Origin of the sequence: [Mycobacterium] stephanolepidis, assembly GCF_002356335.1 — a bacterium.
Classification (GTDB): Bacteria; Actinomycetota; Actinomycetes; order Mycobacteriales; family Mycobacteriaceae; genus Mycobacterium; species Mycobacterium stephanolepidis.
This window is the reverse complement of the sequence record NZ_AP018165.1, coordinates 2,515,453-2,572,285: the sequence shown is the minus strand read 5'-3', so window position 1 is coordinate 2,572,285 and position 56,833 is coordinate 2,515,453. Positions and strand designations below refer to the sequence as shown.

The window sequence follows — 56,833 nt, the reverse complement described above, 5'->3', positions numbered from 1 at the left end:
CCCTCGGTACACACGCAAGTTTCGATCTGACGATCACGGCCAAGGGTGATACCGAGATCGAGGCGCACCACACCGTGGAGGACACGGCCATCACTCTCGGCCAGGCGCTCGCCGAGGCACTGGGCGACAAGAAGGGAATTCGCCGCTTCGGGGATGCCTTCATCCCCATGGACGAGACCCTGGCCCACGCCGCGGTAGACGTGTCCGGCCGACCGTACTGTGTACACACCGGCGAGCCGGATCACCTGCTGCACACTACGATCGCGGGCTCTTCGGTTCCGTACCACACCGTCATCAATGCGCACGTGTTCGAGTCGTTGGCGCTCAACGCACGGATCGCGCTGCATGTGCGCACGCTGTACGGCCGCGACCCGCACCACATCACCGAGGCACAGTACAAGGCTGTCGCCCGAGCGCTGCGCCACGCGGTGGAGCCCGATCCCCGGGTTACCGGTGTGCCGTCGACTAAGGGCAGCCTGTGACCGGTGCTGGACCCAAAGTCGTTGTCCTCGACTACGGTTCGGGCAATCTGAGATCCGCTCAGCGCGCGCTGGAACGGGTCGGGGCCGATGTCACGGTGACCGCCGATGCCAACGCGGCGCTCAACGCCGACGGTCTTGTCGTGCCCGGAGTAGGTGCTTTCGCGGCCTGTATGGAAGGACTGCGCGGTATCGACGGTGAGCGGATCATCGACGTGCGGCTGTCCGGGGGTCGCCCGGTGCTGGGTATCTGCGTGGGTATGCAGATCCTGTTCAGCCACGGCATCGAATTCGGTGTCGACGCCGAGGGCTGTGGTCAGTGGCCCGGAGTGGTCAGTCGCCTGGATGCGCCGGTGATCCCGCACATGGGCTGGAACACCGTCGACGCGCCAGCCGAATCGGATCTGTTCGCGGGCCTGGACGCCGATACGCGTTTCTATTTCGTGCACTCATACGCCGTGCAGAAATGGGAGCTGGAAACGCCCGTCGACTCACCGATCGTGAAGCCGTTGGTGACCTGGGCGACCCATCACGTGCCATTTGTCGCGGCGGTGGAGAATGGGGCACTTGCTGCGACTCAGTTCCATCCGGAGAAGAGTGGCGATGCGGGGGCCGTGTTGTTGAGCAATTGGGTGAAGGGAATCTCTTGAGTCTCGTTCTATTACCGGCGGTTGATGTCGCCGACGGTCAGGCAGTGCGCCTCGTGCAGGGCAAGGCGGGCAGCGAAACCACCTACGGTTCACCCCGCGATGCGGCTTTGGCGTGGCAGAACGACGGTGCCGAGTGGGTGCATCTGGTGGACCTGGATGCGGCCTTCGGTCGTGGTTCCAATCGTGAGCTGCTGGCACAGGTGGTAGGCGAGCTCGATGTGAAAGTAGAGCTTTCCGGTGGCATCCGCGATGACGAGTCTTTGACGGCGGCCCTGGCGACCGGCTGCGCCCGAGTGAATCTCGGTACCGCCGCGCTGGAGGATCCGCAGTGGTGTGCCTCCGCGATCGCGCGCCACGGTGAGCGTGTGGCCGTGGGGCTTGACGTCCAGATCGTGGACGGTGAGCACCGGCTACGGGGCCGCGGCTGGGTCAGCGACGGCGGAGATCTCTGGGAGGTACTGGAACGTCTGCGCGGTCAGGGGTGTTCGCGCTACGTCGTCACCGACGTGACGAAGGATGGCACTTTGACCGGTCCGAACCTTGAGCTGCTGGCGCAGGTCGCGGGTGTGGCGAACGCACCCGTGATCGCCTCGGGCGGGGTGTCGAGCCTGGATGACCTGCGTGCCATCGCGGAACTGACCGGGGCCGGCATCGAGGGCGCGATCGTCGGAAAGGCCCTTTACGCGGGCCGTTTCACCCTGCCGGATGCACTGGCTGCCGTCTCCTGACATGCCTGATCTGAATGCGTTGGTAGCCGAGGCGTCCGTGATTCTGGACGTGGCGGCGCGGCGCTTCGTGTCCGGGCACGGTGCCGATGGCGTCGTATTCAAGGGCGGCAAGGACTTCGCCACCGAAGAGGATCTGGCCATCGAGCGGATGGTCGTGGAAGCGCTTACCGACCGCACCGGAATCGGTGTGCACGGCGAGGAATTCGGTGGGCCGGCAGTGGATTCTGGACTGGTTTGGGTGGTGGATCCCATTGACGGCACCGTCAACTATGCGGCGGGTTCGCCGATGGCGGCGATTCTGCTGGGGTTGCTCTCCGATGGGGTGCCGGTGGCGGGATTGACCTGGCTGCCGTTCATGGGAGACCGGTACACCGCTGTCGCGGGTGGCCCGCTGGTGCGCAACGGAGTTGCGATGCCGCCGTTGCCACGCACCGATCTGGCAGATGTGGCAGTGGGACTGGGCACGTTCAACGTTGATTGGAAGGGGCGGGTACCGGGTCGCTACCGCCTGGCAGTGGTGGAGAAGCTGAGCCGCATCACCTCTCGCCTGCGGATGCACGGCAGCACCGGGATCGATTTGGCGTTTACGGCGGGCGGGATACTGGGCGGCGCGGTGAGTTTCGGCGCGCATGTGTGGGATCACGCCGCGGGTATCGCACTGGTCGAGGCCGCGGGCGGTCACGCGACGGATCTGCGCGGCAATCCATGGACCCCCGAATCACCATCGGTACTGGTGGCCGCGCCCGGTGTGCACGAACAGATCCTGGAAGTGCTGGCCGAGGTCGGGGATCCGGAGGACTACCGATGAGTGTTGCTACCCGTGTCATTGCCTGCCTTGACGTCGACGATGGTCGCGTGGTCAAGGGCGTCAACTTCGAAAACCTCCGTGACGCAGGCGATCCGGTTGAGCTCGCGGCCGCATATGACGCCGAGGGCGTCGATGAACTGACCTTCCTCGATGTCACGGCTTCATCGGCGGGTCGGGCGACCATGTTGGATGTGGTGCGTCGCACGGCCGAGCAGGTGTTCATTCCGTTGACGGTGGGCGGCGGTGTGCGATCGGTGGAAGACGTCAATGTGCTGCTGCGGGCAGGCGCGGACAAGGTCGGCGTCAACACCGCGGCGATCGCACGTCCGGAGTTGTTGGCCGAGCTGGCACAGCGGTTCGGCTCACAGTGCATCGTGCTGAGCGTGGATGCGCGCCGGGTCCGCGCGGGTGACGTGCCGACGCCGTCCGGGTGGGAGGTCACGACCCATGGCGGCCGCAAGGGCACCGGGATAGATGCGATCGAATGGACAAGGCGGGGAGCTGAATTGGGCGTGGGGGAGATCCTGCTCAATTCCATGGACGCGGACGGCACCAAGGCGGGGTTCGATCTTCCGATGATCGCCGCCGCGCGTGCAGCGGTTGACGTTCCCGTGATCGCCAGCGGCGGAGCCGGTGCCGTTGACCACTTCTCACCCGCGGTCAAGGCCGGCGCCGACGCGGTGCTGGCGGCCAGTGTCTTCCATTTTCGGGAACTGACCATCGCCGAGGTGAAGGCGGCGATGGCCGCGGAAGGGATCACGGTGCGATGAGCGAGCTGGATCCCGGGATTGCCGATCGCCTGAAACGCGACGCGGCCGGCCTGGTCACCGCAGTGGTGCAAGAGCGCGGCACCGGCACGGTGCTGATGGTGGCGTGGATGAACGATGAGGCGTTGGCGCAGACCCTTGCGACGCGGCGCGGGACGTACTTCTCGCGATCCCGGCAGCGTCTATGGGTCAAGGGCGAGACATCCGGCCACACCCAGTACGTGCACGCGGTGCGGCTGGACTGCGACGGGGACACTCTGGTGCTGGAAGTCGACCAGACCGGACCGGCGTGCCACACCGGTGCCCACAGTTGCTTCGATGCCGACGTGTTACTTGCGGGCGCGGAGGAACTCTAGGGCCTTGTCGGCGTGCGCGTTCATGTTGAGCTCGCTCGCGAAGACTTCGAGGATCGTCTTGTCGGTGCCGATGACGAACGTGGTCCGCTTCACCGGGGCCAGCTTGCCCAACAGGCCGCGCTTGACGCCGAAGGCCGACGAGACCTTACCGCCGGTGTCCGAGAGCAACGGGTAGTCGAACTTGCGCTTGTCGGCGAAGTCGGCCTGCTTGTCTACCGAGTCGACGCTGATGCCGACGCGTGAGGCACCGACTTCCTTGAATTCACTTGCCAGATCGCGGAAGTGGCATGCCTCGGCGGTGCAGCCGGGGGTATTGGCTGCGGGATAGAAGAACAGCACGACGGGCCCGTCGACCAGGAGCGCGGAGAGGCTGCGAGTCGTTCCGGTCTGGTCCGGAAGTTCGAAGTCGGCGACACGATCACCAGGTTTCATGAGTCGAACGCTACGCCAGCGCGTTGGACAGCCGGTTTCCCAGGGCAGTGATCGTGAAGGCGTCACCGCGGATGCCCGGTGCCCATGGCAGCCCGAGCCGGTCTTTGGACTTGGCGGCATATCGTGGAATCACGTGCAGATGGAAGTGGAACTCCGTCTGCCATGCGTGGGCGCCGCAGCAATTCAGCAGATTCACCCCATCGGCGCCGAGTTCGGAAACGACCGCTTTGGCTATCCGCTGGGCCGCCACCGCAACAGCGCTCAGGTCCTCGGCCGGGATCTCGAGGAGGTCCTTGCTGTGCCGCTTCGGAACGACCAGCAGATGGCCGTCCGAACCCGGATTGATATCCATGAAGGCGTATGTGTCGGCATCCTCTGCCACCCGCACGCCAGGAACTACACCGGAGACGATTCCGCAGAACAAGCATTCATCGGGCACCGCCTCAGGCTAAAGGCGTTGACGTATCGAATGTATGTTCGATACGGTCGAACGGTCTGGAGTCCTTCGACGTGATGAGGTGCGGCATGCCATCGAAGAATGTGACGGTGTTCCTGCCCGGTGGCGTGGTGTGGGAGATTAGCTGGAACGTGTATCGACGAGCCAGGTCAATGAGTGGCCACAGTCGTTTCCCTGTACTGGGCAGGTGCTGGACGCGAACGGATGATGCGCGGCCACCAGAACAGCGGACCGAGCAGCCGGGCGATCGCGGGAGTGATGAACGATCGCACGATGAGCGTGTCCAGCAGCAGGCCAAGCCCGATAATGGACCCCAGCTGGCCGACCGACAACAGGTCGCTGGAGAGCATGGCCATCATCGTCGTTGCGAACACGATGCCCGCGGTGGTGACCACCTTGCCCGAGTTCGCCACCGCTCTGATCAAACCTGTGTTCAACCCGGCTTTGCTTTCCTCCAGATAGCGGGCGATCAGTAACAGGTTGTAGTCAGATCCCACGGCCACCAGGATGATGAAGGTGATGGGCAGGTTCAACCAGCTCAGCGGTATGCCCAGGAAATGCTGCCAGACCAGCACCGAAAGGCCGAAGGCGCCGGAGTACGAGAACGCCACCGTACCGATGATGACCAATGCCGCGACCACACTGCGGGTGATCAACAGCATCACCAGGAAGATCAGCGCGAACGCCGCGATCGCCGCGATCAGGAGGTCGGTCTTGGTGGCGTCCTGGATATCCCAGTACGTTGCGGCCGCACCCCCCAGATAAACCCGCGAACCGGCCAGCGTCGTTCCCTTCAGCGCTTCCTTGGCTGCCGGCAGGTAGGCCTGTGCGTGGTCGATGCCTTCCTCGCTCAGCGCTTCACCGTCGTGATAGATCATGTAGCGCGCGGACTTCCCGTCCGGTGACACGAAGTACTTCAGGTCGATCTGGAAGTACGGATTGTCGAAGGCTTCGGGCGGCAGGTAGAAGAACTCGTCGTTCTTGGAGCTGTCGAAGGCGTGCCCGAGATCCATCATCTGGCGGCCCAGCTCGTTCAGCTGCGTCAGCATCGGTCGCATGGTGCTCTGCTCGGTGAGCACCACTTTGCGCATGTTGTCCAGTTCGGCGGCGCTCTTGCCGATGACCTGGACCAGCTGTGGCGTGACGGCGTCCTGAATCATCGCGGCCTTGAGGCTGTCATCGACCGCATCGGTCATCGAATCGACCTGGCCGGTCATATCGAACAGCGATCTCATCGCCCAGCACATGGGGATGTCGGCGCAGTGCGGTTCCCAGTAGAAGTAGTTCCGCAGCGGCCTGAACTGATCATCGAAGTTGGCCAGGGTGTCCCGCATGCTGACGGTGACGTCCTTCAACTCCTGTGCGCCCTTGAGCGAGATATGCGCCGAGTCGGCCTGCTGTCCGGTCAGTTCCTGCTGCTGGCGCATCAGCGCGGCCATGCGATCGGTGATATCGGCCATCTGGGTGAACCGATCGGTGAGATCGGTAAGGAACGGGATCAACTCATTGATCTTGGTTCCCATCGTCCCCATCGTGTAGGTGAAGGACGAATGCTCCAGTGGTGTGCCCAACGGCCTGGTGACACTCTGGATCATCGCGACCCCAGGCGTGTGGAACACCTCTCGCGCCACCTTGTCCAAGGCGATCATGTCCGTGGAATTGCGCATGTCGTGGTCGGATTCGATCATGAGCATGTCGCTGTTGAGCTTGCTCACCGGGAAATGCCGGTCGGCGGCCGCATATCCCTGGTTCGCCGCCACGTCGTCGGCTATGTATATGCGGTCGTTGTAGTTGGGCCGATACGACGGAAGCGTGATCGAACCGATCATCACCACGACACTGCTCACGACGAGGATGCGTCCGGGCCACCGCACGGTCACGGTGCCCACCTTGCGCCAAATGCCGGCGCTGGCTTTGACTTTCGGTTCGAATACTCCAAAGCGGCTGCCGAGTGCCAGCACCGCGGGCCCGAAGGTAAGGGATGCCGCGACCGCCACGAGAGTCGCGGCCGCGCAGGGGAGGCCCATCGTGTTGAAGTAGTTGAGGCGGGTGAATTGCAGGCAGAATGTCGCGCCGGCAATGGCCAGGCCCGAGCCCAGGATGACGTGGGAGACGCCTCTGACCGCGGAGTAATAGGCGGTTTCGCGATCTTCGCCGGCGTGACGCGCCTCCTGGTACCTACCGATCAGGAAGATTGCATAGTCGGTTCCGGCGCCCAGGATCAACGACACCAGGATGTTCGACGCGAACACCGAGATGCCGATCAGCTTGTGATAGGCGAGGAAGGCGACAACGCCTCGCCCGCAGGACAGTTCCACCATCACGATCAGTAGTGTCAGCAAAGCCGTTGCGACGGAACGATAGACGATGAGCAGCATCACCGTGATGATGACGATGGTCACGTACATCAGGCGGATCATGCTTTGGTTGCCCACCTGGAGCATGTCGGTTGACAACGGGGCGGACCCGGAGACGTAGACCTTGACCCCGTTGGGGGGCTGGACTTCGGCGACCAATTCGCGCACGGCACGGATCGATTCGTCCGAGACTGTCGAACCTTGGTCACCTGCGACGCGCACGAGCGTGTAGGCGGCCTGACCGTCGGAGCTCTGCACGCCCGCGGCAGTGGTGCCCTGGCCCCACAGATTCATGACGTATTGGACGTGCTTCTTATCGTTTTCCAGCTTGCTTGCCAGTACGTCGTAGAACTTGTGGTCGGCGTCATTCAGCTTGTGATCACCCTCCAGGATGACCATCGCCAGGCTGTTGCTGTTGGATTCCTTGAACGATTCACCGATGTGAATCAAGGCTTTCGAGGACGGCGCATCGAGCGGCACCAAGGGGCCCTGATTCGCGTCGGTGACCGGCTCGAGCTGCGGCACCACGGTATTGATCACGATGGTGAACGCCAACCAGGCGAGCACTACGAGTATCGAGTACTTACGAATTGCCTTGGCGAAGCGCGGTTTCTGGGCAGAGTGTGCGCTCATGCGGAAAGCACCTGGCACCAGACACCGGCGTGCTCACCGGTCGCGGTGTGCTCCGAACGCACCAATCCGTCAACGGTGATGCGGCAGCCCACGTTTCGACCGGCGACCTGCGCGGTGATGTCTCCGGTCGCGGTCGTCAAGACGGTCGTTTCGGTGTGTGTCCAGGGCAATCCGGTGAGTTCGATATCGACGGGTCTGTTGTCGGTATCCCAATAGCTCACCCGTGCCCAGCCCCCGTAGTCGCCGTACACCTCGTAAACGATGTTCTTGGGATTGAACTGGACGACGGCGAAGTTGCCCCCAGGGCTGTGGGTTCGATCCTGCGAGCCGAACACCCCATGCGCGAATTTGATGGCCAACCCGGCGACGAGAAGTATGACGATCGCTATTGCGGGTAACCAGATCTTGCTGACCACACGACGGCTTCTGGAAACGCTCATGGCTGCACCTTTCGAGGATCAAGACCAGCGGGGACCCGCAACATCCGGGGGCATCGGCGTGCCTCATTGCCTGCCGAGCGGTGTGGAACGTGGCCGTCACGCATGACGGCCGATGAGCCTCGCGCTCGATTCGTCCCGGCCGTGTGACGGTTGGCGAGAGTAGGAAAACGCGCTCATGCATGACAGATACTATACAAGTTATGTATTAGGTGTGGATCTCGCTGATGAGATCCATGTCTCAGGAGCCGGCGTGGGTGATCGAGGAATAAAATGACCGCACCGCGGGCGTATGTTGCCGAGCTCGCCGATGGTGACGCTCCGATTTCGATAGCCTGGGCCCCGATCCGCGTTTATCCGGCACACCTGGACCGAGAGGCATGATGGCTGTCCACGAGAGTTCGATCACCACCCGTGACTGGACGCTGAACAGGCCGGAGCTCGACACATCGCCGATGGAGGTCATCGGCTCGCTCAAGCGCGCGTCGGGATTGCTCGCCCGGTTGCTCGAGCCTCTCTATGCGACCGCGGCCATCGCCGAGCCCGAGCACGACGTTCTGGTGGTGCTCCGGCACCGCAAGGGGCCGGTGATCGCGCGCCATGTCGCTGAGGAGCTCGGTGTATCGCAAGCGTGGGTGAGCAGAATGCTGCGCAAGCTGGAAGAGCGTGGATACGTACGCCGGGAAGCCAACGCCAACGACCGCCGTGCCGCGATCATCAGCATGACCGACAGCGGGCGGTCGGTCGTGGACGAATTGTTCCCCGAGCGGCTGCGTATCGAAGCCGAGGCCCTGGCCGGACTCGGGGACGAGCGTGCCTCGGTCGTCGCGGGCCTGGAGCGACTCGTCGCGACCCTCAAGGCATACGAAGGTTAAGTCCGCATACCGCTGACGCTGGCGGCATGGCCGAATCCGTTGGCGGGGGTCTGGGAGAATGGCACGCATGCATAGCACCGTCAGTGGCGCCGCGACCACGACCATGGAAGAGTTCAACGCCCTGGCGGCGGTGCATCGGGTGGTGCCGGTGACCCGAAAAGTGTTGGCAGACAGCGAGACGCCGCTCTCCGCCTACCGCAAGCTGGGTGCCAACCGGCCCGGCACCTTTCTGCTTGAATCGGCGGAGAACGGGCGGTCATGGTCGCGCTGGTCCTTCATCGGCGCGGGATCGCCCTCGGCTCTGACGGTCCGGGACGGTCACGCCGCCTGGCTCGGGGCCAGCCCGGAGGGAGCTCCCGGCGGCGGCGATCCGCTCGATGCGTTGCGGGCCACGATGGACCTGCTGGCAGGTCAAGCGCTGTCGGACCTCCCGCCGCTGTCCGGTGGCATGGTCGGTTTCCTGTCCTATGACATCGTCCGGCGGCTGGAGCGACTTCCGGAGCAGACAACAGATGATCTGGGGCTGCCGGATCTGCTGCTCCTGCTCGCCACCGATATGGCGGCCGTCGATCACCACGAAGGCACCATCACGCTCATCGCCAACGCGGTGAACTGGGATGACACCCCGGAGCGTGTGGCCGAGGCCTATGACGGCGCGGTCGCACGACTCGATGTGATGACGGCGGCACTGGGTCAGCCGTTGCCGTCGACTGTTGCGCATTTCGATCGTCCGGCACCCGTGTATCGCAGCCAGCGCACTGTGGAGGAGTACAGCGCGATCGTCGACAAACTCGTCGGCGAGATCGAAGCCGGCGAGGCATTCCAGGTGGTGCCGAGCATGCGCTTCGAAATGGAGACCGACGTCGACCCGTTGGAGGTGTACCGCATCTTGCGGGTCACCAATCCGAGCCCATACATGTATCTGCTGCATGCGCCGGATGCCGATGGTGGGACGGCTTTTTCGATCGTGGGATCTAGTCCGGAGGCGCTGGTCACCGTCAAGGACGGAGTGGCCACCACCCATCCGATCGCAGGAACGCGTTGGCGCGGCGCAACCGAGGAGGAAGACACCTTGCTCGCCAAGGATCTGCTCGCCGATGAGAAAGAGCTCTCCGAGCACCTCATGCTGGTCGATTTGGGCCGCAACGATCTCGGACGCGTGTGTACGCCGGGCACGGTGCGGGTCAGCGATTACAGCCATATCGAGCGCTACAGCCACGTGATGCACCTGGTCTCAACGGTGTCTGGATCGCTGGCGGACGGCAAGACGGCATTGGACGCCATCACCGCATGTTTCCCCGCGGGAACGCTGTCGGGGGCGCCGAAGGTGCGCGCCATGGAACTCATCGAGGAAGTCGAGCTGACTCGCCGCGGGCTGTACGGGGGAGTGCTGGGATACCTGGACTTCGCCGGAAACGCCGATTTCGCCATCGCGATCCGAACCGCGCTGTTCAAAGACGGGCGTGCCTACGTGCAGGCCGGTGGGGGCGTGGTGGCCGACTCCACGGGTGAGTACGAGTACAACGAGGCCAGGAACAAGGCCACCGCGGTGCTCAATGCGATCGCCGCGGCCGAAACCCTCACGGGCGCCGCGGATGTCTGATCCGGCTCAGCCGCGTTCGGGCCGCAAGCGGCTGGCCACCGGCGCCGGATTGCTCCTGATCGCAGCGGGTGGGCTGTGGGGCGCCTCAAAGTTCACCTGGGTGCGCCTGCGTTCCTTCGACGGTTTGGGGGAGCCGCGAACGATTCTGGTCTCCGGCGCCGACTGGTCGGCGGCCCTGGTCCCGCTGGCGGTCGCCCTGGTCGCTGCGGCGATCGCCACGCTGGCCATCCGCGGATTGGCCCTGCGGATCTTGGCGGTCCTCGTCGCGGTGATCGGCGCCGGCGCGGCGTATCTGGGGATCAGCCTCTGGGCCGTTCGTGATGTCGGGCCGCGTGCCGCAGACGTCAAAAACGTCCCGGTATCCACACTGATCGGGGCCGACCGGCTCTCCGGCGGAGCCACAACCGCCGTGGTGGCCGCGGTGGTGGTCGTGCTGGCCGCCATTACGCTCCTGCGGGCCGCACGGGGCGTCGCGGACACGAAATACCAGACCCCGGCTGCGCGACGCTCTGAGAGTGCGGATCTGGGAGAAAAGAAGCAGAGCGCGCGGGTGATGTGGGACAGCTTGGACGACGGACAGGACCCCACCGTCGGTCCGGCCGAGCGTTCGTCCGGCCCTACCTGACCCGGTTTTCTTGTGTGAGCCTCGAACGGCTACCCTTCTGTGAAGTTCGAGCGTGTAGGCGCGGGGGCGCCGCAAGAAGGGAATCGTCGAGGTCATGAGTTCGGGAACCGTACTCGATTCGATCCTCGATGGCGTGCGCGCTGATGTCGCGGCTCGCGAAGCCGTTGTCGATCTGGCCACCGTGAAGGCGGCCGCCAAAGCAGCGCCCAAGCCACTCGATGTCATGGCCGCGCTGCGCGAGCCGGGAATCGCCGTGATCGCCGAGGTCAAGCGGGCCAGCCCGTCGCGTGGCGCGCTTGCCGATATCAGCGATCCCGCAGAACTCGCCAAGGCCTACGAGGATGGGGGAGCACGGATTATCAGCGTGCTCACCGAGGGCCGGCGGTTCCACGGAAGCCTCGATGATCTGGACTCGGTACGCGCTGCCGTATCAGTTCCTGTGTTGCGCAAAGACTTTGTGATCAGTCCGTATCAGATCCACGAAGCGCGGGCACATGGCGCCGACCTGATCCTGCTGATCGTTGCGGCGCTGGAACAGACCGCACTTGTTTCGCTGCTCGATCGCACCGAGTCGCTCGGGATGACCGCGCTGGTGGAAGTGCACACCGAGGAAGAGGCTGATCGTGCGCTGTCCGCCGGCGCATCGGTTATCGGCGTCAACGCCCGCGACCTGAAAACTCTTGAGATCGACCGGGATTGCTTCTCGCGTATCGCGCCGGGGCTGCCCAGCGGCATCATCCGTATTGCCGAGTCCGGTATTCGTGGGACGGCCGACCTGCTGGCGTATGCCGGTGCGGGTGCCGACGCCGTTCTGGTCGGTGAGGGACTGGTTACCAGTGGCGATCCGCGCGGAGCCGTCGCCGATCTGGTGACCGCGGGCACGCATCCGTCCTGCCCCAAACCGGCTCGCTAGACGATGCCCGCCAGTCTTTCCGCAAGCGGTTCATCCAATATGAAAAACACCGGCCTGCCGCAGATGAGCGCTGCGATCGCCGAGCCCACCGCGCATGATCCCGATGGTCGCGGGCACTTCGGTCCGTACGGCGGCCGGTATGTGGCCGAGGCCCTGATGGCCGTCATCGAAGAAGTGACGGCCGCATACGAGAAGGTCAGGTCCGACCGTTCGTTCCTCGACGAGCTCGACCGGTTGCAGACGCACTATGTGGGCCGACCGTCGCCACTGTACGAGGCCGAACGCCTCAGCGCCCACGCCGGTGGTGCACGTCTGCTGCTCAAGCGAGAAGACCTGAACCACACCGGTTCCCACAAGATCAACAACGTCCTCGGTCAGGTCCTGCTGGCCAAGAGGATGGGCAAGACACGCGTCATCGCGGAGACTGGCGCGGGACAGCACGGAGTGGCCACCGCCACCGCGTGTGCTCTTCTGGGCCTCGAGTGCGTCATCTACATGGGCGCCGTCGATACTGCACGCCAGGCACTCAATGTCGCGCGAATGCGGCTGTTGGGATCGACCGTGGTGGCTGTGGAATCGGGGTCGAAAACCCTCAAGGACGCGATCAACGACGCCATGCGCGACTGGGTGACCAACGCGCACAACACCTACTACTGCTTCGGTACCGCGGCTGGCCCACACCCCTTCCCGGTGATGGTTCGCGATTTTCAGCGCATCATCGGCATGGAGGCGCGGGCGCAGGTACTCGATCAGGTCGGCAGATTGCCCGACGCGGTAGTGGCCTGTGTCGGCGGTGGCTCGAATGCGATCGGCATTTTCCACGCGTTCATCGACGACCCGGCGGTCCGGCTTGTCGGATATGAGGCCGCCGGTGACGGTGTCGAAACCGGAAGGCATGCCGCCACATTCACCGGCGGCACCCCCGGAGCCTTCCAGGGCTCCTACTCGTATCTGTTGCAGGACGAGGATGGTCAAACCATCGAATCCCATTCGATCTCAGCGGGTTTGGATTACCCCGGGGTGGGTCCCGAACATGCCTGGCTGCGTGAGACCGGGCGTGCCGACTATCGCCCGGTGACCGACAGCGAGGCCATGGATGCCTTCTTACTGCTTTCTCGCGCCGAGGGCATCATCCCTGCCATCGAATCGGCACACGCCGTCGCGGGCGCACTCAAGCTCGGAGCCGAGTTGGGCGAAGGCGCGGTGATCGTGGTCAACCTGTCCGGGCGCGGGGACAAGGACGTCGAGACCGCGGCCAAGTGGTTCGAGCTCTTGGACAAGAACGACGCGGACCAGAATGGGGCCGGGGCATGACGCAGTCGGGCCGCCTGACCGAGGTCTTCGACAAGTGCCGTGCCGAGGGGCGTGCCGCACTCATCGGGTATCTGCCCAACGGCTATCCGGACCTGGGCACCTCGATCGAACTCATGACCACCCTGGTGCAGGGCGGATGCGACATCATCGAGGTCGGAATCGCCTACTCGGATCCGATGATGGACGGCCCGATGATCGCCGCCGCCGCGGAAACCGCGCTCACCAACGGTGTTCGGGTAGCCGACGTCTTCACCACGGTCCGCGCCATCACCGATGCCGGCGGCCATGCCGTCGTGATGTCGTACTGGAATCCGGTGCTGCGGTACGGAGTTGAGGCGTTCTCGCGCGACCTCGCCGCAGCGGGAGGCCTCGGAATCATCACACCCGATCTGATCCCCGATGAGTCCGAAGACTGGATCGCGGCCTCCGATGCTCATGACCTGGACCGCATCTTCCTGGTCGCACCCTCGTCGACGCCGGAAAGACTCGAGAAGACGATCGGCGCATGCCGGGGATTCGTCTACGCGGCCTCCACCATGGGTGTCACCGGTGCCCGTGATGCGGTGTCGAATGCCGCTCCCACGCTGGTGGGCAGGGTTCGCGAGGTCTCCGATATCCCGGTGGGGGTCGGTCTTGGCGTGCGTTCCGGTGCCCAGGCGGCCGAGATCGCCGCGTATGCCGACGGCGTCATCGTGGGCTCGGCGTTGGTGGCGGCCGCCCCGCAAGGTGCAACCGCCGTGCGTACCCTGACTGAAGAGTTGGCTACCGGAGTCCGAAGGACCTGAGCCCAGGGATGACAGGAAAAACAGGGACAACACTGTGACAGTCGTGAATCTGGCATACATCCCCAGCCCGCCCCAAGGGGTCTGGCATCTGGGACCCATCCCGATCCGCGCCTACGCACTGTGCATCATCGCGGGCATTATCGTCGCGCTGGTCATCGGAGATCGTCGATGGGAGCAGCGCGGCGGCGAGCGCGGTGTCATCTACGACATCGCTTTGTGGGCGGTGCCGTTCGGACTGGTCGGTGGACGTCTCTATCACGTCATGACCGACTGGCAGACCTACTTCGGCCCGCACGGTAAGGGCCTGGGCAAGGCGATCGCGGTCTGGGAAGGCGGCCTCGGTATCTGGGGCGCCGTCGCCCTCGGCGGTGTCGGCGCTTGGATCGCCTGCCGCCGTCGAGGAATTTCCTTGCCGGCCTTCGGCGACGCGATCGCTCCCGGCATCGTGCTGGCCCAGGCGATCGGCCGGTTGGGCAACTACTTCAATCAGGAACTCACCGGTGGCCCCACCACGCTGCCGTGGGGACTGGAGCTGTTCTATCGCCGCTCGGCCGACGGCACGGTGGACGTCCTCAATCTCAACGGTGTGTCCACCGGAGAGGTCGCCCAGGTTGTCCACCCGACCTTTCTCTACGAATTGTTGTGGAATGTCCTTGTTTTCGCGCTGCTGATCTTCGTCGATCGGCGCTTCAAGATCGGGCACGGACGTCTGTTCGCGATGTATGTCGCGGCGTACTGCGTGGGACGCTTCTGGGTCGAGTTGATGCGCGTGGACCCCGCCACACAGTTCGGTGGAATTCGCGTCAACTCCTTCACCTCGACACTGGTGTTCCTCGGTGCGATCGCCTACATCCTGCTGGCCCCCAAGGGCCGTGAGGATCCGGCGACCCTGGGCGGCACTGCGGCGCAGACCGACGAGGGCGAGGCCGTCGCGCAGGAGTCGGCGGGCACTGAGGACTCAGCTGAGGTGGTACCAGCTGGGGAAGAAGACGTCACGAAAGACCCGTTGGATGACCCCGCCGAGGAATCGGCCGACGAGATCGGTGAGAACTCTGGCATTGTGGAGAAATGACCGAGAGCACGCCGCCTCCTTTCGGAACACCTCCGCCGGTGCCGCCATCGCCTGGCATCCCTTATCCGCCCCCCTATGTGGACCCTGCCGCCCCGTACGGGCGCGATCCGGGCACTGGGGCGCCATACTCAGATAAGTCGAAGCTGATCGCCGGCCTGCTGCAACTTTTGGGCCTGGTCGGATTTCTCGGCTTCGGGCGGATATATCTGGGCCAGACGCTGCTCGGCGTCATTCAGCTGCTGATCGGCCTGGTGACGTTCGGAATCGTCGCTGTCATCTGGGCGGTCGTCGATGCGGTCCTGATCTTCGGCGGCAGGGTTACCGACAAAGCTGGTCGCCAGCTTCGCGATTGACATGTGAGAGAATGGGAATGACCGGGACGGCCCGGTAATTCTTCACCAGGGGACGGCCTCACTGAAATGTGGAGGTATCTCTCATGGTTTGGCTGGTTCTTCTTCTCGCGGGTCTGCTTGAGGTGGGCTGGGCCATCGGTCTGAAATACACCGAGGGATTCACTCGACTGTGGCCGACCGTCGGCACTGTCGGATCGATGATCATCAGCATCGCCATGCTGGGCATTGCGATGAAAAGCCTGCCGGTCGGTACCGCGTACGCGATCTGGGTGGGGGTCGGCGCTGTGGGTACCGCAATCCTGGGCATCGTGCTGTTCGGCGATTCGGCCAACGTCTGGCGACTGCTCAGCCTGGGATTGATCGTTGCCGGCATCGTCGGTCTGAAATTGGCCTCCTGACAACGCAAACCGGTGAAGGTAACCGCTTGGTGAATCGTGTCCGCGCTGACTCGTGAGTAGGTACCAGCACGACTATGCTCAAAAGTCGTGACGAGACGCGGAAAGATTGTTTGTACCCTTGGTCCTGCGACCGGTTCCGCCGAGCTTGTACGCGAGCTTGTCGAATCCGGGATGGACGTCGCGCGACTCAATTTCAGCCACGGCGACCATGCCGACCATGAGCAGAACTATCGCTGGGTGCGTAAGGCATCTGACGAGTCCGGGCGTGCGGTCGGCGTGCTCGCGGACCTGCAGGGGCCCAAGATCCGGCTGGGCCGGTTCGCCACCGGCTCCACCCATTGGGCGACGGGCGAACTGGTCAGGATCACCGTCGAGGACGTCGTGGGAACCCCGGATAGGGTCTCCACCACGTACAAGCAGTTGGCTACCGATGCTGCCGTGGGCGACAGGCTTCTGGTCGACGACGGCAAGGTTGGCTTGACCGTCGAGGCCATCGAAGGCAACGACGTGGTCTGCCGGGTCACCGAGGGTGGTCCGGTCAGCAACAACAAGGGGCTGTCACTTCCGGGGATGAATGTCTCGGTGCCTGCCCTCTCCGAAAAGGACATCGCGGATCTGGAGTTCGCACTGCGCCTCGGGGTGGACCTCATCGCACTGTCGTTCGTGCGGTCACCCGGTGATGTGGAACTGGTGCACGCCATCATGGACCGGGTCGGCCGTCGGGTGCCGGTGATCGCGAAGCTGGAGAAGCCCGAGGCCGTCGCCAACCTGGAGGCGATCGTGCTGGCATTCGACGCGATCATGGTCGCTCGTGGCGATCTGGGCGTCGAACTTCCGCTCGAAGATGTGCCGATTGTGCAGAAGCGCGCTATCCAGATCGCGCGTGAGAACGCGCGTCCAGTCATCGTGGCGACCCAGATGCTCGAGTCGATGATCGAAAACTCGCGCCCGACACGCGCCGAGGCCTCGGATGTCGCCAATGCGGTCCTGGATGGGGCGGACGCCGTGATGCTGTCGGGGGAGACCTCGGTGGGCAAGTACCCCATGGAGGCGGTGCGGACGATGGCCCGCATCGTGTCCGCGGTCGAGAGTCATTCGGTGAGCGCGCCGCCGCTGACCCACGTGCCGCGGACCAAACGCGGCGTCATCTCGTATGCGGCGCGCGACATCGGCGAACGGCTCAACGCCAAGGCCCTGGTGGCGTTCACGCAGTCGGGTGACACGGTGCGACGGCTCGCCCGACTGCACACTCCGCTGCCGGTGCTGGCTTTCACCCCACTGCCCGAGGTACGTAGCCAGCTGGCGCTGACCTGGGGAACTGAAACCTTCATCGTCCCGGTGATGGACACCACCGACGGCATGATCCAACAAGTGGATACGGCGTTGCTGGCGATGGAGCGTTATCAACGGGGAGATCTGGTGGTGATCGTCGCGGGTGCTCCACCCGGGACAGTAGGCTCGACCAATCTGATCCACGTGCACCGGATCGGCGAGGACGACCACTAGAGACGAGGATCGAGCATCAGCAACGCACCTGATTTCGCACAGCTACTCGCGCTGCTGGAGCTGAAGAACCCCGAGTCCGATCTGTTCATCGGTGGTCACCCGACGGTCAATCCGCCCCGTACCTTCGGCGGTCAGCTGATGGCGCAGTCGGTGGTCGCTTCCGGGCGCACCGTGTCCGAGAAGCTTTCGCTGGCGGCCGTGTCCACCCATTTCATCAACGGTGGTGACCCTGAGCAGGACATCGAGTTCCGGGTCCTGCGATTGCGGGACGAGCGTAACTTCGCCAATCGCCGCGTCGACGCCGTCCAGGGTGATCTGTTGCTGTCCTCCGCGTTGGTGTCGTATCTGAAGGACTCACCTGGCCTGGAACACGCGGTGAAACCGCCGACGGTGGCCGATCCTGACACGCTGCCGACCATCGACGAGCACCTGGTCGGCTACGAGGAGACCGTGCCGATGTTCGTGGCCGCCCTCAAACCCATCGAATGGCGTTACGACAACGACCCCGCCTGGGTTCTCAAGGCGAAATCTGAACGGCTGGAACATAATCGGGTGTGGATGAAGACTCACTCCGCACTGCCCGACGATCCGGTTCTGCACAGTGCGGCGCTGGTTTACGCATCGGACACCACGGTGCTGGATTCGATCATCACCACTCACGGGCTGTCCTGGGGTTACGACCGGATTTTCGCCGCCACCATCAACCACAGCGTCTGGTTTCACCGCCCGGTGCGCTTCGATGATTGGGTGCTCTACGCAACCGAGTCGCCGGTTGCCTCGGCGGGCCGGGGGATGGGAGCGGGGCGTTTTTTCGATCGCGAAGGGGCGTTGCTGGCCAGTACTATCCAGGAAGGTATTGTCAAACACTTCCCGGGGCGGTCATGATTCGAATTCTTTCTCTGCTGGTGCTGGTTCTTACTGTCGTCACCATCATTTCCATCATCAAAGACCCGGTCAAGCCTAATGGCGAGAAGCTGCCGTGGGCCATCATCGTGCTGGTCTTCCCGATCTTCGGTCCCATCCTCTGGTTTGCGATCGGAAAGAGCGATCCCTCCGACCGCTGGTAGCTGCGGGAGTATTCTTGAAGGTCGGTATCGGGAGACCGTGGGAGGTGGCTGAATGCTGGAACCATTGGCCGCAACCACTCACGTGCGTATTGCCGAACGCATTGCAGTCCACAGCGATTCGAGGCCCGCGCGGTTGGTGAGCGCCGCCGCGGTGCTGCTGGTCGCGGGATGGCTGGTGTTGTTGGTCGCCCATTCCGGATATCCGAAGCAACCCGATTTCGATGAAATCCTCTGGCCGCTCACCGTTCTGTTGTGCGTCGGATTCATCGCTCGGGGGATCTTCCTGGGGCGGCCGGTCACCTTCGGTCATGCGGCGTGGGCGGGGGTATCCGTGCTGGTCGCATTGGGGGCCGGAGTCTTGCAGTTCGAGCGCGCCGGCGACGCGTTGGTGGTCGCGGCCGGGCTCATCTTGATGTGGCCGACATCCGCTCCGGCGCAGCCAGAGGCGTTGGCGGAGGTGGGCGCCCTGGTGGACAGCACCGGTGACGATCCGCTGGCCGCCTTCGCGATGCATTCGCTCAAGTCCTATTACTTCAACGCCGATCGCTCCGCAGCCATCGCCTACCGGACGCGCGCCGGTTTTGCGGTAGTCGGCGGAGATCCGATCGGTGACGAGTCACGGTTCCCGTCCCTGGTTCGGGAATTTGCGGCCATGTGTCGCTCGCGTGGCTGGCGTATCGCGATATTGGGGTGCAGTGAACGTCGCCTGTCGTTGTGGAGTGACCCGCGTTCCCTGGGCCATCCACTCCGCGCTATCGCGGTGGGTCGCGATGTCGTGGTCGATGTACAAGCCTTCGACATGGTGGGCCGCAAGTATCGGAATCTGCGCCAAGGCATGCAGCGCACTCACAACGCGGGGGTCACCACCGAGATCGTCGACGAGCGCAGTCTCGATGGCGGGCTGCGCGCCGAACTGCAACAGGTGATGGAACTTTCGCATGGAGGTCGTTTCGAGCGCGGATTCTCGATGATTCTTGACGGTGCGCTACTCGGGCGCTATCCCGGTGTTCGGTTGATCGTCGCCCGGGATGATCGCGGTGTGGTGCAAGGGTTTCACCGTTACGCCACCACCGGGGGCGGCACCGATGTCTCTCTCGATGTTCCGTGGCGGCGCCCGGGTGCGCCGAACGGGATCGACGAACGACTGACCATCGACATGATCGCACTCGCCAAGACCGAAGGCGCCCGCCGCTTGTCGCTGGCGTTCGCGGCATTCCCGGAGATCTTCGCCGAGAAGGACCGCACTCGCGTACAGGAGCTGTGCTACTCGGCCATTCACGTGCTCGATCCGCTGATAGCCCTGGAGTCTTTGTACCGGTACCTGCGCAAATTCCACGCGCTGAGGGACCGGCGCTACGTGCTTGTGCAGATGTCCACGGTGCCGCTGGTGGCGTTCGCGTTGCTGAGCCTGGAGTTCACCCCGCGGTTGCGCCCGAAAACACCTGCTGGAGCGCCTGCGTAACAGGACATTAACGTCTGGAAAACGCGCACGACTTGGGCGCTCGACAGGCTGTCCGCGTGACCGACACTCTCGATACGACTGCATCCGCACCCGTTTCGTCTGCTCCGTCCACCCACGATGCCGCCGAGAGCGCGGCACTGCGGGAGACCTTGGAGGACTACACCCTCCGATTCGCGCCCAGGCGATTTCGACGGTGGAGCCCGGCTGTTGTCGGCGTGACGGCCCTGGGTGGCATCGCCTACTTGGCAGACTTCGCGATCGGCGCCAACATCGGAATCTCCTATGGCACCGGAAATGCCCTGTGGGGGATCGGGTTGTTCGCGGTCATCATCATCCTGACCGGAATCCCTGTCTCGTACTACGCGGCCCGTTACAACATCGATCTCGACTTGATCACGCGCGGAAGCGGATTCGGTTACTACGGCAGCATCGTCACGAACATCATCTACGCGACGTTCACATTCATATTCTTCGCACTCGAAGGCTCGATCATGGCCCAGGGCCTGAAGCTCGGGCTTGGCGTGCCGCTGCCCATCGGATACGCGGCCTCCACCATCATCATTATCCCGCTGGTCATCTACGGGATGAAGGCGCTCTCGGTGCTGCAGGTGTGGACCACCCCGCTGTGGCTCGTCATGATGGTCATCCCATTCGTCTATCTCGTGGTGCGTCACCCGGATTCGATCGGAACCTTCTTCGCCTACGGCGGCAAGGAAGCACAAGGCGTCAACCTGGGGTCGATCATGCTCGCCGCGGGCGTGTGCCTGTCCCTGATCGCCCAGATCGCCGAGCAGATCGACTATCTGCGGTTCATGCCGCCCAAGACGCCCGAAAACAGCCGACGCTGGTGGACTGCGATGCTGCTGGCGGGGCCGGGCTGGGTGCTTTTCGGAGCCATCAAACAGGTGATCGGGCTGTTCCTGGCGGTGTATCTCATCGCCAATGTGGCAGGCGGTGCTGCCGTGGCCAATCAGCCGGTGCACCAGTTCCTGGAGATCTACCAGAACATGATGCCGCACTGGCTCGCCATCACGCTGGCCGTGATTCTGGTGGTAATCAGTCAGATCAAGATCAACGTCACCAACGCCTACTCGGGCTCGTTGGCCTGGACGAACTCATTCACCCGCATCACCAAGCACTACCCGGGCCGATTGGTCTTCGTGCTGTTCAACCTGGTGATCGCCCTGGTGCTGATGGAAGCCAATATGTTCGACTTCCTCAACACCATTCTCGGGTTCTACGCCAACTGCGGTATGGCCTGGGTGGTCACGGTGGCTACCGATATCGCGATCAACAAGTACGTCCTGAAGCTCTCGCCCATGAAGCCGGAATTCCGGCGCGGCATGCTCTACGACGTCAACCCGGTCGGATTCGTCTCGATGCTGCTTTCGGCGGGCATCTCGATCCTGGTCTTCTTCGGAGTGTTCGGCGAGGCCATCCGGCCCTACTCACCGATTGTGGCAGTCGTGATCGCCTTCGTGCTGCCGCCCATTCTCGCGGTGGCGACTCGCGGCAAGTACTACCTGCGTCGCACCGATGACGGTATCGATCTGCCGATGTACGACGAGTACGGAAACCCATCGGATGAGTTACTTCGTTGTGCCGTCAGCGGAATCGAGTTTGAGCGTCCCGATATGCTCGCCTCCGCCAAGCCCGGTCCCGACGGCGAGAAGCAGTACATCTCCTCGCTGAGCCTGGCCACCGATCGTGTCGGCGAGCATGTGCTGCCCGCCGATCCGCCCGCTCGGTAGACGTCAGGGCGTCGGAGTACCGGCCTTCTGATTCATCCGCTTCTCGAAGTCGTTCTGGCATTGGGTTGCCTTGACTTGGTCACCCTGGGCATTGGAAATGCACGTGATGAAGTCGGTCAAACCGGCTGACTTCATGAAGACCAGTGTGAACACCAGGATCGCCGCGGACAACAGCACGGCAAGGGTTCCGAGCACGATGCCGGAGATCGCCACACCGCGATTGTCGGCCTCCCCGCGCGTGACCCTTCGCACGCCCACGATCCCGAGGATCACCGCAACAAGACCGCCGATAAACCCGCCAAACACTGTGCAGGAGAACAGAATGGCGATGATTCCCACAACCAGCGCCCCCACTCCGAGGCCATTCTTGGGGGCAGGCGGGGGAACCGGCGCACCGTAGGGATACGGGTATGGGGAAGGTGGGTACCCGCCGGGAGGCTGGTACGGGTAGTACGGCGGGGGTGGTGGCGGCGGCGTTTCCGTCATACCTGCACTGTATCGCCGAGTCGGACACATGGGCAGGACACGGAATCGGGCAGATGATGGGTCGCGACTATGACGGTTCGTCCGGCCAGCACTGGACTGGCGGGGTCCAGTAGTTCTCGTAGGAACCTCTCGGCGGCCTGCCCATCGAGATGTTCAGTGGGTTCGTCCAGCAGCAACACCGGCACGTCGGAGAGCACTGCCCGGGCCAGAAGCAGCCTGCGGCGTTGCCCGCCCGATATCGAGGCCGCACCTGAGGTCAACACCGTGTCCAGCACGTGTGGCAACGCCTCGACCCAGGAACCGAGGCCGACGTCGGACAACACGTCGAACAGCTCTCCGTCGGTCGCATCGCCGCGAGCGACGAGCAGGTTGTCGCGCACTGTGGTGGCGAAGATGTGCGCGTCCTCCCCGAAAAACCTGATGAGCGAGGGCAGTTCGGTGGCGGGGAGGTCCGTGATATCGGTGCCGTCGAGCCGAATGGCACCGGACACCTGCGGCGCGAGGCCCGCGAGCGTTGTGAACAAGGATGTCTTGCCGATGCCGCTGGCCCCGGTGATCGCCATCCGCCCACCTGCGGCCAGCCGAAACGACAACGGACCCGATGTGGAAAGTCCGGTCCGCCATGTCAGTTCGACGGATTCAATCGGCATGCCGGCCCTGCCGTTGGTGGGCATGACATCGACCGGTGCGGACGTGTCGTGCCCTGCCGTCGCGAGGTCTTGTAGGTGCCGCGCCGATGCGCGTGAACGGGCTATGCCGATGGCTGCGGCAGGCAGTGCGGCGGAAGCCTCAAAGGCTGCCAGCGGCAGCAGCACCAAGACGGCAAGCGTCGTGGGTGCGATATGTCCGGCCAGCTCGACCGCTACGGCGAACGCACCGACCACTGCGGCGCCGACGGCGAGGGTCGGAACCGCCGTCGACCAGGCGGCCGGAACGGCGGCGGCGTCCTGAGCCGCAGCCCAGTCTCTGCGGCGTTGACGCGCTACTTCGAGCTGACGGGGGAGAAGTCCTCTGACGCGCAGTTCCGGGGCATGGTCGAGGATCTCGACCGTCGTCTCGGTCTGCAGAGCGCGTGCCCTCGCGCCTCGTGTCTCTCGTGTGCCGGCCGCGCGAGACGCCAACGCCGGTGCCAGCACGTCGGCGACCAACAAGGCACACGCCAAGATGGCGGCGGCAGGCATCGATATCAGCGCAACCGTCGCAGTGGCCGCCACCGCCAGCACCCCGGCGACCGCGATGGGTATGACGCTGCGTACGACCGTCTCGGCGAGTTCGTCGATATCGGTGCCGATCCGGTCGAGCACCGCACCTTTACGGACCTGGCCGGCCGCGCCACCCACCAGCCGTGCGTACACCTGCGCGCGGACAGTGGCGGCGCCTCGCAGTGCGATATCGTGACCGGCCAGCCGTTCGCAGTATCGCCAGATGCCTCGTGAAATACCCAGTGCGCGTACGGCGACCACGGCGACGGACAGATCCAGTACCGGAGGCATCTGCCATGCCCTGGTGATCAACCATGCCGACAAACCCGCCAGCGCCAGCGCGCTCCCCAGCGCCAAGACACCGCATGCCACGGCGGCGGCCAGTCGTACCGGCCGCACCCGCAGGGCGATCAGCCAGTGCCGTAGCGGATCAGAGGTGCGCGACATGTCTTGCCTGCACGGTGAATACGTTGTCGGCGGCGGCCAGAACAGGCGCCCGATGGCCCACCAGCACCACTGTTGCACCCCTGCGGGCGCGGGAAACCAATGCGGCAAGCACACAGGCCTCGGTGTCGGCGTCGAGGTGGGCCGTCGGCTCGTCGAGCAGCAGGATCGACCGGTTGGTGCCGAGCACACGGGCCAGGCACAGCCGCTGGCGTTCGCCCAGCGACAGTCCGGTGCCACCCGCACCGAGGTGGGTGTCCAATCCGTCTCGTAGCGTTTCCAGTGTGCTGTCGAACCTGCTGTCGATTAGTGCGGATTCGAGATCGTCGAGCGGCCCGAACATTTCGAGGTTCTCGCGCACGGTACCGGGCACCAGCACCGGGCGTTGCGGCAGCCATCCGAGCATTGACCACCAGCTGTCGCGCTGGATCTGGTCCAGGGGCACCCCGTCCACGAGAACTTGGCCCTGGGCGGGTGTGGTCAGTCCGGTGATGGTGTGCAGCACCGTCGACTTTCCGGCGCCATTGTGCCCGGTAAGAACCGTGACTGTGCGGGGCCGGATTGTTGCGGTCAATTCCCATGGTGCGTAACCACTTCGGTCGGCCACGCTGATGGTGGCGAGTTCGATGACCGGATTCTCGTTCGGAGCGTGCGTTCCGCCGCTCGAAGCCGGGGGCCCGACGGCGTCGAGGAGTTCGAAGGCCTTGTCCGCGGCAGCCGTGCCATCGGCAGCGCTGTGGAACTGGATCCCGACGCGTCGCAACGGCCAGTACACCTCAGGTGCCAGGATCAGGACTGTCAACGCGGTGGTCAGGTCGAGGTGCCCGAAAACCAAACGCATGCCGATACCCACCGCGATGAGCGCGACGCTGAGAGTAGCGATCATTTCGAGCACCATTGCCGACAGAAACGCCACCCGTAAGGTGGCCATCACCGAACGGCGCTGAGAAGTACCGAGTTCGGCGATTCGGCGCAGGGGAGTCGCGGTGCGCCCGAGTGCGCGCAGGGTCGGGATGCCCGCTATCAGATCGAGAATCTGACCGGTGACCGCGGTCGATGCCTGCAGTGCGGCCTCCGCCCGATCGCGGGTGAGCAGGCCGATGAGAATCATGAATATGGGAATCAGCGGCACAGTGATCGCGACGATCACGGCGGATCGGATGTCGGACAGTGCGATCACCAATGCGGCCGCAGGTGTCACGATTGCGGCGCTGAGCACCGCGGGGAGATATCCGGCGAAGTACGGGCGCAGGTCGTCCAGGCCACGGGTCAACACCGTCGTGGCCGAGTCCCGGAACTGCTCCAGGTCACGTGGCTGCGCCTCGGCGATGGTCGACAACAGCTGGTCGTCGAGGTCCGCGATCACCCCGGTCGCGCCACGTTCGCTGAACCTGGTCTGTATACCCTGAGCCCCCGCTCGAACCATCCAGAGGACAATGAGGATGGCCATCGGCTGCCCCATATGGGCCATATCGCGGCTCGCGGGATCGGTGATCAGTAGCGCGAGGGCGCGGGCGAGGACCACCGCGATCGTAAGGGTGCAGGCCGTCATCACCAGCTCGCAGAGCACCGTCAGGATCAGGTAGCGGCGGGCAGGAGCGCTGCGGCGCCACAGTCGGGGATCGACCGGGGCACTGCGCGAGGTCGTCATCGCCCGGGTAGCCCGACGGGATCGGGAATCTGGTCGGCCGAGATGCGCTGCCGGAAAACCCAATATGTCCAGCCCTGGTAGATCAGCACCACGGGTGCGGTGACCGCGGCAGCCCAGCTCATCACTCTGAGCGTGTAGGGGCTTGACGATGCGTTTGTCACCGTCAGGTTGTAGGCCGGATCAAGGCTGGAGACAATCAGATTCGGATAAAGGGACCCGAAGAGCAAAGCGACGACTGCGACCACGGTCAGGCAGGTGCAGGCAAAAGCCCATCCGTCACGGGAGATTCGCGAAAAGGCTGCCGCTCCGACCAGGGACAGCGCGGCAATCGCGAGCGCGATCCATGTCCAACCCTTGCCGTACGCGAGCTGCGTCCACAATCCGTATCCGCCGGCGGCGACGATCACCGGAATCGCCAGCCTGCGTGCTGTCAAGACGGCGTCCTCTCGTACCGCGCCGGCGGTCTTGAGCGATATGAACAGCGCGCCGTGAAAGGCGAAGAGCCCCACAAAAACTATGCCACCCAGCAGCACATATGGTCTGAGCACGTCGCCAATGGTGAGGGTGAGTTGCTTGGCACTGTCGACCGGAAGCCCGGCGAGCATTGCCGCGAACGCCACGCCCCACAGCAGCGCGGGAATCCAGGATCCGATCGCTATCCCGAGATCGCAGCGGGCACGCCAGCGGGGGTCATCGATCTTTCCCCGCCATTCGATGGCAACGATCCGGACGATCATGGCCACCAGGATGAGCAGCAGCGGAAGGTACAGGCCGGAGAACGCCGTTGCATACCAATGCGGAAAGGCCGCGAACATCCCGCCGCCCGCGGTGATGAGCCAGACCTCGTTGCCGTCCCATACCGGCCCTATGGTGTTCAACACGGCCCGTCGCCTACGGTCGTCACCGCGGCCGAGGGGATGCATGAGCATCCCGACGCCGAAGTCGAACCCTTCGAGCACGAGGAAGCCGAGGAACAACACCGCCACGACGATGAACCAGAACTGTTGCAATGCTGTGGGATTCATATCCGGAACCTCCTTACGCGGCTGGTTGGGCTAGTAGGCGAAGGACAGCGGTTTGACGCTGTCGTCATCGGTGACTGGTGAAGCGGGCTCGGTGTCGTGTTCGAGGGGGCCCTCGATGGTGTATCGGCGGATCAGCCAGAACCAGACCACCCCCAGTGCGCCGTACAGCAGGGTGAACGTAATGAGGGATAGCCATACCGTGGCCGCGGAATGGTGGGAGACCGCCAGGTCCACGGTAAGCCGGATCTGCTCCACCCCTGTCGGATTGGGTGCTACGACCCACGGTTGTCGGCCCATCTCGGTGAACACCCACCCGGCGCTGTTGGCCAGGAAAGGGGTGGGGATGGCCAGGATCGAAAGCCAGGCGAACCAGCGTTGACTGGGGATGCGCCCACCACGGGTGACCCACAATCCTGCCAGCGCCAGCAGGGCCGACCCGGCGGCCAGCCCGATCATCGCGCGGAAAGACCAGTATGTGACAAAGAGATTGGGCCGGTAGTTGCGCGGTCCGAACTTCTGCTCGTATTCCTTCTGGAGGTCTTCCACACCCTTGAGGGTGACGTCGGTGAACTTGCCCTCGGCCAGGAACGGCAGCACATAGGGCACCGAAATGGCGTGTGCCACGCTGGCGCAGTTGTTGTGCGTACCCACCGTCAACACCGAGAACTTGGGATCCTTTTCGGTGTAGCACAGGGATTCTGCCGACGCCATTTTCATGGGCTGCTGCTGGAACATCAGCTTGCCCTGGACGTCCCCCGTGGCCGCCAGCGCAGCACCGGACAGGATCATCACGGCGCACGCGCCGATGGCGGCGGGTCGGTACATCGTGCGTGCATCGTCGAGTGTGCCGACCTTGTGGGAGCGGACCATCCACCAGCCACAGATTCCGGCGACGAAGGTGCTTGCGGTGAGCAGGGATCCGGCGACGGTGTGGGGGAACGCGGCCAGCGCCGTGTTGTTGGTCAGGAGCTCGGTGATGCTGATCAGCTCGGCACGGCCGGTCTCCGGGTTGTAGACGGCACCGACCGGATGCTGCATGAACGAGTTGGCGGCGATGATGAAGAACGCCGAGGCATTGACGCCGATCGCCACCATCCAGATACACGCCAGGTGCACCAGCTTGGGCAGCCGCGTCCATCCAAATATCCACAAGCCCAGGAAGGTTGACTCCAGGAAGAAGGCCACCAGCCCTTCGAGGGCAAGGGGAGCGCCGAACACGTCACCGACGAAGCGGGAGTATTCGCTCCAGTTCATTCCGAACTGGAATTCCTGCACGATGCCGGTGGCCACACCCAGGGCGAAGTTGATGAGAAACAGCTTGCCGAAGAAGCGGGTCAGCCGGTACCAGGAGTTGTTGCCGGTGACCACCCACGCGGTTTGCATGATTGCTAGAAGCGGGGCGAGTCCAATGGTCAACGGCACCAGAACGAAGTGGTACACGGTGGTGATGCCGAACTGCCATCGGGATACGTCCAGGGCGTTCATCGCCACCTCCTACGACGCAGCGTAGTAGTAGTTGCTATCCAAGATCAACGCGATACGGGCCACATTTACTAATACGCCAACGAGGCGAACGCGGGGCGATAAACGCATGAACCCACAAGATGGGCGCGGCTAGGGGATCCGTCGGGGCGCGGCGAGTGAGCGCAATGCCGGCGCGACGGCCGGGCCCACCAGGAATCCGTCGGTACCGCCCGCATCGAGGGCGCGTCGATAGATCTCGGCGGCACCGCGCACCGCTTCGAGCGTCAACTCGATGTCGATGGACGTGTGTGCGGCGGAGATCACAAAGGATTGCCCCAGCACGCCGCGACGCAGAAGTTCTTGCAAGAGCAGTGCCCGGTACGCCTGTGACGGCTGCCTGTCTGGATCGAGGCTGGCGAAGGCAAGGCACGACGAACGGCCCACGGTCTGAATATGTTCGTCCACACCAAGTTCGGCGGTGATCTCGGCGACCCCTGACGCAAGGCCGCGGCCGGCGGCCTCCATCGCGTGGACCGGGGCGTCATCACGATAGGACTGCACCACGGCACGAAATGCCGCCAGTCCCACCGCCTCTGGCCCATTGGTGGTCGACAGGAGAAATGTCCGGGGGTCATCGGTCCGCAGGCCGCCGCGTTCCATGTAGTCACGCTTTCCGGCGAGTGCGGCGATCGCAAATCCATTGCCCATGGCCTTGCCCCAACACGACAGGTCCGGGGTTACCCCATAGACCGCCTGGGCGCCCTGGCAGGACCACCGGAATCCGGTGATGATCTCGTCGAAAACCAGCAGCGCACCGTGGTCGGTGCACAGTGATCGCACCGACTCCAGGAATCCGGGTGCGGGCTCGGCCGCCGCACTGGCCGCTTCCATGATGACGCACGCGATTTCCCCCGGGAAACGGTTGAAAAGCGTTACCAAAGAATCGAAATCGTTGTAGCTGAATCTGGCGATGTCGTCGGTCGCGGCCTTGGGGATGCCCGCGTTCATCTCGGTGGTGCCGATGAACCAGTCGTCGGTCGAGAAGAACGGTTGTCGGCACGCCGCCACCATGGTGCGTCCGGTGACGGCGCGGGCAAGGCGGATGGCGGCGGTGGTCACATCCGACCCGTTCTTGGCGAACTTGACCATCTCAGCGGTCGGCACGGTACGCAGAAAGTCTTCGGCGGCTTCGGCTTCCAGCACCGTGGGTCGGCTGAAACTCACGCCCCGGGCCAGGGTTTCGCGGACCGCGTCTACCACGGGACCGTACGCATGGCCGAGCGTTATGGCGCGCAGCCCCATGCCGTATTCGACATAGGAATTGCCATCGACATCCCAGACCCTCGCACCCGCCCCGTGGGTGAGCACCGGTGCCATGCCCAGCGGGTACTGGTCGGCTCCGCGTGCGTAGGTATGCGCGCCTCCCGGCACCGCGTCGTGGAGCCGGGCTTGCCATGCGTTCGACTGATCGAATCCCCGGTGTGTCATGTCTGGACTTTCTGATTGCGTTTGACCAGCGCCCATGCCGCACCCGCGAGCACGATCAGCAGCCATCGAACCATCGAAATTTGTTGGAAAGCAGATACATCCAACACCGAGGCGACGACAGTGAGCGCGACGAGCCCACCGAGCACACCGTTGATCAACTCTGTGGTGGGCACATCGTCACAGCGATTGCGCGCCCTGGCGGCGTACATGATGGCCGTGATCATCAGGACGATCAGGGTCAGCAAGCCCAAGATCCCACCTTCGATGAGGCGGCTGAGGTATTCGTTGTCGAGGACAGGCTGCTCGGGTCCAAGCGGATAGGTGAACGCCCCCTGTCCCAACCAGAAATGCTCTGTCCAATGGGACATCACGTAATCGATTCCGCGGGCGCGGGATTGCAGCGACGGATCGTCGGCACTGCCCATGAAGGTACTGATGATCGCGTCGAAGACACCCAGGCCGCTCACCGCGGCAACTGCCGCCGCACCGAGGGCGGCCGCGACCAATCCCGCGAGCCGCCGAACCGGCCAGCGCCATGACATGACCAGAATGGCTGCCGCTAATCCGATGAAGGCGGATCGAGAAACCGTCACCACCGAGCCCGCGATCACCACGATGGTCAGTAGCGCCCACGGCCAGGCCTTACGGCCAGCGGCCTTGGCGCTGTACACCAGCGCCACCCCGATGGGGGCGATCGTGGTCAGCACCGCACTCAGCTCGAGGGCATGGGCCGCGGCACCCTGCGCACGGACGACACCTTCACGGACAATCCCGTGTGCGACACCGGTGTCCCCGAACTTCATGATGCCGGGGATACGGATCATGGCCGCGATATCGAGGCCGGTCCCGAACTGCACCAGCGCGAAGGCCGCGGTGATGGCACCGCCGATGACGAGCGCCTTCAACAACATCTCGATAGTGCGCGCGGAATTGTCGGGGTAGGCGGCGAAGAGAAAGACGAAACCGATGAGAGCGGTCACCGTTACCGCGAACGCGGCAATGCCCTGCCCGGCTTGAATCAGGGCCACATGCGGAAGGACGTGTGTGGTGACGACGTTGAAGGACACCACAGTTGTCAGTAGGGAGGCCAGGATCGCGATCGTGAGCCAGGGTGCGCCGAGTGTAAGCCGATGGCCCGACAGCACCCAATAGGCACCCAGGGCGCCGACGAGAATCAACGCGACCTGGGCAGGGCTCAGTCCCTTCAACGCGTACACCGCGTACACCTGCCGGGTGCTCAAGAGCACGATCAACGCCAGCGCCACGAACGTGACGGCGTCGGGCCCGCGGCCAGAGACCACCGTGGCTCGGCTATCGGTCTGCGGAAGGCTTGTCGTCACGCCAGCTACGGAAATCGGTGAGTCGGGGCGGAGTCCAGTTCAACACCGCTTGGGCAAGTGCCTCGTCGTCGATCTGGACGTTATCCAAATCATCATCGATGATCGTTGGCTTCGGAGGGTTTGCCACCGTCTGGCTGTTGCCGTTCGTTTCGGCCTGAGCCGGTTCACCGACGGGTTCGGCAAGGGTGGGGCGTGTATCTGCGGCCTCGGGGACCTTCGTCTTCGCCCGGGCCTTGATCTTGGTACGGCCGCCAGTGGACTTTTCTTTGCGACGACGGGCCGCAAGCGCGTCGTACACCAGCAGCACGATGATGCCTGCCAACAGCGCCGCCACCGCCATGGAGCCCGCCGATTTCATGGCGCTGGAGGACGTCACGACCGGCGCGGTGGGTTCCTGCAGCACGGTGAGGCTGGCCCAGTTCTCGGGGGAGACGGAGGCGCCCACCTGGAGTTTCACCAGGTTGTCGCGGGCCACGTCCAGCAATGCCGAAGCACCTGCCTGGCAGTCGGAGGTGGCGCTGCACAGCACCAGAATCGACACTTGTGGTGACGGCTGTTGATTGCTCGGTCCCAGGTCAATGGTGTTCGAGACCTTGTAGTCCACGCCCGGTGCCGCGGCAGCGATCACGGCCTGTGCGGGCTGGCTGGACATCGACGTCGCGAGGATGCCGGCCAGCTGTGCCTTCTCCGGCGAGAGGTTCAGCATGGGGTTCGCACCGAGGGTGTCACCGGTCGACGAATACGTGGGTGGTGGTATGACCACGGCCGACGCGGCGGATGCCCGGACGGTGACGCCGGTGGTGTATCCGTACGCTCCCGCGCCACATGTCAGCAGGATCACCAGAAGTAGCGCAATTCGCCGGTTCAAGATCCGCTTGACCAGGTCGTTGACGTTCACGGGCGCTCCGACTCTCGCTATCGTCCGGACTATCCGCAGCAGGCGCGCCGTCCCATAACCAGCGTTATTGGTCACGAGCATAACCCACACTTGCCCGCTGTCCGGAATCGACGGCGCTAGGCTATCCGCCGTGTCGACAGAAGAGCTGGGCCCGCCGATAAGGGTGATGATCTCCCAGGTCACGGTGGATCTTTGCTCAGTGCGTGATGTGCTGGACGGGGTGAACAAACGTGCCTCAGCGCGTGGTGCTCGGCCGCTTGTTGTGGGCTCGGTGAACTTGGACCATTTCCATCATTTCGGTTCTGGTCGCGCGAACCCTGATTGCGCAGTGCTGGGCCCCGCGCTGGATTGGTTGATGCTCGCCGACGGGGCGCCGATCGTGGCCCGCGCCCGCCTCAGAACTCGGCGGAACTGGCCGCGGATTACCGGAGCCGACCTGTTACCGATGGTTCTGGAACAGGCGACGCGCACCGGTCAACGCGTAGGATTCCTCGGCGGGCTGCCGCAGGTGCACGACAGGCTGCGCACTGTGCTGCGAGAGGAATATCCGGGTCTTGCGGTGGCCGGTCTCTGGGCACCCGATCGCACGGATCTCATCGACTCGGATCGCAGCGATACGTTGGCGCGGGACATCGCGGCCGCGGGCACCGACGTCCTGGTGGTGGGGCTTGGAAAACCTCTGCAGGAATTGTGGATTGCGCGCCATGGTCTGACCACCGGTGCAGCCGTACTGCTGGCCTTCGGAGCATCGGCGGACTTCCTTGCCGGCGCCGCGACGCGCGCCCCGGATTGGATGCAGCGTTGGGGACTCGAGTGGTCCTACCGGTTGGGTCGGGAACCCCGCCGGATGGCCCGCAGGTACCTGATACAGGGACCGGCCTCAGTGGTGCGGTTACGAAAGGCCGCTGTCGAGCCGGCACTGCCTTGGCACGCGTAGTAGCTAAACCCCATGGATAATGCTCGCGAAATGCTCAGCCATCCGTTCGGAGCTGAACTCCGCCCGTGCCCGCCGTGCCCCAGCCTCTCCCAGGGCGCGGGCGCGGTCGGGATCGCGCGCCAAATCCGCGATCGCGCGGGCGAAGGCGTCGGGGTCGCCGGGTGGCACCAGGACACCGTCGACGTCGTGGCGGACGTAGTGCGCTATGCCCGGGTTGTCGGTCATCACCACCGGGCGCCCACTAGCCATGGCCTCCAGAGCGACGGTCAGACCGGAACCGGTGATTACGTTGGGCCGCACCGCGATCGCCACGAGTGTGGATCGCCGATACAGATCGCGCATCCGTCCGTACAGCCGCTCGGTGTGCAGCGTGACAACCTCGGGTGGCGCGCTGATCGGCAGCGCGGTGGCCAGCTCGAGCCCGAGGCCCGGACAGTGCTCACGGGCCATCAAAACCGCCTCGACCAGAAGTGCGTGATCGCGGTGGACATCCTCACCCGCGCTGACCACCAAGGGAGCATCCGCGCTCTCCCATGGTTGCACTCGATAGAAATCGGTATCGATGCCTACCGGCGCGAAATGCAGCCGGGCATCATCGACGCCCCAGGCACGCGAGAGCAGTTCGACCTGCGGGGGAGACTGCGAAAAGACCGCTGCGCTACGGGCCAGCGCATGGCGCGCGAGTCCCCGATGAATCGGCGAAGAGTCCGCGGGCTCGGTGAGCCACCCGACTCCGGTCACCACCGGTGGGCTCATGCGTATCGCTGCGGCAGAGGCCGCGGGCACTCCGGTGCGTTCGTCGTAGCAGAAGACGACATCGCTTTCGCGACGCGCCGCCCGGTCTGCGACGACTTCCAGGATCTCCAGATCACCGGTTCGATAACGGAGCTGACCGGCCACGCGCTCGAGGCGGCGCCCAAAAGAGAAGTCACTGAAGGTTGGTATCACTCCGTAGTTGGAGAGCCGGTGCAGTCCATAGGGTGCACGGTCCGGCACCTCATCGACGCGGTTCCGGGCCTCCCATCGCGAAGCCGAAACGCCGTGCGGCAAAGCCACATACGCGTGCAGTCGTCGTTGCATTGTTCCCATCCCGTATCGCCGCAAGGTAGCACATGACATCCGAACATACCGATGGATCCCCGGTCACCGAGCCGGCGTCGGGCCGCCGGATTGCCAGTGCCGTCGCATGGCAACTCGGCGGCCGGGTGCTGGGGACCATCGCTTCCATCGCGGGGATAGCGCTCACAACCCGCGCTCTCGGACCGGAGTCGTACGGGCATCTCAATGCCGCGATCTTCTTCATCGGCTTATGGACCAGCCTGACAGAGTTGGGTATCGGCGTCGTCATCGTCCGACGAGTCTCGGCCGGCGCCGGCAGTCTGCAACGCTTGGTCGGTATCAATCTTGCGTTCTCGCTCAGCTATTGCCTTCCGCTTGCCGCCATGGCGGCCCTCTCGGGATGGCTCATCTATGCGGATCACCCCGAGGTGCAGTCGATGCTGCTGATCATCAGCGCGAGTCTCACCCTGACGACACTGTCGAGCTGCCTGAACCCGATCTTCATGTCTTCGGTCCGGTTTTCGGCGGTGGCGCTCGCGGACACGCTGTCCCGGGTCGCGATGCTGGCAGTCACGATTTTCCTGGTTACCGTTGACGCAGAACATGTTTGGTATGCGCTGCCTCAGGTGGTCGCCCCGGCCGCACTGTTGCTGATTCAAGGTATCGCGGCGCATCGGATCACCCCGTTGCGAATCATCCTGTCGGCGAATGAGACGTGGGGCCTGGTGCGCGAAAGCCTGCCACAGACAATGGTGCTCATCATCGGCGTGCTCTACTGGCGAATCGACGGTGTGATACTCAGCCTGTTGAGCACACCTGCGGAGGTCGGCAGGTATGGGCTGGCGTACCAGACCGCGTTCACCTTGTCACTGGTGGGGAACTTTTTCCTGGGCGCAACCCTGTCCACGATGACGGGGCTGTTCGCCGCCTCGCGCGAACGATTCGCAGCCTTCATCGACCGGTCCATGGGATTGATGTTCGCCATCGCGGTCCCGGTGGCGGTCGTAGGGTTTTTCGTGGGACGAGATCTGGTCGCGCTCCTGGGGTCCGAGCAGTTCGTGGACAAGTCAAACCTGGTGATGCCGTTGCTTCTGGTCGCGGTGGGACTGACCTTTCTGACCGGCACCGTCAGTCAGGCCCTGTTCGCGGCACATCATCAGACGTTTCTGCTGCGCCTCAATGTGTTCAATCTCGCTGCCAATATCGTTCTCAACGTCGCCCTGATTCCTCACCTGGGTTCGCTGGGTGCGGCGATCGCACTGGTAACCAGCGAGGTGGTGGGCTTGATTGCCGCCAGCGTCAGGTTGACGACCTGCGCGGGTTATCACACACCGTGGATGTTCCTATTGCGGTTGGGGCTACCGACCGTGGCCGCGGTGGGTGCGCTACTCCTTGCCGCACAGTGGATCCCCGAGTTGATCGCCGCCGTGATCGCCGCCGGTGTCTACATCGGCGTGAACCTGTGGGCGGGGCCCGTACACCTGCGCGATGTTCGGGACATCCTCCGTAAGGAGGCCTCTGATGGGTGAGCGACATGGCTAGGAAGAGGCACGGCGAACTCAATCGGGCTTACCTGCCGTCTCCTCGGGTGAGCGCGGTGCATGGGGGTATCGCGGTGTGCATCGTGGCGTATGGACGGCCAGACCTGTTGGCAGCCTGCCTGAAATCCTGTCGCGAACATCTTGGCGACCTGCCGGTGCACGTATGGGACAACTCGGGGCCGGGCTACCCGGGAATGCAGGCCGTGCGGGCGAGCTATCCCGCCGCGCATTGGCACGGTACGGGTGAAAATCTTGGATTCGCCGCGGCCGTCAACAGGTTGGCAGATCTCGCGCCGCGAGCGCATCTGCTGCTGTTGAATCCCGATGCCACCGTGCAGGGGCCGCTCACGTTGACCCGCGCCCAGGTTGCGAACGAAACGAAGGTGGCGGCGGCAGCGCCACCGATACAGGCCGCCACCCCGCACCCCGGTGAGTTTCCGTGGGACAACGGGCACCGAAGTCCCAATCTGCTGCGGGCGTTGGTGTCGCGCGCGGGCTACGCGCCGGCTTTGCGCGGCCGGGTTATCTCCGAGCTCTACCGGACACGCCCCACCGCCGTGGACGGATATCTCACCGGCGCCTGCCTGTTGATCAACCGGCAGGCCTGGAATGAGGTGGGCGGGTTCGACGAGGAGTTCTTCCTGTACGGCGAGGAGGCAGATTGGCAGCTGCGCGCACGGTCCGCGGGCTGGAGCCTGGTTCTCGTCGATGAGCCCGGTGTCCTGCACAGCGCCAAGGGGACCGTCGCCGGAGATGAGCACCGCAGCATCCGTTCCGATGATCTGCTGCGCGCGAACATCGCATTGACACTCGAGCACTCGCGGGGAGTGCGCACCGCCGATTTTTACCTGGCCGGGACGTCCGTACTGGACCGCGTGCAGCCCGGGGCCCGCCGGGCACGCACGGCGCGGATCGGGGCGAGCTCGGGGCGCCCACAGGTAATCCTCACCACGAATCGGTTGGTGTACGGGGGAGCCGAGCGACAGCATGTATTGCTGGCCACCGAACTGGATAGACGTGGATACTCGGTGACCATCGCATGCATGCAGCGATTCGGCCCGTTGGTGGCCGAGATCCCGCCGACGGTGCGCGTGGTACGCCAACCCTGGTGGTGTCCTGCCTTTGAGACAGCCGACGGTCCCGCGATCCTGGTGTCGGGGGACACCAACACCGAGACCGGATGTGCAACGTTGTGGCGCGCATCCGGACTAAACCGCAGATGGCTTGTGGCGGCGCATATCCCGCCCGAGCTGAATACGGGTACCTATTCGGGTCCGCTCGCGAGGGCGATGAGCCGGGCCGACGGGTTCATCGCGCTGTCGCAGAGACACTGGGACGAGGTGTCGGCACACCAGCGGGTGGGTACCCGTTTCTTCACCGCCCCCAACGGGGTCGTCAGCCGTCGCGCACTTCCCGAGCAAGCACCCGAGCGCAGGGAACCGGACGGCCCGCTACGTTTTGTGATGCTGTCTCGCATAGTCGAACACAAAAACCCGCATCTGCTGGTGGAGGCGCTGAGCGGGTTGACCGAATACGACTGGCAACTCTCCATATTCGGGGACGGACCCGATCGTCAACGACTACAGGCTCTCACTCCCGAGGCGGTGCGCGATCGTGTGCACTGGCGGGGTTGGTCACCGGGACCCGAGCATGCGCTGGCCGATTGCGACGTGCTCTGCGTGCCCAGCCGAAGCGAGGCCTTTCCCCTGGTGATTCTCGAAGCAATGGCGCGGGCCGTGCCGGTCATCGGCTCCGCGGTGTGCTCGGTCCCCGACATGCTCGACCACGGTAGCGGTGTGGTGGTCGACCCTATCGATGTGCCGGCGTGGCGGACCGCCCTCGAGAATGCCCTTACCGCACCCGACCACCTGACAGCGTTGGGGCGTAAGGGATTTGACCGTATGCGTGATCTGTACACCATCGAGACAATGGCGGACTCGTACGAGGAGGCCTTCACCGCGGTGTTCAAGGGTTGATGCCGGATGAGAATCCTGTGGTTGTCTCCGTGGATGCGTCCCTTGGCGCGTGTGCATGCCGAGGCGCTGCGAGCTCGGGGTGCTGCGGTGCTGTTGGTGACCTCCGATCAGCATCCGGAATCCGGTCCGGCGCGGGACTACGAGCTGGTCCTGGAGCCGTCACTCAAGGAACCGGCCGGCTGGGTGTCATGGGCACGCGCGGTGCCGCAAGTCCGGGCTTTTCAGCCAGACGTGGTGATCGATGAGCTGGTCCGCGACCCGCGTTGGCAGGTGTTCGGCGCGGGTCTGCCACGCGTGCGACTCATCCACGATGATCGGCCGCACGACGCCTCCGAAGAAGTGCCGCGGTGGAGAAGCGCCGCGTTCCGCCGGTGGGACAAGAACACGGCTCACCGGGTGGCGTTCAGTGATTACGTCGCACGGCAGATAACCGGGCGCGAGCCATCGCCGGTCGGGGTGGTTCCGCTCACGAGTGATCTGGACCCGCAACAGGTCCCGTCCTTCGTTGCCGCGGGCGGGCGTCGGGATTTCGTACTGGTCGGGCGACTCAACGGCTACAAGAACGTCGGCCTCATCCTGGATGCGTGGCAGGCGCATGTCGATGGTCCCGCATGGCAAGGCGATAACCTGGTGCTGATCGGTGACGGCGATATCCGCAGGGCGTTACCCGACTCGGTGCGGTGGATTCGCGGACCGTACAGCTATGATTCTGTGCTGCAACCTCTTTCAGAGGCCAAGGCGTCGGTTGTACACTACCGTCAAGCATCGCAGAGCGGTGTGCAGACGTTGTCGATGCAACTCGGGGTGAACGTCATCGTCTCCACCGAGGGCGCATTGCCTGAATTCCAGCCGCCCGGGGAGGTGGCACTGCACCGTGACGACACATCCGGACTGACCGCTGCGTTCGACCGTCATGCCGACCCTGCCGTCGCCGCTCGTCTCGGCTGGGAAGCTCAAGTGCATTACACGCAAAACTTCACCGCGGATCACGCTGCGGCCAGGTTGTTAGCGATCTGCGAGCGACTTCCACGTCCGCACTAGCTGCGCCTCCCAGCCTGCGATATCGAGACCGCGTACCGTCTCGCGTGCGGCGGCCGCCAGTCGGCGGCGCTCTGTCTGGTCGATACTCAGCCGGGTAAGGGCCGACACCAGGGCTTCGACGTCGCCGGGCGCCACGAGTACGCCGTTCTCTCCGTTGTGTACCACCTCAGCGATCGATCCGACCGGTGAGGTGATCACCGCGACGGCCGCGGCCATGGCTTCCAGAAGCGCCATGGGCAGCCCCTCGGCATAGCTGGGCAGTAGGAAAATATCTGCACCACTGAGCAATTCGGCCCCGGCAGCCGCGTCCAGCCAGCCGTGCACGGTGATCACGTCCGCGACATCGGCCGCCACCACCGCGGCACGTGCCTGCTCCACGTCGCCGTCGCCGGCAAGGTGAATACGCAGTGAGGCGCGAACCTCGGGTGCCAATTCGGATGCTGCCCGGATGATGTCGTAGGTGCCCTTGCGCTGCCCGAGCCTGCCCAGGCTTACGGCCGTCAGTGTGTCGCCGCGCGAGGAGGCAGGCTCATCGGGGATACGCACCGGATTCTGCAGCACGGACACTCGTGCGGGATCGAGCTCCAGACAGGCCGCGTACTCGTCGGCGAGTTCCCGTCCCAGAATGATCCACCGGTCCGCGGGCAGTCCCCATCGCACAGCACGCCGCACCGCCATGTGCCGGCTCCGGTACCAACCGCAGAAGTCGAAGCTATGCGCGTGTATGAGCGCCGGCACTCCGCGGATGCGCGCGGCCCACAGCGGCATCGCCTTGCGTGCCACGCTTCCGCCGTGGCCCAGGTGGACGTGCAGGATGTCGACGCGCCCGGTGAGGACCAACCACGATGACGCGATCATGCCGCGCACTCCGACCCACAACCAGCGCCACCGCGCGGCATCCACATAGGTGGGCACCACCCGCACGGTCACGGCGGGGTCAGTCAACGCCGCCATATGCGCCATGACGGTTGCCATGCCCCCACGGCTCTCAGGACTCGCCGGGGCTGGCCCGATGGCCAGGACGCGCATCGGCGCCGGCCCGGGGGCGGAGTTGGACACGGGCCAAGTGTAGAGGTCAACAGCTCGGTATCGTTCCCCGCTGTGACCGGTATGCCCGCAGCCAGACACCGCCGTCCGCAGGTGGTGCGCGCAGCAGCGCTGGCGGTGTTGACGCTGGTAGCTGGGATGGTTCTGGCACGCGACTCCAGCAAGTTCGAGCACCCGCACGCCTCGGACACGATGGCACGTCGGCTTGATACCGGCCCGTTGGTGCCGAACGCGCTCGATGTGCAGTGGTGGGTACGAGATCACCCCGATGATCCGCGCGCCGCTGCCATCCGGGATCGGATCGCGCGGTACCCGATCGCGATGTGGGCCACCGGCAATGACGAGGACGACAGCCGCAATATCGGCGATATCGTCGAGCGCGCGCGAAAGGCCGGTGGCACCGCGCAATTGACGCTCTACAACATTCCGGATCGCGATGACGGCTTCTCCGGACCGCACCACGCAGTCACGCCCCGGATCTATCGAGCATGGATCGACCGAGTGTCCGCACTGGTAGGGGAGGCCCGGCTGGTGCTGATAGTGGAACCGGACGCGCTGTGGTTCGCCGATCGACAATCCCTGGAGGGTACTGATTTTGACGATCGGATCCGTTCGTTGCGCTATGCGGTGCAGACCTTTTCGTCGAATAACGTCAACACCCGCGTCTACGTAGACGCGGGAACCTCATCCGGTTCGGTGACACCCGAGCGGATGGCGGCGCTGCTGGCGAAGGTGGGCGTGTCCGACCGCGTCGGGTATGCCGTCAATGTCTCGTCCTTCGCGCCGACCGCCGAGATCACCGCCTACGCACAACGCATCAGGGCGGCGTTGCAGCAATGGTTCGGTGTGCGCGATCCACGGTACGTCGTCGATACGTCGCAGAATGGCAACCCGGATTGGAACTTCGATTGGTGCAACCCTGCCGGCCGCATGCTCGGCGCATCGCCGGTGGTGCTGGGGCAATCCGATGGTCTGGATATGAACCTCTGGATTCTCGCGCCGGGTAGCTCCAACGGTCCCTGTGGCATCGCCTCCGACGCACCCGGCGGACAGTTCAGCCCCGTCCTGGCGTCGGTGTTACTGCGTTAGCACAGTCCGGTCATCCAGCGGCCGTCCAGCTCCGGAAAGCGCAGGCGGACTTCCGTATACAGATCCGGCAGGGTAAGCAGCACCCGGTCGGGATCGGCAAGCACCAGATCCGCGGGTGACACGATCGGTATATCTGTGCCGGGCATGCGTCGTCCCTGCTTGGCAGGAGATGCATCGGCGACCGCCATCACCGACTCCGTGGTCAGTCCGGCCCGGTGAAACAGCGCCACCGCACGTGACGGTGCTCCGTACGCGTACACGCGCTCTCCGGATGCACGTCTTTCATCAAGCCACTGCGTGAGGCGCCGCACCTGCTGGTCCACCTCATGCTGCAGCTCGACGAATCGATGGGGATCGACTGCTCCACTTGCTTTCTCCCGTGCAACGATCTGCTCTGCGGCGGGCGGCAGGGGATGTTCGCCATGGCGTGCGGCCACCAGCAGGGTGCCGCCGTATAGGTCGAACTCCCATACCGCCACCACGGACATGCCCGCGTCGGCAAGCATTCGGCGTAGCGCGGTCAGCGAGTAGTAGGCGAAATGTCCGTGTCGTAGCGAATTCCATTGACCCAACTCCAGGATCGTCGCTATCGAATGGAATTGCAGAAGCAGCACGCCCTCGGGGCCGGTGCGGCGGGCGCGCATATCGATAGCCGCGGCCTGGTCACTGTCGTGCATCATCCCGAAGCTGTCCAGCACCAGGTCCGCGGGCTCCTCAGATCTGACCTCGAAACCCTTGGAAAAAACGAGATCCAGCCAGCTGCCGCCATGAGGACTGGTGAACTCGTAGACGGTGCGCCCGCTCAACAGCCCGGCGGCGTCCACTCGGGCAACCGCGTCGGCTGCCTGATCGCGCAGGGCTTGCGGCTCCACGGCACGCGGCTCCTCGGTGTCTGTGTCGTCGACATCCAGCTGTGCGAGGGCACAGTCGGTGCACAACACCATCGCCAAGGGATGTAAGGCGTCTGCCGCGGGTGCGCTGGAAGCGGCGGGGAAGTGATCGGCGGCGGGTACGGCGCCCAGGTCCAACACCCGGTGCAGTTCTCGGCCTCCGCAATACCGGCACGTGATCACCGTTGGTACCACAATGTTTCCTCGATACGGCAGGATGGCGGAGTGCGCATCCACACCACCGAGATCGACGGCGTACTGCTGATGGAGCCCACGCCGCACCAGGATGATCGTGGGTTCTTCACCCGAACATTCGACGCCACCACATTCGACGAGTACCAGCTCGCCGCGGGCGCGGCGGTGCGGGCCGCCGACTTCTTACAGGACTCCCAATCGCGTTCGCGCCAAGGTGTATTGCGCGGTCTACATGGACGCTCGGGCCTGGGGGAAAGCAAGCTCATCCGTTGTGCGCGCGGCGTCGTGTTCGACGTGCTGGTGGACGCACGCCCCCAATCACCGACTTTCGGACGTTGGCAGAGCTTCACTCTCGACGATTCCACCTTCGCGCACCTATTCGTCCCGGCCGGCATATTGCATGGCCATCAGGCGCTGACAGAGTGGGCCGACCTCTGCTATCGCATCGACCGACCGCACGATCCCGCCGAGGATGTCTCGGTCGCCCATGACGATCCCCAGCTCGGCATCGACTGGCCGCTTCCGGTTACCGTCATCAGCGCCAAGGATGCCGCGGCGGGCAGTTGGGCCGCGCTGACCGGGCGCTGACCGGGTCACCTCGCGACCGGGCGCAGCGTGTCGTCTACTGCTCCGGACTCGCGTAGGTTCTTCAAATGCGCCAGGCGGGTGAAGGATTGGCGGAACAGTGATTCGGTGAGATTGCCGGCGACGCACTGCTCGTAGAGCTCTTTGGCGCCGGCCTCGATCGACCACTCCGCCCGGTATCCGGGTAATGCGGCACGGATCGCAGAGAAGTCGACGCGGTATGAGCGAGGATCCGCACCCGTCTCTCCGGTGATGGCCAAAGTGGAGCCCGGTACGGCGGCGACGGCCGCCTCCGCGATCTGCGCGACCGTTTGATTGTTCTCCTCGGTGCCGACGTTGAACGCCGCACAGTGGATTACATCCTGCGGGGCTGTGAGACATTCCAGGAATGCCGAGCCGATATCGCGGGCGTGTACCAGAGGGCGCCACGGCGTTCCGTCCGAGAGCACCCGGACCTCGCCGGTGAGAACGGCGTTGCCGACGAGGTTGTTCAGCACGATGTCGGCGCGAAGTCGCGGTGAGTAACCGAATGCCGTTGCGTTGCGCAGGAACACCGGCGAGAAGTCGGAGTCGGCAATAGCGGCGACATCATCCTCGACGCGAACCTTGCTCTCCGCGTACGGAGTCAAGGGCTTCAGGGGAGCGTTCTCCGTGACCAGATCGTCGCCCGCCGACCCGTATACCGAACATGTCGAGGCGTAGAGGTAGCGGCTCACTCCGGCATCCTTGGCCAGCCGCGCCAGCCGCACGGAGGCATGGTGGTTGATGTCGTAGGTGAGGTCCGGCGCCAGCGCGCCGAGGGGATCGTTCGAGAGCGCCGCCAAGTGAATCACCGCATCGAAACCAGCCAGCTGATCGACCGTGACATCGCGAAGGTCGACCGCGAGCGATGGCGGATCCACGAGTGCCGGGCCCAAGACGCACTCGGCGAAGAGCCCCGAGTCCAGGCCCACAACGTCGTGACCGGCCTCGGCGGCCATCTGCGACATCACGGTGCCGAGATAGCCCTGATGACCGGTGACGAGAACCTTCACTGCGTTGCTCCTAGAGAGATCGTTGCTTTTTCCAGCACGAACGCTTCGGCGTACCGGTGGCGGCACTGCACACCGCGTACTCGTGCCACGGCGAGAAATGTCTCGTGGTCGAACCAGTCATGCGGTCGCTGAGACGGATAATGCGTGTTGATGAGATCGGCCTTGCTACGGGCGATCTCATCGCTGAGCGGCTGAAACACTGTGGGTGTCGGGGTATCGGTTTCCCATTTGATGATCTCGTAACCGAGGATCAGATGGTCACGAAACTCGGTGGGCGCCAGTGTTGCCAGCAGGCGGTGGTCTTGGTGGGCGTCGCGACGCTGCGGAGCGAAAACCACCGCGGCGGCCGACTCACGGCGAAATGCCGATAGCGCGTCTTTGATCTGGTTCCAATGTGCGGGGGCTCGTCCGTCCGGAAAGTCGAGCACGTCGACGCTCACTTCTGCCCCGGGGCACAGGGCCGTCAGGGCCGCTCGCTCCTCAGATTCTCGTTCGGTGCCACCGCCCGTCAGCACGAGCGCCCGAACCCGCAACCCGGGGCGGCGAGTCGCCATGGTGAGCAGAGTGCCACCCATGCCGATCGCGATATCGTCGCAATGCGCTGCCAGCAAAGCAATTTCGTCTACGGCGCCGGTGTTGAGTTCGATCACGTGGTGGCGGGCTCCTGCTCCCAGACCATCCACGGGCGCACACCCTTGCGGTAACCCTCGTCAAGTTCGGCGCGTTCCTTGAAGGTGTCGGCCGGCTTCCAGAATCCGTTGAACTTGTAGCCGAACATCCTGCCCTCTTTTGCCAGGGACCCGCAGGCGTCCTCGACGAGATCGCCGCCCGCGGGCAGGTAGTCGAAGACATCCTGGGAGAGCACGAAATAGCCGCCGTTCTCCCACATGTCGAGCTTGGAGACGGCGGTGATATCGGTGATCGATCCACCGTCATTCACGTCCACGGTGTGGAACGACGATTGCGGCGGAACCAGGAGCATGGACGCGGCCGCTCCGGAATCGTGGAACTTGGTCACCAGATCGTCCAGGGGAGCGTTGGTGAGAACGTCCGCGTAGTTGGCCAGGAAGTAACGATCGTCGCCGAGGTGGTGACGGACTCGTCGCAGTCGCTCACCGATGGGCGATTCGGCACCGGTATCGGCGAACGTAATGGTCCAATCGGCGATGTCGGACTTCAACAACCGCACCTGGCCCTCGGCCAAGACGAAATCGTTCGATTGCGCTTCGCTGTAGCCGAGGAAGAAGTCCTTGATGGCCTCAGCGCCATAGCCTAGACACAGGATAAATTCCTTATGTCCATGGTGCGCATAATATTTCATCACGTGCCAGATGAGGGGACGCGGTCCGACCATCTGGAGGGGTTTGGGGATCACATCTCCGGCGCCGTTGCGCATGCGCATGCCGAAGCCCCCGCAGAAAAGCACGACCTTCATACCGATGCTCCTTCGGGCTCAACATGGGGTTCGACGACGTGTAGCTGCGGCAGGGGGTAGACGAGCCTTCCACCCCATTCGCCGATATGCCGCAACTGCTGGGTGATCTCGGCTTCCAGGTTCCACGGGAGAACCAGCACCACGTCGGGTCTGTCTTCATCGATTCGCTCGGGGGAGTGAACCGGGATGCGGGTACCGGGACTGAACATGCCTTGCTTGTAAGGGTTCCGGTCGACGGTGTAGCGGAGAAGGTCTGTGCGGATGCCGCAGTAATTCAGCAACGTGTTGCCCTTGCCGGGCGCGCCGTACCCGACGACGGTCTTGCCCTCAGCCTTGCACGTGAGAAGAAATTGCAAGAGCTCCAGGCGGATTCGCTCGGTGGTCGCACGGAATCGTTCATATCCGGCCAGTTCGTGCAAGCCTGCCCGTCGCTCCAGTTCCAAGACCTCGGCGACCGACGGCGCGATCTCGGGCCGGCATTCGCGAGGACGCGCCCACACCCGTATCGAACCACCGTGTGTGTCAAGCAGTTCGACGTCGACCACTTCCAGATCGCCTACAGCAAGCGCTCTTTGAGCCGCCAATACGGTGTAGTACTGGAAGTGCTCGTGATAGATGGTGTCGAACTGGCCGAGCTCGATGAGGTTGAGCGCGTGATGAACCTCGATACTCACCCAACCGTCATCGGCAACGAGCCCCCTCAGGGCTCGCGTGAACCCCCGCAAGTCGGGGATGTGCGCGTACACATTGTTGGCCGCGACCAGGCGGGCCGGGCCGTGCTCCGAGCGGACACGGGCCGCGGTGTCCTCGTCGAGGAAGGCCGTCAGCGTCGGAACACCCTTGTTGCGCGCCGCCTGTCCGACATTCACCGAAGGCTCGATGCCCAGGCAGCGAATTCCCTCGGCAACGGCGTGCTGAAGGAGGTAGCCGTCGTTGCTGGCCACCTCGATCATGAAGTCACCCGGGCCGTCGGGAGAAAGTCCCAGGCGCGCAATGGAGTTGGTGACGTATGCGCGGGCGTGATCGACCCAGCTATCGGAGTACGAGGAAAAGTACGCGTACTCGGTGAAGTTGTCCTCGGGGCTAATCAGCGCAGGGATTTGCAGCAACATGCAGTCGCGGCAAAGCCGCAGGTGCAGAGGATAAGTGGGTTCCGGCAAATCCAGCTCATCGGCGTGCAGAAACTTCTGGCAGGGTGGCGTGGCACCCAGATCGACGACGCTGAGCAGCTCCGTCGAGTCGCAGAGGCGACAGCGCACCGGTTTCTCCTATGCCAGCTATGTGGAGTACGGATGTCTCCAGACCCGGCGATAGGTTACCCGGTTCTCGGCGCTACTGCGACCAGCGGTTCGCGATCAGGTTGAAGCCGATGTGCTTGGTGTTCTGCATGGCTTCATAAAGGCGGTAGTACGAGATGTAGCTGATCCGCCACTTCCCATCGGCGTCGCGGCGGTAGCGGTCGGTGTAATACGAGGTCCCGGTGATGAGGACGCTGTGTGCCGGGACGATGACGACATCGCTCATGGCCCAGCTGCCGGTAGCGGTGTCGCCGTCCACAGCGATCTCCGGATGGCTCATGGTGTGCACGCTGGTTATGTCCGTGGTCAACGATGACCGCATGTAGTCGACAACACCGGTGCGCGAGGTGAACTCGAGAGGCGCGCCATGCACCGCGGTGCCGTAGGTGGCCTCAACATCCTCGGTGAGTGTGTCGGCGAACTCGTCCCACAACTTGTTATCGAGGGTGCGGGCATAGCGGTACTTGAGTTCGGTGATCTCGTGGATGTCAACGAGGGTCTCGGGGGTCATGCTGGCCAGTCTTAGCACGCGGCAAGGCGTCGTGTGCGATATCGGCAGGGGTTAGACATGGTGTGCGGTTCCTACCAAGGTCATCTGCAAAAGCTGTGTGTGGGAGTACATTTGTCCTGTATTCGTCCACCCTTTGAAGAGGTGCCCATGAACTCATTCACCCGTCTTGTCGTGGCGCCCGCGGCCGGCGTCCTGGCAGCAGCCTTCGTCGGATTCGGAGCGGTGGCCTCGGCTGATCCGTCTCCGGCACCTCCGGTTCCGGGCGCACCCAACTCGCCATCGCATGGATCGCTTGTCGATCAGCCGAGCAACGACGGCAACAGCGGCTGGGGCTACCTCCCCGGCGGCGCCGGCGCTCAGTGTGAGAACGCCTGGGTGGTGTGCGGTTCCGACAACAACCCACCGGAGTCCAACATCGCTCCCGGGCACGACGATGCCGGCGGTTGGGTCAGCGCACCCGGCGAGACCGGCTCCGACTGCGAGAACCCCGGAGTCACCTGCACCGACGTCGGTTAGGCGCGGTCAATACATCTGGCCGTAGGCCATTGACACCCAGCTGTGCTGACCGGCGGCTCCTTGCACCTTGATGGTGTGGGAAGCCGCCGGATTTGCCTTGACGGCAAGAAGCATCACGATCACACCGGGCTTGCCGGGATCGTCGCCGCATATTCCGCCGCCGGGCACCGGGGTGCCGTCCAGTGCGATGTTCACGGCCGGGCCGCCGGTGCAGAGCGCCGCGATGTAGGCCGCCGGACCCGACACCGACGGTTGCGGCGCTACTGGGATGTCATAGCTGCCGGTGCCGTCCTTCGTGGCGGCGATGACGGGGTTTTGCAGGCTCCGGAAGGTATCCCGGATGCGTTTGGCCGGGTCGTCCGCATCGGCCTTGGCAGTCGGCGCGAGGGATGTGGACCGGGGGATGGTCGAGGCGGCGAAGGTCTTCGTGGTGGCCGTCGACGACGCCGTGTCCGATATGCGGGTAATACCGGACGACGTCTGGCACGCCGCGACCACAGAAGCGCACACCATAAGCGTCAGCACACCGACAGTTGCTCGGTTCATGCGGGGAATCAAAGCACGCCGGCCGCGATTCGCGCCGTCCTTGGTCAAGTTTGAACTCCGTCGTCTCGGAGCCCAGATGTTGTCTTCCTGGTGCCCTCGGTGAGATTCGAACTCACACTGCACGGGTTTTGAATCCGTTTCCTCTGCCAGTTGGGATACGAGGGCCTGGCGTTACTGCCGTTTTGGTGTCCAGCGGCCAGTCGCGCGATCTCCAACCTTAAGGGATGGGGAACATCACTTTCACCAGGGTATCGCCGTACACACGACCACATGCGTCACAATGGTCGCCATGACCGGCCCTCAGAACACCGAACCGGCGGCGCCCGCCCGCCGTGTGCTCGTCGCCGAAGACGAAGCCCTCATCCGCCTCGACCTGGTCGAGATGCTCCACGAGGAGGGCTATGACGTGGTGGGTCAGGCCGGGGACGGGCAGGAAGCCGTCGACCTCGCCGAGGAACTCAAACCCGATCTGGTGATCATGGACGTGAAGATGCCACGTCGCGATGGCATCGATGCCGCCTCGGAGATCGCGGCCAAGCGCATCGCCCCGATTGTGATTCTCACCGCATTCAGCCAGCGCGACCTGGTGGAGAAGGCCCGCGATGCCGGCGCCATGGCCTACCTGGTGAAGCCGTTCTCCAAAACCGATCTGGTACCCGCCATCGAGGTCGCCGTGAGCCGTTTCGGCGAGCTGACTGCGCTGGAGAAGGAAGTTCAGACGCTGGCCGACAGGCTGGAGACCCGCAAGCTGGTCGAGCGCGCCAAGGGCGTTCTGCAGTCCACCCAGGGCCTCACCGAGCCCGAGGCGTTCAAATGGATCCAGCGCGCCGCGATGGACCGCCGCACCACCATGAAACGCGTTGCCGAAGTGGTGCTGGAAACACTCGATACCGACGCGCCGAGCTGAAACTCGGGTAAGCACTGCGCGTTGCCCCGCGGTTGGCTATGTTTTCTGATCAGCGATTTTGTTTCGACCTGTCAGCCCCAGCCATCCGGAGGTAATCGTGCGTGCACGCGCGAGTGTGATCATGCTGGGCGCGGTGTCCCTCGCCCTGGTCGGTTGTCACGCCGGCACTCAGTCGGACGAGTCCAATCAGACCAACCTGAAGATCTCGCCGTTGGTGCAGATCGCTCAGGACGGTACCGAGGTGCCCGCGTCGAATGTGAAATCAGCGGCCGATCCCGCCGGTGACGGAAAAGCGCAGTGCACCAACGTTTCCCTGGCGATGGTCGGAGCGCTCAACGGTCCTGACGCCGCGCTCGGGATCAATATCCTCGACGGGGCCAAACTTGCCGTCGACAAGCACAACGCCGCTAATCCCGGGTGTCAGATCAAACTCCGCGAGTTCGATACCGAGGGCCTGCCACAGAACGCGAGCAACATTGCTCCGCAAATCATCGGGGACCCGACCATCATCGGACTGATCGGGCCGGGGTTCTCCGGGGAGACCAAGTCGACCGGCCAGATCTTCAGCGAGGCGGGTCTGGTCTCCACGACCGCCTCGGCCACTAACGTGACTCTGACGCAGCAGGGCTGGAAGACGTTCTTCCGTGGCCTCGCCAATGACGGCGTGCAGGGGCCCGCCGTTGCCAACTACCTCAAGAAGACGCTCGGATACAAGAAGATCTGCGTCGTCGACGACAGCACCGACTACGGTTCAGGGCTTGCCAACGCGGTTCGCGGGACGCTCGGAACCGACTGCAACGCCTCGGTGAAGAAGGGGGACAAGGACTTCTCCGCGGCGGTCACGCAGCTCAAGAACGCCGCACCTGATGCGGTGTTCTTCGGTGGCTACTACGCCGAGGCGGCGCCCTTGGTGCAGCAGCTGCGCAATGCCGGAGTGACGGCGACGTTTGTGTCTGCGGACGGGGCAAAGGACATGGAGTTCGTCAAGCAGGCGGGCGATTCGGCGAAGGATGCACTGCTGTCCTGCCCGTGCGGGCCGGCGTCGGACACCTTCTCCAAGGAGTACACCGCTAAGTTCCAGCAGGAGCCGGGTACCTATAGCACCGAGGGGTACGACCTGGCCACGATCCTGGTCAAGGGCATCGATGCCGGGAAGACCACGCGGGCGGGGTTGCTTGATTGGGTCAGGAATTACCGGGGGCAGGGTGTGGCGCGTGAATACAAGTGGAACGAGAACGGAGAGCTAACCTCGACACTTATCTGGGTGTATAAGGTCACGTAGGACATACGAGGGGACTAGGCTCAGCCGCAAATGATTTCGGGGTGGATGGCACAAACAGATGTGCAGGCCAGCACAATTTCATTCGATCTGCACGGACTGTGGAACAGCATCGGTCAGCTGACGATCGACGGTTTGGCGTGGGGCGCCATCTACGCGTTGGTCGCGGTTGGCTACACGCTCGTCTTCGGGGTGTTGCGTCTCATCAACTTCGCGCATTCCGAGGTCTTCATGCTGGGCATGTTCGGGGCATACTTCGCCCTGGATGTCGTGCTCGGGTTCTCACCGGGCGGCAATGCCTACAACAAGGGCGTTTCGCTCACCGTGCTGTACCTCGGAGTCGCCATGCTCATCGCCATGGCGGTCTCGGCGACCACCGCCTTGGGGTTGGAAGCGGTTGCCTACCGCCCGCTGCGTCGCCGTGGTGCACGGCCATTGACATTCCTCATCACTGCCATCGGGATGTCCTTCGTCATCCAGGAATTCGTGCATTTCGTGCTGCCGAAGATCCTGAAGGGCTATGGCGGCAGCAATGCGCAACAGCCGATCCGTCTGGTGACGCCCAGACCGGTATGGACATTCGGGCCATTCGATGTGGGTGGCCACCACATTCCGTTCCAGGCCACGATCACCAATGTCACCCTGGTCGTCGTGGCGGCGGCCTTGGTGCTGGCCTTCATCACAGATATCGCGATCAATCACACCAAGTTTGGGCGCGGCATTCGTGCGGTCGCACAGGACCCGACGACGGCGACGCTGATGGGCGTCTCTCGCGAACGCATCATCATGACGACGTTCATCATCGGTGGTCTGCTGGCCGGGGCCGCCGCGCTGCTGTACACGCTCAAAGTTCCGCAGGGCATCATCTACTCCGGCGGATTCCTGTTGGGTATCAAGGCATTCTCCGCCGCGGTGCTCGGCGGTATCGGCAATCTGCGCGGTGCACTGCTGGGCGGTCTGCTGCTGGGCGTGATGGAGAACTACGGGCAAGCGGTGTTCGGTACGCAATGGCGCGACGTGGTGGCCTTCGTCCTGCTGGTACTCGTGCTCATGTTCCGGCCCACCGGCATTCTCGGTGAGAGCTTAGGGCGGGCGAAGGCATGAGCACCGCTGCGCATGCCCTGGCGCCGGGCGACTCGATACGCCGATGGTGGTCCGAGCTGGCCCGTCCGGTCCAATGGGTATACGGGCTCATCGGATTCGCGCTCATGGCGCTGCTTCCGGTGTGGAAGATTCCGTACCTGAACACCCCCAATACCAGCTTCGGCGGAGTAATGGCCCAGTTCGCGATGGTTGCGCTCATCGCGATAGGCCTGAATGTCGTTGTGGGACAAGCGGGATTGCTTGACCTGGGGTACGTCGGTTTTTACGCGATCGGTGCGTACACGGTCGCATTGCTGACCAGCCCGGACAGTCCCTGGAATCGCATGGGGACGTCGGCCTTCTTCAGCTCGAGCTGGGCATGGCTGTCCTGTCTGCCCATAGCCGTCGCGATCGCCGCCTTCTTCGGTCTGGTGCTGGGCACCCCCACGCTGCGGCTTCGGGGTGATTACCTGGCCATTGTCACGTTGGGATTCGGCGAGATCATCCGCCTGCTCGCCGATAACCTGGAAGTCACCAACGGCCCCCGCGGCCTGCACAAGATCGCCTATCCGCATGTGGGGGAGCAGTACGTCCGCGGTGGTGTCTTCTCCAGCGGCAATTCGGGTGGCCACCTGAACTATGGCGTGTGGTGGTACTGGCTGGGACTCTGCCTGATCGCGGTGGTGCTGATCCTGATGGGCAACCTGGAGCGCAGCCGGGTTGGCCGCTCGTGGGTGGCCATTCGAGAAGATGAGGACGCCGCCGAGATGATGGGGGTCCCCACCTTTCGGTTCAAGCTGTGGGCCTTCGTGATCGGCGCCGGCATCGGCGGACTGTCCGGCGCCCTCTACGCGGGTCAGGTGCAATACGTGGCATCGCCCACCTTCAACATCATCAACTCGATGCTGTTCCTGTGCGCCGTTGTCCTCGGTGGGCAGGGCAACAAGCTCGGCGTGATCTTCGGCGCGTTCATCATCGTCTACCTGCCCAATCGCCTTCTCGGCGTGCAGGTGCAGGGCGTAGACCTCGGCAATCTGAAGTACCTGTTCTTCGGGCTGGCGCTGGTTGTCCTGATGATCTTCCGTCCGCAGGGCTTGTTCCCGGCCCACCAGAAACTGATGGCGTACTGGCGCAAGGCAACTGAGCGGATTGGCGCCAAGAAGCCTGAGGAAGCCGAGGCCACGGCATGACCGAGCACGACGAGACCAGGACCGAAGCCGCGCAGGAAGTCGACGAACTCAGTGACTCCGGGACCGCGATCGACCTCGCCGAGGAGGCCCCGGACGAGGCCGAACCCGCCGAGGCCGAGGTGCTGCTCGAGGTCAAGGAACTGACGCTCAAATTCGGTGGCCTGCAAGCCCTCGACGGGGTCAGCTTCGATATTCGGCGCGGGGAAATCCTCGGGTTGGTCGGCCCCAACGGTGCGGGCAAGACGACCTGCTTCAACGCCATCACCGGCGTGTACAAGCCGACATCGGGCGCCATCGTGTTCGACGGGAAGCCGCTGCGCCGGCTGCGGCGCCACCAGATCACCCGGCGTGGGATCGCCCGGACGTTCCAGAACATCCGGCTGTTCGGTGAGATGACCGCCCTGGAGAACGTCGCGGTGGGCACCGACGCCCGGCACAAGACATCGGTACTGGGCGCGCTGCTGCGCACCCCGCGGCATCGCCGCGAGGAGCATTACGCCGTCGATGTGGGGCTGGGGCTGCTCGACTTCGTCGGCATCGCCGATGTCGCCGACGTCAAGGCCAAGGAGCTGCCGTACGGCAGCCAGCGCAGACTCGAGATTGCGCGAGCGCTGGCGACCGAACCCAAACTGCTCTGCCTGGACGAGCCGGCCGCCGGATTCACCCCCAGCGAGAAGGAATCGCTGATCGAGCTGATCCAGCGCATCCGCGACTACGGGTACACGGTGTTGCTCATCGAACACGATATGAAGCTGGTCATGGGCGTGACGGACCGCATCGTGGTGCTCGAATTCGGCAGGAAGATCGCCGACGGCCTGCCCGCCGAGGTCAGAAACGATCCGGCGGTCATCGAGGCGTACCTAGGAGTGGCCGATGAGGAATTCCACGGACCCGATCCCGGTCCCAGTTGGCTGGATTCGGCTGCGCCCGATACCGAAAGCGAGAGGTAGATGCCTCCCGTACAGCTGAAGCTCAATAACGTCGGGGTCCACTACGGTCCGATCCAGGCGGTGAGCACCCTGTCCTTCGACGTCCGCGAGGGCGAGTTGGTCACCCTGCTCGGTTCCAACGGCGCCGGCAAATCGACCACCATGCGCGCCATCTCCGGCCTCGTGCCGCTGAGTTCGGGGACAATCTTCTTCGAGGGCCAGGACATCTCGAAGATGAAGGCGCACAAGCGCGTCAAGGCAGGGATCGTCCAGGCCCCCGAGGGGCGGGGGATATTCCCGGGCATGACCGTCGCCGAGAACCTCGAAATGGGTTGTTACGGCCGAAAATTCAAGTCCCGGGCGGAGCGTCGGGAGCGTCTGGACTGGATCAACGCCTTGTTCCCGCGGCTGGCTGAACGTCGACACCAAGAGGGCGGCACACTCTCCGGTGGCGAGCAGCAGATGCTCTCCATCGGACGTGCCCTGATGGCCAGGCCGAAGATCCTCCTGCTCGACGAGCCGTCGATGGGTCTGGCGCCGCTGCTGATCACGAAGATCTTCAACATCATCGAGGAGATCAATGCTTCCGGGACGACGGTGGTTCTGGTCGAGCAGAACGCGCAGCAGGCACTGAGCCGTTCGGACCACGCCTACATTCTGGAGACCGGATCGGTCGTACGATCCGGTGCCGGGCGAGAATTACTGCAGGACGACAGCATTCGCTCTGCCTATCTCGGCGTGGTCTGAGATTCGCCGGTTTCAGCCGCGGATCGCTGCCACGGCCAGGTCATCAGCGCCCAAACCGTCAGGACCAGTGCGGTGGCGGTGACGACGTACCACGGCCACGGACCCATCAGGTCGAAAAGGCTTGCCGTCGAGGGTTTCTGATTGAGAAATCCATAGTTTGACCCGACTGCGGCGTTGAAGGCCATGGTGAAGGCGGCCCAGGACAACGTGATCATCGCGGTTACGCGAAAGCTGCGCCAGGTGGGTCGCATGCCCCGTCCCCAGGTGAGATAGATGGCCGCCCACACCACGAGCAGATGTATCGACCAGAACGCCAGGAACCCACGTGCCGGGAAGTCGGGACCTGTCAGCACGGGGGAGATCAACGCCTGGCTGCTGAGCACCAGTCCCCAGTAGTAGGTCAACGCATATGCCCAGGCGCGCTGGGACCACAGCGCATAGGCGGCGACGGCGGTCGCCAGGTCGGTCAGCCGTAGCGGCATCGAGACCTCGATGCGCGGGGGTATGCATCCGGCGATCAGTATGGCGGCATAGATGATCGCGGTCACGGCGCCGAGCACCCGACCCAGGAGACGGGCCCGGGTATCGGTGAGCCGGCGCCCCTGCCACACCACGAGCGCTGCGCCGAGCACGAATACGGCCAGAATCACCCAGTGCGACGGGCCATACGCGTGGAACTGTCGCACCATCGCTTGAGGCTAACGCCCCGCGATCGCCGGTGAGCGCGGCTAGCGCGCCACAATCACCGACGAGCCGTTGCCGAACAAGCCCTGGTTCGCGGTAATCCCAACCCGGGCACCCTCGACCTGCCGGTCACCGGCCCGCCCGCGCAGCTGCCAGGTCAGCTCACACACCTGCGCGATGGCCTGCGCCGGGATGGCCTCGCCAAAGCAGGCCAGGCCACCGGAGGCATTCACCGGGATCCGGCCGCCGACCGTGGTGGCGCCGCTGCGCAGCAGCTGCTCACCCTCACCCTTGGCACACAGGCCCAGGTGCTCGTACCAGTCCAGCTCCAAGGCCGTCGAGAGGTCGTACACCTCGGCAAGGCTCACATCCTCGGGGCCGATTCCGGCCTCCGCGTACGCGGCGTCAACGATCTGATCCTTGAAGACACGGTCGGGCGCAGGCACCACCGCGGTGGAATCGGTTGCGATATCGGGGAGTTCGGGAAGATGCTGCGGGTACTTGGGGGTAATGGTCGCGACCGCACGCACCGAGGGCACACCCTCGACCGAACCGAGATGCTTTTTCACGAAATCGGCGCTGGCCACAATGAGGGCCGCGGCACCGTCACTGGTCGCGCAGATGTCCAGTAACCGCAGCGGATCCGACACCACCGGGCTGGCCAGCACATCCTCCACCGAAGATTCCTTGCGGAACCGCGCGTTCGGGTTGTTCAGACCGTGCCGGGAGTTCTTGACCTTCACCTGGGCGAAATCCTCTGCGGTCGCGCCGTACAGGTCCATCCGCCGCCGCGCGAGCATCGCGAAGTACACCGGGTTGGTGGCTCCGATGAGGTGGAAACGCTGCCAGTCCGGGTCGGCCTTACGTTCGCCGCCTACCGGCGCGAAGAAGCCCTTGGGGGTGGTATCAGCCCCGATCACCAGCGCCACATCGCAGAATCCGGCGAGGATCTGAGCGCGCGCACTCTGCAGAGCCTGTGAACCACTGGCGCAGGCCGCGTAGGTCGAACTGATGGGCACACCGTTCCATCCCAGCTTCTGGGCGAAGGTCGAACCGGCGATGAAGCCCGGGTAGCCATTCCGGATGGTGTCTGCACCGGCAACGAATTGAATTTGACGCCAATCCAATTCGGCATCTTGAAGGGCGGTGCGGGCAGCTGCCACGCCGTACTCGGTGAAGTCGCGTCCCCACTTACCCCACGGGTGCATGCCCGCGCCGAGGATGTAGACGGGATCCGGGGTGCGGCTCATGCGGAAACCTTCTTCCATGCGTAGACCAGCCGTTCGACACCCTCGTCATCGGTGTACAGCGGCTCCAGAGCGAGTTCCATCGGCTGGCCCACCTTCAGATCGGCGGCGCCGGTACCGGCGACCACCTTGCCCAGCACGATTATGCCCTCGGCCGCCAGCTCGACCGCGGCGATCGCGTACGGCTGGTACGGATCAGAGGGCGGATACGGGGGAGGTGGCGCGTACTGGTTCTCGGTGTAGCTCCAGACCGTGCCGCGCGATGACAGCGGCACCTGATCCAGCACATCGCTGTCACAGGCCGGGTTGGGGCAGTTGTTGGCGCGCGGCGGAAACACGATGGTGGCGCACTGTGTGCACTTGCCGCCAATCAAATGCGGTTGGCCGGATTCGTCGGTATCGAACCAGCCGTCGACGGCAGGGGCTTGGTCTGTAGGCACCCGGTCAGATTACCCATGCTGATGAGTGAATTGAAACGTGTGTCAGTTTTGTGTCCCGCAGAGCGGGATCAGGGCTGGAAGACGGTGTCGGCCGGGACGAAATTCTCGAACGCATTCCGCACTGTTGACATGCCCCACAGGCGCTCAGCCAGTACCGCCGATTCGACCGTCGGAAACCCGTGAGCGTCCTCGGGTGTTTTCGCCGCCATCTCGCTGCCGAGAATGAGGGCCCCGATGGTCAACAGCCCAACGTATACGCCGTGCGGAGCCATCTCAGAATGTAAGCCCTGCAAATAATTTCGTGCCGCCGCGGCGGCCGGTCCGGGCCCACTCATCTCCGGCATCGCCCTGGCACCGGTACCACCGATGGTGGCCAAGATCGTTCCGCGTTTCCGTTCAACCATGCCCGGCAGCGCGGCGGTCACCGTGCGGATCAGTGGTCGCACGAACAGCGCCCAGTAATGGTCAGCCTCAGTCGCCGTGAGATCACGGGCTAGGGTGAACTCCACCGGCGACGAGGGGCCGTAGTAAATCGCCTCGATCGGTGGCAATGCGGTGTCCACTGCCGTGAGAAGTTCTTCGACGCGGACGTCGTCGGTGAGATCCGCGGAGAACGCGGTGGCACTCACTCCCGTTCCTGCGAGGTCTGCCACCAAGGTGTCAAGTGGTTCGCGGCGGCGGCCGACCACCGCAACGTGGAATCCTTCGCGTCCGAACCGCCGTGCCACCGCTGCTCCGGTGCCACTGCCGGCACCCAACACAAGCATCGTCCTATCCATGACTAACCTCCAGGTCACATCA

The 56,833-nt window shown here is 64.1% G+C and carries 58 protein-coding genes and 1 tRNA gene (1 of these 59 cut by a window edge); 33 read left to right on the top strand and 26 right to left on the bottom strand.

Translation table 11 applies throughout. From position 1 onward, the window contains the following. The 6 genes in view from hisB to hisI are tightly spaced (at most 1 nt apart) and all read left to right on the top strand, a layout consistent with a single transcriptional unit that may run on beyond the window. On the top strand, nt 1–482 hold the 3' portion of the coding sequence (hisB, locus tag MSTE_RS12745) for an imidazoleglycerol-phosphate dehydratase HisB (protein WP_096501681.1). 142 nt of this gene lie to the left of the window's left edge; only the last 482 of its 624 coding nucleotides appear in the window; its start codon lies beyond the left edge, outside the window; it ends in the stop codon at nt 480–482. Beyond that, nucleotides 479–1,129 (top strand): imidazole glycerol phosphate synthase subunit HisH, encoded by a 651-nt coding sequence (gene hisH / locus MSTE_RS12740; RefSeq protein WP_096501679.1) that lies wholly within the window; start codon nt 479–481, stop codon nt 1,127–1,129. Before hisB ends, hisH begins: the two co-directional genes overlap by 4 nt. Beyond that, a complete protein-coding gene (priA, locus tag MSTE_RS12735; protein WP_030093383.1) occupies nt 1,126–1,857 on the top strand; it encodes a bifunctional 1-(5-phosphoribosyl)-5-((5-phosphoribosylamino)methylideneamino)imidazole-4-carboxamide isomerase/phosphoribosylanthranilate isomerase PriA in 732 nt (243 codons plus the stop codon). Before hisH ends, priA begins: the two co-directional genes overlap by 4 nt. Before the next feature lies 1 nt (nt 1,858). Continuing rightward, nucleotides 1,859–2,665: an inositol monophosphatase family protein gene (locus MSTE_RS12730; protein ID WP_096501677.1), complete on the top strand. Its 807-nt coding sequence runs from the start codon at nt 1,859–1,861 to the stop codon at nt 2,663–2,665. Beyond that, nucleotides 2,662–3,435 (top strand): imidazole glycerol phosphate synthase subunit HisF, encoded by a 774-nt coding sequence (gene hisF / locus MSTE_RS12725; protein ID WP_096501675.1) that lies wholly within the window; start codon nt 2,662–2,664, stop codon nt 3,433–3,435. Before MSTE_RS12730 ends, hisF begins: the two co-directional genes overlap by 4 nt. After that, a complete protein-coding gene (gene hisI / locus MSTE_RS12720; RefSeq protein ID WP_096501673.1) occupies nt 3,432–3,788 on the top strand; it encodes a phosphoribosyl-AMP cyclohydrolase in 357 nt (118 codons plus the stop codon). The genes hisF and hisI overlap by 4 nt, the downstream gene beginning before the upstream one ends. On the opposite strand, the gene MSTE_RS12715 is transcribed toward hisI, so the two are convergent. The 4 genes from MSTE_RS12715 to MSTE_RS12700 form a co-directional block, all read right to left on the bottom strand. Then, complete coding sequence (locus tag MSTE_RS12715; protein WP_096501671.1) at nt 3,762–4,220, bottom strand: peroxiredoxin; 459 nt, start codon at nt 4,218–4,220, stop codon at nt 3,762–3,764. The two genes, hisI and MSTE_RS12715, sit on opposite strands and share 27 nt — an antisense overlap. Nucleotides 4,221–4,230: 10 nt before the next feature. After that, a complete protein-coding gene (locus tag MSTE_RS12710) occupies nt 4,231–4,659 on the bottom strand; it encodes an HIT family protein (RefSeq protein ID WP_096501669.1) in 429 nt (142 codons plus the stop codon). A gap of 167 nt (nt 4,660–4,826) precedes the next feature. Beyond that, entirely contained in the window at nt 4,827–7,667 is a 2,841-nt protein-coding gene (locus tag MSTE_RS12705; protein ID WP_096501667.1) for an MMPL/RND family transporter, read from the bottom strand. Next, nucleotides 7,664–8,107, bottom strand: a complete 444-nt coding sequence (locus MSTE_RS12700) for an MmpS family transport accessory protein (protein ID WP_096501665.1) — start codon at nt 8,105–8,107, stop codon at nt 7,664–7,666. The genes MSTE_RS12705 and MSTE_RS12700 overlap by 4 nt, the downstream gene beginning before the upstream one ends. A 380-nt stretch (nt 8,108–8,487) precedes the next feature. Here MSTE_RS12700 and MSTE_RS12695 point away from each other — a divergent pair, with 380 nt between their 5' ends. The 14 genes from MSTE_RS12695 (at nt 8,488) to MSTE_RS12630 (ending at nt 21,828) form a co-directional block, all read left to right on the top strand. Further along, nucleotides 8,488–8,979 (top strand): MarR family winged helix-turn-helix transcriptional regulator, encoded by a 492-nt coding sequence (locus MSTE_RS12695; protein WP_057969098.1) that lies wholly within the window; start codon nt 8,488–8,490, stop codon nt 8,977–8,979. A gap of 67 nt (nt 8,980–9,046) precedes the next feature. Continuing rightward, complete coding sequence (locus tag MSTE_RS12690) at nt 9,047–10,582, top strand: anthranilate synthase component I (protein ID WP_096505815.1); 1,536 nt, start codon at nt 9,047–9,049, stop codon at nt 10,580–10,582. Next, nucleotides 10,575–11,207: a TIGR02234 family membrane protein gene (locus tag MSTE_RS12685; protein ID WP_096501663.1), complete on the top strand. Its 633-nt coding sequence runs from the start codon at nt 10,575–10,577 to the stop codon at nt 11,205–11,207. Before MSTE_RS12690 ends, MSTE_RS12685 begins: the two co-directional genes overlap by 8 nt. A 94-nt stretch (nt 11,208–11,301) precedes the next feature. After that, the gene (gene trpC, locus MSTE_RS12680) at nt 11,302–12,120 is read left to right on the top strand and encodes an indole-3-glycerol phosphate synthase TrpC (protein WP_030097721.1); all 819 of its coding nucleotides are present in this window, start codon (nt 11,302–11,304) and stop codon (nt 12,118–12,120) included. Between the two features lie 39 nt (nt 12,121–12,159). Next, nucleotides 12,160–13,434 (top strand): tryptophan synthase subunit beta, encoded by a 1,275-nt coding sequence (gene trpB, locus MSTE_RS12675; protein ID WP_096501661.1) that lies wholly within the window; start codon nt 12,160–12,162, stop codon nt 13,432–13,434. Next, nucleotides 13,431–14,219 (top strand): tryptophan synthase subunit alpha, encoded by a 789-nt coding sequence (gene trpA / locus MSTE_RS12670; RefSeq protein ID WP_096501659.1) that lies wholly within the window; start codon nt 13,431–13,433, stop codon nt 14,217–14,219. Before trpB ends, trpA begins: the two co-directional genes overlap by 4 nt. 34 nt (nt 14,220–14,253) lie before the next feature. After that, nucleotides 14,254–15,291, top strand: a complete 1,038-nt coding sequence (gene lgt, locus MSTE_RS12665) for a prolipoprotein diacylglyceryl transferase (RefSeq protein WP_096501657.1) — start codon at nt 14,254–14,256, stop codon at nt 15,289–15,291. Beyond that, nucleotides 15,288–15,644: an NINE protein gene (locus MSTE_RS12660; RefSeq protein WP_096501655.1), complete on the top strand. Its 357-nt coding sequence runs from the start codon at nt 15,288–15,290 to the stop codon at nt 15,642–15,644. Before lgt ends, MSTE_RS12660 begins: the two co-directional genes overlap by 4 nt. Before the next feature lie 83 nt (nt 15,645–15,727). Further along, a complete protein-coding gene (gene sugE, locus MSTE_RS12655) occupies nt 15,728–16,042 on the top strand; it encodes a quaternary ammonium compound efflux SMR transporter SugE (RefSeq protein WP_096501653.1) in 315 nt (104 codons plus the stop codon). Nucleotides 16,043–16,129: 87 nt separating this feature from the next. Then, nucleotides 16,130–17,548: a pyruvate kinase gene (pyk, locus tag MSTE_RS12650; protein ID WP_096501651.1), complete on the top strand. Its 1,419-nt coding sequence runs from the start codon at nt 16,130–16,132 to the stop codon at nt 17,546–17,548. A 15-nt stretch (nt 17,549–17,563) separates the two neighbouring features. Further along, a complete protein-coding gene (locus MSTE_RS12645) occupies nt 17,564–18,433 on the top strand; it encodes an acyl-CoA thioesterase II (RefSeq protein ID WP_193442090.1) in 870 nt (289 codons plus the stop codon). Continuing rightward, on the top strand, nt 18,430–18,615 hold the full coding sequence (locus MSTE_RS12640) for a PLD nuclease N-terminal domain-containing protein (protein WP_030097729.1): 186 nt from the start codon (nt 18,430–18,432) through the stop codon (nt 18,613–18,615). The genes MSTE_RS12645 and MSTE_RS12640 overlap by 4 nt, the downstream gene beginning before the upstream one ends. A 52-nt stretch (nt 18,616–18,667) precedes the next feature. Next, nucleotides 18,668–20,077, top strand: a complete 1,410-nt coding sequence (locus MSTE_RS12635; RefSeq protein ID WP_096501647.1) for a bifunctional lysylphosphatidylglycerol flippase/synthetase MprF — start codon at nt 18,668–18,670, stop codon at nt 20,075–20,077. Between the two features lie 56 nt (nt 20,078–20,133). Continuing rightward, nucleotides 20,134–21,828, top strand: a complete 1,695-nt coding sequence (locus tag MSTE_RS12630) for a purine-cytosine permease family protein (RefSeq protein WP_096501645.1) — start codon at nt 20,134–20,136, stop codon at nt 21,826–21,828. 3 nt (nt 21,829–21,831) lie between these two features. Here MSTE_RS12630 and MSTE_RS12625 read toward each other — a convergent pair whose 3' ends face one another. The 8 genes from MSTE_RS12625 to MSTE_RS12590 all read right to left on the bottom strand — a co-directional run bounded on the left by MSTE_RS12625 (nt 21,832) and on the right by MSTE_RS12590 (nt 31,826). Next, nucleotides 21,832–22,314, bottom strand: coding sequence for a DUF4190 domain-containing protein (locus MSTE_RS12625; RefSeq protein ID WP_096501643.1), 483 nt, complete (start codon nt 22,312–22,314; stop codon nt 21,832–21,834). Beyond that, the gene (gene cydC, locus MSTE_RS12620; RefSeq protein WP_096501641.1) at nt 22,311–23,963 is read right to left on the bottom strand and encodes a thiol reductant ABC exporter subunit CydC; all 1,653 of its coding nucleotides are present in this window, start codon (nt 23,961–23,963) and stop codon (nt 22,311–22,313) included. Before cydC ends, MSTE_RS12625 begins: the two co-directional genes overlap by 4 nt. Further along, nucleotides 23,947–25,611 (bottom strand): thiol reductant ABC exporter subunit CydD, encoded by a 1,665-nt coding sequence (gene cydD, locus MSTE_RS12615; RefSeq protein WP_096501639.1) that lies wholly within the window; start codon nt 25,609–25,611, stop codon nt 23,947–23,949. The genes cydC and cydD overlap by 17 nt, the downstream gene beginning before the upstream one ends. After that, complete coding sequence (cydB, locus tag MSTE_RS12610) at nt 25,608–26,636, bottom strand: cytochrome d ubiquinol oxidase subunit II (RefSeq protein WP_096501637.1); 1,029 nt, start codon at nt 26,634–26,636, stop codon at nt 25,608–25,610. The genes cydD and cydB overlap by 4 nt, the downstream gene beginning before the upstream one ends. Nucleotides 26,637–26,666: 30 nt before the next feature. Continuing rightward, on the bottom strand, nt 26,667–28,121 hold the full coding sequence (locus MSTE_RS12605) for a cytochrome ubiquinol oxidase subunit I (RefSeq protein WP_096501635.1): 1,455 nt from the start codon (nt 28,119–28,121) through the stop codon (nt 26,667–26,669). Between the two features lie 129 nt (nt 28,122–28,250). Then, nucleotides 28,251–29,588 carry a glutamate-1-semialdehyde 2,1-aminomutase gene (locus MSTE_RS12600; protein WP_096501633.1) on the bottom strand — a complete coding sequence of 446 codons (1,338 nt, stop codon included), beginning with the start codon at nt 29,586–29,588 and terminating at the stop codon, nt 28,251–28,253. Then, nucleotides 29,585–30,928 carry an O-antigen ligase family protein gene (locus MSTE_RS12595; RefSeq protein ID WP_157997684.1) on the bottom strand — a complete coding sequence of 448 codons (1,344 nt, stop codon included), beginning with the start codon at nt 30,926–30,928 and terminating at the stop codon, nt 29,585–29,587. The genes MSTE_RS12600 and MSTE_RS12595 overlap by 4 nt, the downstream gene beginning before the upstream one ends. Then, on the bottom strand, nt 30,900–31,826 hold the full coding sequence (locus MSTE_RS12590) for a hypothetical protein (protein WP_096501629.1): 927 nt from the start codon (nt 31,824–31,826) through the stop codon (nt 30,900–30,902). The genes MSTE_RS12595 and MSTE_RS12590 overlap by 29 nt, the downstream gene beginning before the upstream one ends. 130 nt (nt 31,827–31,956) lie before the next feature. On the opposite strand from MSTE_RS12590, the gene MSTE_RS12585 reads away from it, so the two are divergent. Beyond that, entirely contained in the window at nt 31,957–32,763 is an 807-nt protein-coding gene (locus MSTE_RS12585; RefSeq protein WP_157997683.1) for a WecB/TagA/CpsF family glycosyltransferase, read from the top strand. 3 nt (nt 32,764–32,766) lie between these two features. Here MSTE_RS12585 and MSTE_RS12580 read toward each other — a convergent pair whose 3' ends face one another. After that, nucleotides 32,767–33,843, bottom strand: coding sequence for a glycosyltransferase family 4 protein (locus tag MSTE_RS12580; protein WP_096501625.1), 1,077 nt, complete (start codon nt 33,841–33,843; stop codon nt 32,767–32,769). Between the two features lie 32 nt (nt 33,844–33,875). Between MSTE_RS12580 and MSTE_RS12575 the strand changes: the two genes are divergently transcribed. From MSTE_RS12575 to MSTE_RS12565, 3 genes are read left to right on the top strand one after another with little or no spacing between them, the layout of a single operon-like run. Beyond that, nucleotides 33,876–35,351: a flippase gene (locus MSTE_RS12575; RefSeq protein WP_096501623.1), complete on the top strand. Its 1,476-nt coding sequence runs from the start codon at nt 33,876–33,878 to the stop codon at nt 35,349–35,351. 5 nt (nt 35,352–35,356) lie between these two features. After that, nucleotides 35,357–37,339, top strand: a complete 1,983-nt coding sequence (locus MSTE_RS12570; RefSeq protein ID WP_096505813.1) for a glycosyltransferase — start codon at nt 35,357–35,359, stop codon at nt 37,337–37,339. Between the two features lie 12 nt (nt 37,340–37,351). Next, a complete protein-coding gene (locus MSTE_RS12565) occupies nt 37,352–38,380 on the top strand; it encodes a glycosyltransferase family 4 protein (protein ID WP_408645919.1) in 1,029 nt (342 codons plus the stop codon). Here the strand turns inward: MSTE_RS12565 and MSTE_RS12560 are convergent. After that, the gene (locus MSTE_RS12560; protein WP_157997682.1) at nt 38,345–39,439 is read right to left on the bottom strand and encodes a glycosyltransferase family 4 protein; all 1,095 of its coding nucleotides are present in this window, start codon (nt 39,437–39,439) and stop codon (nt 38,345–38,347) included. The genes MSTE_RS12565 and MSTE_RS12560 overlap by 36 nt on opposite strands. A gap of 51 nt (nt 39,440–39,490) precedes the next feature. On the opposite strand from MSTE_RS12560, the gene MSTE_RS12555 reads away from it, so the two are divergent. Then, the gene (locus tag MSTE_RS12555) at nt 39,491–40,516 is read left to right on the top strand and encodes a glycoside hydrolase family 6 protein (protein WP_231897102.1); all 1,026 of its coding nucleotides are present in this window, start codon (nt 39,491–39,493) and stop codon (nt 40,514–40,516) included. Here MSTE_RS12555 and MSTE_RS12550 read toward each other — a convergent pair. Continuing rightward, the gene (locus MSTE_RS12550) at nt 40,513–41,688 is read right to left on the bottom strand and encodes a class I SAM-dependent methyltransferase (protein WP_408645788.1); all 1,176 of its coding nucleotides are present in this window, start codon (nt 41,686–41,688) and stop codon (nt 40,513–40,515) included. The genes MSTE_RS12555 and MSTE_RS12550 overlap by 4 nt on opposite strands. Between MSTE_RS12550 and MSTE_RS12545 the strand changes: the two genes are divergently transcribed. Then, complete coding sequence (locus MSTE_RS12545) at nt 41,632–42,189, top strand: dTDP-4-dehydrorhamnose 3,5-epimerase family protein (RefSeq protein ID WP_096501617.1); 558 nt, start codon at nt 41,632–41,634, stop codon at nt 42,187–42,189. The two genes, MSTE_RS12550 and MSTE_RS12545, sit on opposite strands and share 57 nt — an antisense overlap. Before the next feature lie 5 nt (nt 42,190–42,194). Here MSTE_RS12545 and MSTE_RS12540 read toward each other — a convergent pair whose 3' ends face one another. The 5 genes from MSTE_RS12540 to MSTE_RS12520 all read right to left on the bottom strand — a co-directional run bounded on the left by MSTE_RS12540 (nt 42,195) and on the right by MSTE_RS12520 (nt 46,464). Beyond that, complete coding sequence (locus MSTE_RS12540) at nt 42,195–43,220, bottom strand: NAD-dependent epimerase/dehydratase family protein (RefSeq protein ID WP_096501615.1); 1,026 nt, start codon at nt 43,218–43,220, stop codon at nt 42,195–42,197. Then, nucleotides 43,217–43,870 (bottom strand): PIG-L deacetylase family protein, encoded by a 654-nt coding sequence (locus tag MSTE_RS12535; RefSeq protein ID WP_096505808.1) that lies wholly within the window; start codon nt 43,868–43,870, stop codon nt 43,217–43,219. The genes MSTE_RS12540 and MSTE_RS12535 overlap by 4 nt, the downstream gene beginning before the upstream one ends. Beyond that, nucleotides 43,867–44,655 carry a glycosyltransferase family protein gene (locus MSTE_RS12530; RefSeq protein WP_096501613.1) on the bottom strand — a complete coding sequence of 263 codons (789 nt, stop codon included), beginning with the start codon at nt 44,653–44,655 and terminating at the stop codon, nt 43,867–43,869. Before MSTE_RS12530 ends, MSTE_RS12535 begins: the two co-directional genes overlap by 4 nt. Then, a complete protein-coding gene (locus MSTE_RS12525) occupies nt 44,652–45,914 on the bottom strand; it encodes a class I SAM-dependent methyltransferase (RefSeq protein ID WP_096501611.1) in 1,263 nt (420 codons plus the stop codon). Before MSTE_RS12525 ends, MSTE_RS12530 begins: the two co-directional genes overlap by 4 nt. Nucleotides 45,915–45,987: 73 nt before the next feature. Beyond that, nucleotides 45,988–46,464 carry a nuclear transport factor 2 family protein gene (locus MSTE_RS12520; RefSeq protein ID WP_096501609.1) on the bottom strand — a complete coding sequence of 159 codons (477 nt, stop codon included), beginning with the start codon at nt 46,462–46,464 and terminating at the stop codon, nt 45,988–45,990. A gap of 147 nt (nt 46,465–46,611) precedes the next feature. On the opposite strand from MSTE_RS12520, the gene MSTE_RS12515 reads away from it, so the two are divergent. After that, complete coding sequence (locus MSTE_RS12515) at nt 46,612–46,980, top strand: hypothetical protein (RefSeq protein ID WP_096501607.1); 369 nt, start codon at nt 46,612–46,614, stop codon at nt 46,978–46,980. A gap of 6 nt (nt 46,981–46,986) precedes the next feature. Here the strand turns inward: MSTE_RS12515 and MSTE_RS12510 are convergent, their stop codons facing one another. Together MSTE_RS12510 and MSTE_RS12505 are read right to left on the bottom strand one after the other, a co-directional pair. Continuing rightward, entirely contained in the window at nt 46,987–47,526 is a 540-nt protein-coding gene (locus MSTE_RS12510) for a hypothetical protein (protein WP_096501605.1), read from the bottom strand. A gap of 88 nt (nt 47,527–47,614) precedes the next feature. Continuing rightward, nucleotides 47,615–47,691 (bottom strand) — tRNA-Leu (locus MSTE_RS12505). A gap of 124 nt (nt 47,692–47,815) precedes the next feature. On the opposite strand from MSTE_RS12505, the gene MSTE_RS12500 reads away from it, so the two are divergent. The 6 genes from MSTE_RS12500 (at nt 47,816) to MSTE_RS12475 (ending at nt 53,661) form a co-directional block, all read left to right on the top strand. Next, on the top strand, nt 47,816–48,433 hold the full coding sequence (locus tag MSTE_RS12500; RefSeq protein ID WP_078288248.1) for an ANTAR domain-containing response regulator: 618 nt from the start codon (nt 47,816–47,818) through the stop codon (nt 48,431–48,433). Between the two features lie 97 nt (nt 48,434–48,530). Next, a complete protein-coding gene (locus MSTE_RS12495; RefSeq protein ID WP_096501603.1) occupies nt 48,531–49,715 on the top strand; it encodes a branched-chain amino acid ABC transporter substrate-binding protein in 1,185 nt (394 codons plus the stop codon). 30 nt (nt 49,716–49,745) lie between these two features. After that, complete coding sequence (locus MSTE_RS12490; protein WP_096501601.1) at nt 49,746–50,816, top strand: branched-chain amino acid ABC transporter permease; 1,071 nt, start codon at nt 49,746–49,748, stop codon at nt 50,814–50,816. Further along, the gene (locus MSTE_RS12485) at nt 50,813–51,985 is read left to right on the top strand and encodes a branched-chain amino acid ABC transporter permease (protein WP_096501599.1); all 1,173 of its coding nucleotides are present in this window, start codon (nt 50,813–50,815) and stop codon (nt 51,983–51,985) included. Before MSTE_RS12490 ends, MSTE_RS12485 begins: the two co-directional genes overlap by 4 nt. Further along, entirely contained in the window at nt 51,982–52,935 is a 954-nt protein-coding gene (locus MSTE_RS12480) for an ABC transporter ATP-binding protein (RefSeq protein ID WP_231896871.1), read from the top strand. Before MSTE_RS12485 ends, MSTE_RS12480 begins: the two co-directional genes overlap by 4 nt. Next, nucleotides 52,936–53,661, top strand: coding sequence for an ABC transporter ATP-binding protein (locus MSTE_RS12475; RefSeq protein WP_030097761.1), 726 nt, complete (start codon nt 52,936–52,938; stop codon nt 53,659–53,661). Here the strand turns inward: MSTE_RS12475 and MSTE_RS12470 are convergent. The 4 genes from MSTE_RS12470 to MSTE_RS12455 form a co-directional block, all read right to left on the bottom strand. Further along, complete coding sequence (locus tag MSTE_RS12470) at nt 53,643–54,350, bottom strand: YwaF family protein (RefSeq protein ID WP_096501597.1); 708 nt, start codon at nt 54,348–54,350, stop codon at nt 53,643–53,645. The genes MSTE_RS12475 and MSTE_RS12470 overlap by 19 nt on opposite strands. A gap of 39 nt (nt 54,351–54,389) precedes the next feature. Then, nucleotides 54,390–55,595, bottom strand: coding sequence for a lipid-transfer protein (locus tag MSTE_RS12465; RefSeq protein WP_096501595.1), 1,206 nt, complete (start codon nt 55,593–55,595; stop codon nt 54,390–54,392). After that, complete coding sequence (locus MSTE_RS12460; protein WP_096501593.1) at nt 55,592–56,032, bottom strand: Zn-ribbon domain-containing OB-fold protein; 441 nt, start codon at nt 56,030–56,032, stop codon at nt 55,592–55,594. Before MSTE_RS12460 ends, MSTE_RS12465 begins: the two co-directional genes overlap by 4 nt. Nucleotides 56,033–56,100: 68 nt before the next feature. Then, on the bottom strand, nt 56,101–56,811 hold the full coding sequence (locus tag MSTE_RS12455) for an SDR family NAD(P)-dependent oxidoreductase (protein WP_096501591.1): 711 nt from the start codon (nt 56,809–56,811) through the stop codon (nt 56,101–56,103). Nucleotides 56,812–56,833 lie beyond the last annotated feature (22 nt).

Bases quoted from the DNA above. Each gene is read 5' to 3' on its own strand.
- hisI (WP_096501673.1), top strand. From the start codon at position 3,432: ATGAGCGAGCTGGATCCCGGGATTGCCGATCGCCTGAAACGCGACGCG.
- MSTE_RS12605 (WP_096501635.1), bottom strand. From the start codon at position 28,121: ATGAACGCCCTGGACGTATCCCGATGGCAGTTCGGCATCACCACCGTG.
- MSTE_RS12570 (WP_096505813.1), top strand. From the start codon at position 35,357: ATGGCTAGGAAGAGGCACGGCGAACTCAATCGGGCTTACCTGCCGTCT.
- MSTE_RS12455 (WP_096501591.1), bottom strand. From the start codon at position 56,811: ATGGATAGGACGATGCTTGTGTTGGGTGCCGGCAGTGGCACCGGAGCA.
- MSTE_RS12600 (WP_096501633.1), bottom strand. From the start codon at position 29,588: ATGACACACCGGGGATTCGATCAGTCGAACGCATGGCAAGCCCGGCTC.
- MSTE_RS12490 (WP_096501601.1), top strand. From the start codon at position 49,746: ATGATTTCGGGGTGGATGGCACAAACAGATGTGCAGGCCAGCACAATT.
- trpB (WP_096501661.1), top strand. From the start codon at position 12,160: ATGAAAAACACCGGCCTGCCGCAGATGAGCGCTGCGATCGCCGAGCCC.
- MSTE_RS12480 (WP_231896871.1), top strand. From the start codon at position 51,982: ATGACCGAGCACGACGAGACCAGGACCGAAGCCGCGCAGGAAGTCGAC.
- MSTE_RS12695 (WP_057969098.1), top strand. From the start codon at position 8,488: ATGGCTGTCCACGAGAGTTCGATCACCACCCGTGACTGGACGCTGAAC.
- MSTE_RS12530 (WP_096501613.1), bottom strand. From the start codon at position 44,655: ATGAAGGTCGTGCTTTTCTGCGGGGGCTTCGGCATGCGCATGCGCAAC.
- MSTE_RS12515 (WP_096501607.1), top strand. From the start codon at position 46,612: ATGAACTCATTCACCCGTCTTGTCGTGGCGCCCGCGGCCGGCGTCCTG.
- MSTE_RS12660 (WP_096501655.1), top strand. From the start codon at position 15,288: ATGACCGAGAGCACGCCGCCTCCTTTCGGAACACCTCCGCCGGTGCCG.
- MSTE_RS12635 (WP_096501647.1), top strand. From the start codon at position 18,668: ATGCTGGAACCATTGGCCGCAACCACTCACGTGCGTATTGCCGAACGC.
- MSTE_RS12625 (WP_096501643.1), bottom strand. From the start codon at position 22,314: ATGACGGAAACGCCGCCGCCACCACCCCCGCCGTACTACCCGTACCAG.
- MSTE_RS12685 (WP_096501663.1), top strand. From the start codon at position 10,575: ATGTCTGATCCGGCTCAGCCGCGTTCGGGCCGCAAGCGGCTGGCCACC.
- MSTE_RS12730 (WP_096501677.1), top strand. From the start codon at position 1,859: ATGCCTGATCTGAATGCGTTGGTAGCCGAGGCGTCCGTGATTCTGGAC.
- MSTE_RS12575 (WP_096501623.1), top strand. From the start codon at position 33,876: ATGACATCCGAACATACCGATGGATCCCCGGTCACCGAGCCGGCGTCG.
- hisF (WP_096501675.1), top strand. From the start codon at position 2,662: ATGAGTGTTGCTACCCGTGTCATTGCCTGCCTTGACGTCGACGATGGT.
- MSTE_RS12500 (WP_078288248.1), top strand. From the start codon at position 47,816: ATGACCGGCCCTCAGAACACCGAACCGGCGGCGCCCGCCCGCCGTGTG.
- MSTE_RS12465 (WP_096501595.1), bottom strand. From the start codon at position 55,595: ATGAGCCGCACCCCGGATCCCGTCTACATCCTCGGCGCGGGCATGCAC.
- MSTE_RS12555 (WP_231897102.1), top strand. From the start codon at position 39,491: ATGCCCGCAGCCAGACACCGCCGTCCGCAGGTGGTGCGCGCAGCAGCG.
- MSTE_RS12485 (WP_096501599.1), top strand. From the start codon at position 50,813: ATGAGCACCGCTGCGCATGCCCTGGCGCCGGGCGACTCGATACGCCGA.
- MSTE_RS12700 (WP_096501665.1), bottom strand. From the start codon at position 8,107: ATGAGCGTTTCCAGAAGCCGTCGTGTGGTCAGCAAGATCTGGTTACCC.
- MSTE_RS12470 (WP_096501597.1), bottom strand. From the start codon at position 54,350: ATGGTGCGACAGTTCCACGCGTATGGCCCGTCGCACTGGGTGATTCTG.
- cydD (WP_096501639.1), bottom strand. From the start codon at position 25,611: ATGACGACCTCGCGCAGTGCCCCGGTCGATCCCCGACTGTGGCGCCGC.
- trpA (WP_096501659.1), top strand. From the start codon at position 13,431: ATGACGCAGTCGGGCCGCCTGACCGAGGTCTTCGACAAGTGCCGTGCC.
- MSTE_RS12640 (WP_030097729.1), top strand. From the start codon at position 18,430: ATGATTCGAATTCTTTCTCTGCTGGTGCTGGTTCTTACTGTCGTCACC.
- MSTE_RS12690 (WP_096505815.1), top strand. From the start codon at position 9,047: ATGCATAGCACCGTCAGTGGCGCCGCGACCACGACCATGGAAGAGTTC.
- cydB (WP_096501637.1), bottom strand. From the start codon at position 26,636: ATGAATCCCACAGCATTGCAACAGTTCTGGTTCATCGTCGTGGCGGTG.
- MSTE_RS12705 (WP_096501667.1), bottom strand. From the start codon at position 7,667: ATGAGCGCACACTCTGCCCAGAAACCGCGCTTCGCCAAGGCAATTCGT.
- MSTE_RS12580 (WP_096501625.1), bottom strand. From the start codon at position 33,843: ATGCAACGACGACTGCACGCGTATGTGGCTTTGCCGCACGGCGTTTCG.
- MSTE_RS12510 (WP_096501605.1), bottom strand. From the start codon at position 47,526: ATGAACCGAGCAACTGTCGGTGTGCTGACGCTTATGGTGTGCGCTTCT.
- MSTE_RS12475 (WP_030097761.1), top strand. From the start codon at position 52,936: ATGCCTCCCGTACAGCTGAAGCTCAATAACGTCGGGGTCCACTACGGT.
- cydC (WP_096501641.1), bottom strand. From the start codon at position 23,963: ATGTCGCGCACCTCTGATCCGCTACGGCACTGGCTGATCGCCCTGCGG.
- sugE (WP_096501653.1), top strand. From the start codon at position 15,728: ATGGTTTGGCTGGTTCTTCTTCTCGCGGGTCTGCTTGAGGTGGGCTGG.
- MSTE_RS12520 (WP_096501609.1), bottom strand. From the start codon at position 46,464: ATGACCCCCGAGACCCTCGTTGACATCCACGAGATCACCGAACTCAAG.
- MSTE_RS12715 (WP_096501671.1), bottom strand. From the start codon at position 4,220: ATGAAACCTGGTGATCGTGTCGCCGACTTCGAACTTCCGGACCAGACC.
- trpC (WP_030097721.1), top strand. From the start codon at position 11,302: ATGAGTTCGGGAACCGTACTCGATTCGATCCTCGATGGCGTGCGCGCT.